Genomic DNA, 56,393 nt, shown 5'->3' on the forward strand with positions numbered 1-56,393 from the left:
ACAGGCCCGTTTTTTTCTGGCACGGCCAGGATGATGATGTTGTTTCTTACCATGAATCTTATGAGTTTTACAAAGAAATCAAAGAATCACAGAATGACAGTACAAACATCGATTACCGGCTTGATCCATCAGCAGGACACAAAGTTACACGAGCGGGTATGCTTGATATGGCAGACTGGACATTACATCATATCTAGGTATTTTCCTATTGGTAAAAGGAGGGGAGTCTTTTTATGATTACAAGGCACACGACGCTGATGCAGGAAATGCAGAAAATTGGCGTAATTATTATCGGAGCGCTGATTGTTGCAGTCGGCTTGAATTTATTTTTAGTTCCTGCAAATGTTTTTGCAAGTGGTGCAACCGGTGTGGCACAGATTCTTTCCTCGCTGCTCCCATTATCCACTGGTGTCTGGCTCTTCCTCTTAAATATCCCGATTGCGGTTCTCGGCTGGATCCGGGTAGGAAAGCTCTTTACATTTTACAGCTTTTTACATGTAGCATTAACGACATTTTTTCTGGAAATAGTTCCGGTTCAGGCTCTCTCTCAGGATATCCTATTAAATGGGGTTTTCGGCGGCGTTATCACAGCGGTCGGAGCTGCTATTGCGTTAAAATGGGGGGCTTCCGCAGGCGGACTTGATATTGTAGCACTTGTGCTTGCCCAGCAGAGTGACCGCCCGGTAGGAACGTATTTCTTCCTGCTGAATGCATTAATAGTTATTGCAGCAGGGCTATTATTCGACTGGGAGAGTGCTTTATATACGCTTGTTACACTGTATGTCGGCTCCAGGGTCATTGATGCGATTCATACACGGCATGTAAAGCTGACGGCTTTCATTGTTACGAAAAAACCGGACGAAGTACGGGAAGCCATTCACAAAAATATTACCCGCGGTATTACAAGAATGCCGGCGCGGGGAGGATATGACGCAGCTAACAAAGAAGTATTAATGATCGTCATTACGCGGTATGAGCTTTATGCGCTCGAGCAGGTATTAAAAGTGGTGGACGACAAAGCCTTTACAAATATTGTGAACACAGCTGGAATATTTGGAATGTTCCGGAGAGACAAATAATAGAAAGGAGCAAAAAAAGATGAACAAACTTGTTCTTTTATCCTTTCTTTTGCTTCTTGCTTGTGGAGCAGGAGGGTGTGGCTCCGAAGAAAGCTCTGAAGATTCAAACTCAAAGGGTGAGGAAAGGGGGCAGGCACAAATGTCAACTGATTCCCTGATGCTTACTGGTCAATTAAGTGAGGACAGATCATCATGGCAGATGAAGCTCGAAAATACGACGGAAGAGGATCTCACACTTCAGTTTAAAAGCGGCCAGGAAATTGATGTCACGATTACGGAAGAAGAAAGTGGAGAAAAAGTTTATCGGTATTCGGACGGACAGATGTTTACTCAGGCTCTCAAAGAGGTCACCATCGAAGCCGGCAGCAGTAAAACATGGGAAGAAAAGCTCCCGGATCCATTAGAAAGCGGTGCCTATCGGGTACATTTTGAAGTTACTGCTGAATCTGTAAACGGAGAGTCGCCGCAGAAGCCGCTATCAGCAGATCAGACGTTTTCAGTTGAATAAAGCAGGCGGTCTTTCGGCCGCCTGCTTTATTCAAGGATGAAAGTTTTTAGCATAGCGCGGGCAACGCTTCAACCTTCTCGGCAGCTGGGCGCTCCTTTCGGGATTTTCCGCCGTTATTTTCCCGCGAGGTGCTAGTGTCGATGTTGGCCACGGACGTGTCAGGTTTTAATCGACCTTGCGTCTCGCTTGCTCCGCTCTATATGTAAAGGATGAAATTCTAAGAAAGGCTAAGGTATCTGACGCCTGAACCAGCGACAAGACAAGAATTTGTTAAAAGATATATGCGGACAATGATTCAGCTATTTGCCCCAAGAATCCTGTTATTAAGGTTTTGCAGGACATGAGTTCCGTTATCGGTCGAGAAGGAAGCCATTTTCCCCTCCATTCAAGCCGTTAGCGGACCTGATGTCCGCCAGCCATTCAAGAAGAGTGAAATTTTCTCAAATAACGGATCTATTGTCAGCCACTCAACCCGCCGCCTATCTTTATAAATCTAATACTTAAAAAAATGGCATCAAAAGGGAAAGGAAAAGGATTGAGCCCAGTACAACCATAATTAGATTCCCGCCAAGAAATGAGATAAGAAGCGCGGCTGCAGCTCCTGACACCCCAAAAAGTGGATTATCGTGTACGGTAAGCACAGCTGGAAAAATTAATGCACCAAGTGCTGCATAAGGAACATTTTTTAAAATGCCTTCAAGTCTAGCTGGGATTTTTCGAGAGTTTAAGAATACAAGAGGCAGCATTCTAGGAATATAGGTAACAACTGCCATACCGGTAATAATAAGCATCATTTGTATTGACATCACTGCTCCGCCTCCTTCACTGTATCTGTTGTAGAAACTCTTTTTGAATGAGGCTCTATCATTTCAAGAACAGTTGCAGCTATAAGAGTAGCGAGAATGATAGCCCAGCCTTCTGCCATAAACAAACCAAATATGCTGTTAAGAACCGCAGCCAAAGCCGCTAAAAATACTACTTTTCGATATTTTTTCAACGAAGGAGCGAGAAGCGCAATGAACAAGGCATATAACGCAAATGCCAGGCTCTGCTGCAGTGTTTCCGGAAGAAGGGCACCTGCGGCATGGCCGAGGCCGGAATGAACGACCCAGCTTGCATAGCCGATGAGAAACACTCCATAAATATATGAAGAAGTAACGGCTCCCTCCTTCATAGAGGTCACGGCAAACACTTCATCAGTAATACCAAAGGCATAACCGGCTTTAGTTAAAGGGTGATCCGGTTCTGCTTTTTCGTTTAAGGAGGCACTCATGAGAAAGTGCCGGATGTTGACAATAAAGGTGGTAAAAATAATCTCAAACGCTCCTGTGCCGGCAGCAATCAGGCTGAGTGCCATATATTGGGCAGCCCCTGCAAAAACGAGCAGACTCATCAGCAGTGTTTCTGCCATTGTCAGCCCTGTTGTCTGCGCAATAAATCCATATGTGATCGCAGCAGGTAAGTAGCCAAGAGCGATAGAGAGTCCATCCTTCATTCCTGCAGCAAAGCTGTTCGATGGAAGAAATACGGCAATCCGCACAGAAGACACTCCTATCAGCATATATATTATATTATATTTATTGTATGTTATAGCATAAAAAATGACAAGGGAGCTTGATGAAAAAATGGAAAAAGAACAGCTGAATCACCTTATTGGAAAACGATTGAAGGAATTGAGAAGGAAGAAAGGCTGGAACCTGGAGGATACGGCAAAGCATACGGGCGTGAGCAAGCCGATGCTTGGGCAGATTGAAAGAGGGGAATCGAACCCGACAGTCGGAACTCTATGGAAAATTGCAAACGGTCTTCAAGTGGCGTTCTCCGTTTTTATCGATGTTGACCGGCCATCTGCGAAGCACGTTAAATACCAGAATCTTGAAACAATTGAAAGCGAGCCGGGAGGCTTTCATGTAAAGCCATTATTTGCTAAGGATCAATATACACCAATGGAATCCTTTTATGTAGAGATGGATGAGAAGGTGACCTATGAATCGGCTGCCCATCCGGAAGGGGTGGAGGAATACATATTTTTGCAGAGGGGAAGTCTTGAAGTACTGTATCATTCGGAGAAATTTGCCCTTGAAAAAGGGGATGCCCTACGTTTCCGCGCAGATGTTGATCACGTTTACAGAAATCCAGGAGAAACAAGGGCAGTGTTTACGATGATGATCCATTATTCAAACAGCTGACTTAAAAGCGGAAGCCATAGCGTTTTGAAATAACATCATAGAAGCCGAGGGAATTATAGAGGGCTTTTGTAGCGGCATTACTGATGCCGGTTTCTAATTCAATTCCTTTAATCCCCCTGTTTTCAGCCCAGTAAATTACCTTTAAAAGCAGTTTTTTGGCAATCCCTTGATTTCTGTATTCTTTATGAACATACAGATCATTGAGCCAAATATAATGACCTCCTTTGTCCAGGCTGATGCCGATATTTAAAAAGGCAGCGCCTAGGATAGAGCCTTCATATTCTGCAACGAAGATATGGGCACCGGAATTATCCTCAAGAGTCATATCAATTGCCTTTAAAAGCAGTTCATAAGCATTCTCCCGTCCGATTGATTCCATCTGCCCCATTAATAAATCGGCTACTTGTTCACGGAGATTTTGGTCCGCATCTTTTGGAATATCATAAATTTTCATTCTGATTTCCCCCGTCTAGTTGTCTTCGTATTCATTAATTTCCTTGTATAATCATAACACAGAGCGAAAAAAGTAGGCTATGTTATCTAAAAAGAAAAAGAGACGCAGCTTTTTTCGTCTCTTCTTTCGGATGAAATATTCATTTTAACCAGTATAAACGGATGGCTTCACTTTAAGCTTCAGCCTTTCTTCCAAAAATGCTGCAATTCCTTCGTTCTCATTAGTATCTGTCAGCTCGATGGCCGCTTTTTTCGCTTCAGGCACAGCATTGCCCATAGCCACCCCGATTCCTGCCTCAGAAAGCATTTCGAGATCGTTATCCTCGTCTCCAAATGCTATAACATCCTCCATCGACACACCGCAGTACTCAGCTACCTTCCGGAGTCCTTCCGCTTTGTTATTTCCATTTCGGATGATCTCAATCATATGGTGTGGTGCTCCCCAGGACCGCTGTTCAATTGCTTTTGCGTGATCTCCGGAGAGCAGATCTCTTAACTTATCGGCGGTTTCCGCTTTCGGATAGACCAGCAGGGAGGTTGGATCCTTATCGAGCACGGTTTTTAAATTGCCAAAGGCAGCAGGTTCGACACCGAGCGAAAACAATTCAATAAATTCTTCATTGTAATCATGCAGAAAAACGTCATCCGCTACTTCAGCCATCATATTATTTACATCAAAGAATTGACACGTATCAATTATCTTCTGTGCTGTTTCAAGATCGAGCGGTGAATGGTGCACCTTAAAAGAGCGGTCCCCGGGGTGATGTACATAAGCGCCGTTAAAATTTACAATCGGAGTATCGAGGCCCAGCTGCTGGTAATACATTTTGCTTGCCCGGTAAGGTCTTCCGGTGGCAATCGCAATCTGATGCCCCTGCTTTCTTGCTTGTCGCAGAGTGTGAAGAGTACGTGTCGGTATTGTTTTGTCATCCTTTAACAAAGTGCCGTCCAAATCTAATGCTATCAAATGTTTTTTCATAATCTGTCCCCTGCTTTCTCAATAAACTGCATTGTTATATTTTATGTTAAATACGCCGATACTTATTCTGTTCATAGGATTGTTAAAAACTCGTCGAAAAAAGGCGGTTGTATGTGACGGAACAATAACACAAATGTGCTATATTAATGGATGAGTATTTTATTCATTTTACTTGAATTCATCAATGAATGAAAAGACCATCCCTTCTGGATCTGCAAAAAGGAGGAACAAGAATGGGTGACTATTTTTCCATGTTTTCATTCCGGGCGCTTTGGACGCCCGAGCTTATAGTAGTATTATTCGGGGTGACACTTCTTTATTATTGGCTGACGGTTAAAGAACGCCATCGCTTTATTAATGCGGAAGCGGTCACTCTTAAGCAGAAATTTTTGTTCGGATGTGCGCTGCTGGCGCTTTACGGAGGCTGGGGAAGCCCGCTTTATATAGCTGGGCATTCCATTATCACACTGCATATGACGCAGATGGTGCTAGCTTACTTTGCTGCGGTGCCGCTCTTTATTTTATCTATTCCCAAATGGGTACTGCAATCATTCGTGCACCGGTGGAGACGGAAATCAGCTTTTACGTATAAAGTGCTGATGCACCCGGTGCTTGGATTAATTATGTTTAATGCGCTGTTCTCTTTTTATCATGTGCCATTTGTTTTTGATACATTGATGCAGTCCCCAGTTCTTCACAGTCTCTATCAGGGAGCGTTATTCGCAGGGGCATGGATGATGTGGTGGCATATGCTGGCACCGCTGCCATCCAACAATCAGCTCTCGGATTTCCGAAGAATTATTTACATTTTCGGAAATGGGATGTTAATTACACCTGCTTGTGCTCTTATTATATTTGCCGGGAGTCCTTTGTATGAAACATACACAAATCCTGCGGTATGGTCGAGCGTTATGGCTTACTGTCTTCCGCCAGGCTCGCAGGTCCCGCCCGGATTGCTTAACGCAGACGGGGGAGGGCCGGGGATTTCTTTTTTAAGCAAGCATGACGACCAGCAGCTTGCCGGGGTGCTTATGAAAATTGCCCAAGAGACAGTATATGTCAGCACCATCGGGTTTGTTTTTAAACAATGGCTGAAAAAAGAAAAACAGCAGGATGGTGAATTATCCATCAGCGATGTATCTTCATACAATCAGCTGAAAAATCAATAAAATCTTGAGGAGAGTTTTATGAATCAGAAGCTTTTTTTATACTGCATGTCTGTATTTGCATTAATGGCATTGAGCGGCTGTGCCTGGCTGTATGAAGCAGGCGGGCAGCCTGAAGCGCAGAATGGCACGGATATGTCAGAAGCAGATTTGCAGATCTCAGATTTTTCTTTTACAAATCAGGATGGGAAGACGGTATCCAATGAAGATCTGGAGGGGGACTACTGGCTCGCGAATATGGTGTTTACGAGTTGTCCGACTGTATGCACGCTGATGACACCCAATATGCTCAATATCCAGGGTAAGCTCGAAAAAGAAAATGCAGTGATTCCTTTCGTGTCATTTACGGTGGACCCAGAATTTGATGATCCTGATCAGCTGAAAAAATATGGGGAGGATTACGGAGCAGACATGGAAAACTGGCATTTTCTCACCGGTTATTCTGATGAAGATATTAAGGAACTGTCGGCAGAATCCTTTAAAAGTGTGGTTGAAAAAGATCCTGAAAACAACGATATTACACATGCCACATCTTTTTTTCTTATTGATGAAGATGGCAGCGTGGTAAGGCGTTATGACGGACTCGATAATGATATTGACCCGGTAGTGGAAGATATTAAAGCATTAAAAGAAGGATGAATCAAGCGTGTGAACATTTCGATGCATTTATAGTCAGCAGAACCGCCGAATGATAAACTTAAGGTTGGATTTTTATTTTACACCTTACTGGAAAAGGAGGGAAAACGAATGGAGGGCATTTCTCGAAAGATATTACTGCTTATCATGACTGTGCTTGGTGCTGTTGCCCTTGCCGCCTGTGGTGGGGAAGAAGAAGCCGGTATGACGGTGCAGGATGAAGAGTGGAAAGAGATAAATCTAGCAGGAAATGATCATCCTACTGTACTTTTCCATTTTACTGGTGTCGACTGAGGACACTGTGTCTCGCAGCTCGTGCAGCTGCAAAATAATCTGGATAATTTTAAAGACCTCGACGCTGATATATATGCGATCAGCAACGATTCCCCGGAGCAGCATAAAGAGTTAAAAGAGGAAGCTGGCATTTCGTATTCTTTCGTATCCGATGCTTCGATGGAAGTGATTGAAGAAGCAGAGATGGCAGGTGATGGTGCCTCTGTCCGCGGCTTTTCCGTATTTGACGAAAACGGGGAGTTACTCATCTCTGAGGAAAATGATTATTGGGGCGAGGAAATCGATCAGACGGAGGAAAAGATAAGAGAAGCAATAGAAGAATAAAGGTTGGACAAGCCTGCTGTGATAAGAAATCGCAGCAGGCTTTTGATATGTTAAGCTCCTCCTTCAACTGGTATGCGGACGTGAGATCTGTTATTGCAGAAACAAAGGATCCGGGCAAAGTGAGAAATCTGCTTGACCAATTTCTCATGGATGATGAATACCTTTTAATTATAGATGATAAGGGCTGGAGCCACATTCATACAAATCGCCTTCGTGAAGGCCAGCCATTTACAGACGAAGTAGGGATGCGGGCGGCGAAGACAAAAGAGCCGCTGGTACAATTTTATCCTCGTAATACTGGGGAGCTGCTGTACGATGCTTCTGTACCCATTGGTCAAAGTCCACAGGGTGTTCAATACCAGTTGAGGGCTGGAAGAATCGTTCAAAAGACATGGCTGGCCCCTGCTGTGTTTGCGGCAGCACTGACTCCTATTTTCGTTGCAGCTCTCGTTTACACTGTTCTTTCCGGTACCGTCAGCTCATCCGGCACAGCCGCTCTTCTTACAGGGATGGCTGCAGCTCTGTTGATCGGAGGCGGAGTGCTGCATACAATGAAAAAAGCAATAAGGGAATGGCATCGGGTTACACGGGCGATTTCCGGAGGTGATTTAATGAAGGAAGTGGAAAATCAGAAACGCAGCGATTTCCACCAGATCGGTTTTGAACTCAACAAGGTTGTAATCGGCATTCGAAGTATAATCGGAAATATCGAAGAGTCCTCCGGGGGTTTAAAACAAATAAGTAATAAACAGGAAGCCTCCACAAGAGAAATGTCAGCAAGCTTTGAACAGGTAGCGGCGTCCATGCAGCAATTTCAGTCTGGAGCCGAACACCAGATGTCTTCGCTTCAAAATGCACAGGCTATGGTTCAGGAAATGCTCCGCAAGATAGAAGAAATGAAGCATGGGGTAACCGATACACTGAATCAATCTGAAAAATCTAGCAGTGAAGCAGAAAAAGGAACGGTGGCAGTGCAGGAATCAGAGCGAAAAATGAAAGAATTAATGGAGACGATCACTATTTCTACCGAAAAAATGAAAACAGTCTCTGCAGACACCGATGAAGTAACAAGAAAAGTAGCATCCATTACAGATATTGCTGAACAGACAAATCTGCTGGCATTAAATGCGTCGATCGAGGCCGCTCGGGCAGGAGAATCAGGAAAAGGCTTCGACGTGGTAGCCTCTGAAGTGAGAAAACTTGCAGAGGATACGAATTCATTTGCCACGGACATCTTAAGGACAATGACTAAAACCAGCAGTGAATTAAAAGCGGCTGCCCTTTATATTAATGACAGCAGGACTTTAATGCAGGAAGGTGCTGAGGTAGTACAAATTGCAGGTGACTCCATCAGGAGCCTCCAGCAGAGCGCAGAAAATACTAGAACTGCAGTAAAAAATAATGTAATTATTTCTGACGAACTGACTGCCAACGGAAGGGAAGTACATACAATCATGGGAAATATCAATCAAATTTCCGAAGAATTCACGGAATCTGTAGTTCAGAATGTATCCGTGCTCGATCAGCAGTCTGCCGGGCTGGAAGAACTGACTGTAGAAGCAGAAGAGCTTGCCGGCGAAGCAAATAATTTAAGCTATATCGTAAAACGCTTTCGTTTTAAGCCATAAAAAAATAAGTCTATATATACAAAAAAATGAATAATCATAAAAGAATCCATAGAGGGATTCTTTTTTTGTATGTTAAAAAAACAGGAAGCGAAGCTTGCAAGCTATAACTTTATACAAAAAAATGATTACTCAGTATAAAAATATAAAAATACAGTTGCATTAATATATATTCACACTTATAATTAGGAACAACGATAAATGTATAAACATAAAAAGAGGTGTAATTTTATGAATGCTGCAATCGTCGGAGCAACTGGCTACGGTGGAATAGAACTTATTAGATTATTACACAATCACCCGGAAGTGGATGAAATAGCTGTATTTTCCTCCTCACAGGAAGGAAAACCAATGGCGGAAAGCTACCCGCACGTCAACGGAATTATACACAAAACATTGGTTGAAATTGATGTATCGGTTTTAAAAACATATGATGTTGTATTTTTATCGACGCCTCCGGGAGTGTCCGCAGACTTAAGCTATCAGCTCATTTCTGATACGAAGGTTATTGATTTATCCGGAGATCTGCGTTTGAAAAGCCCTGAAATTTATAAAGAATGGTACGGCCGCGGAACTGCGGATGCATCGGTGCTGCAGCAGGCAGTTTATGGATTAACGGAGTGGTACGCCAAAGACATTAAAGAAACGAGGCTCCTTTCGAACCCGGGCTGCTACCCGACAGCAGTTCTGCTCGGCCTCGCTCCTCTTGTCCAAAATAACGTCATTGATCCGAGTGAACTTATCATCGATGCGAAGTCCGGAACGACAGGAGCGGGCCGGTCTCCATCTGCTATAACTCATTTTAGTGAAATGAATGATAATTTCAAAATTTATAAGGTGAATGAACATAAGCATACCCCTGAAATTGAACAGGAGCTCAGCCATTTATACGAAGGTGACGCAACGGTAACATTTACCCCTCACCTTGTTCCAATGACAAGGGGTATCATGGCGACGATGTACGCCCCAGTAAAGGATGAATGGACCGCATCCGGAATTCAAAAGCTCTACGACAAAGCGTATAAAGATAAAGCTTTTATAAGAATTAGAGAAGATGGTTCATTTCCATCTACGAAAGAGGTGTATGGCACCAACTATTGTGATATTGGTTATACACTTGATCAACGGACAGGACGAGTGACCGTTGTGGCAGTGATTGACAACTTAGTCAAAGGAGCGTCCGGGCAGGCGGTTCAAAATATGAATTTAATGTTTGGATACCCGGAAGCTTCGGGATTAAATGCGGTACCTATTTATCCGTAATAAATGTAATAACCCGCACCATTATTGAGGAAGAGGGAGAGGTAAGTATGAAGACGATTCAAAAGCTGAACAGCATTGTTGAAGTAACAGGGGGAACGATTATTACACCGCGGGGTTTTAAAGCGGCAGGGATTCATTCGAAAGTAAAAAGAAAACGGAACGATCTTGGAGCAATTCTTTGTGATGTACCAGCTTCCAGTGCTGCTGTCTATACGCTGAATCAAATTCAGGCAGCTCCTCTTCAAGTGACAAAGGAAAGTATTGCAGAAGAAGGCAGGCTTCGTGCCATCGTTGTAAATAGCGGGAATGCCAACTCCTGTACGGGAGAACAGGGACTGCTTGATGCGTATGAGATGCGGAATGCCTCCGCTCATCAATTTGACCTGCCGGAGCATCAAGTTGCTGTAACGTCCACCGGGGTTATCGGAGAACCAATGCCGATGGAGAAAGTTCTCAATGGCATTAAGCAGTTAGAGCCGAAGCCCGCCTACCAGGACGCAGAGGCATTTAATGAAGCAATTATGACCACTGATAAAGCAAAAAAGCATGCCTGCTTTCAAACAAAAATTGATGGAAAGAAAATTACAGTGGCCGGCACCGCCAAGGGGTCCGGAATGATTCATCCGAACATGGCAACAATGCTCAGCTTTATTACGACAGACGCCGCTATTGAACCGAAGCATCTGCAGACCGCGTTATCAGAAATCACAAACAAAACCTTTAATCGGATCACAGTCGATGGGGATACTTCTACAAATGATATGGTTGTCGTGATGGCAAGCGGCCTGGCTGAAAATGAAGCGCTGCAGCCGGAACATCCGGAATGGAAGACATTTGTGGATGCTCTGGAGCAGACTTCTCAGGAACTGGCCAAAAAAATTGCCAGAGACGGAGAAGGCGCCACAAAGCTCGTAGAAGTTAACGTGACCGGAGCAGCTTCAGAAAAAGAAGCAGGTCAGGCTGCCAAGCAGATCGTTGGTTCAGATCTTGTGAAAACTGCGATTTACGGAACGGATGCAAACTGGGGGCGGATCATTGTTGCGCTTGGCTACAGTGAAGTTCAGCTGAATCCGGACACTATTGATATTTGGCTCGGGCCGATCCAGACTCTGAAGCAGAGCAGGCCGGTATCTTTTTCAGAAGAAGAAGCAAAAGCGTATCTTGAGCAGGAGGATATCACGATTACTGTCGACTTAAATATCAGCGGCAGCAGCGGCAAGGCCTGGGGATGCGATCTCACTTACGATTATGTCCGCATCAATGCTGGATACAGAACGTAAAAAAGGATGGAGCTTATGAAGGATATTGTAGTTATTAAATGCGGCGGATCAACGGTGAATGCTCTGACAGAAGCTTTTTTTGATAGTATTGCAGCGATGAAAGCTACTGGAAAACACCCAATTATTGTGCACGGGGGCGGCCCAGCTATTAATGAAATGCTGGAGGCTCAGAATATAAAGTGTGAATTTGTAGACGGGCTTCGAAAGACGACGGCCGAAGTATTAAATACAGCTGAGATGGTTCTGGCCGGCAAAGTGAATAAGCAGATTGTTTCTTCCCTTGAAGCATCAGGCGGAGCAGCGATCGGCTTGTCCGGTGTAGACGCGGGTATCATCCAGGCAGAAGCCATCGATTTTGAGAAGCTTGGATTTGTCGGTGCGGTGGATAGTGTGAATGAAGCTTTTCTTGAGAGTTTGTTATTAGGAGGATTCATACCGGTTATCGCGCCGATCGCCACAGATGGCCGCGGCGGCCGCCTTAATATCAATGCAGACACCGCTGCATCTGCGATAGCCAGGGCACTGCATGCTGACGAATTGTTATTTGTCACAGATGTAGAGGGAGTATTAATCGGAGGAAGCTTACAGGAGCAGGTTTTCGTCTCCGATATCGATTCGTGGATTTCTGAAGGAAGTATATACGGGGGCATGATTCCGAAAGTTAAGGCCGCTGCTGAGTGCCTGGACGGAAATATTGAAAAAATAACGATTGCGAGCGGCTATGCTACATTACGGCATAAAGACGGTACATTAAAGGGCACAACCATTACAAAAGAAAAAACGGTAAAATAATAGCCGAATGGTGAGAGGAGAGGAAAATGAATGGCTCAGCAGCACCAAACCAATACAGCGTCAAGACTTTTCCCCACATATAAAAGATGGGATCTGACGTTTAAAGAAGCTAAAGGCTCTTATATTACAGATAGTAACGGAAAAACTTACATTGATTTAATGGCGGGGATCGGTGTCGTAAATCTTGGCCACTCCCACCCGGCGGTCACTGCAGCTGTAGAAAAACAATTGTATTCAGGGTGGCACGCCTCCAATTTCTTTCAGTATCCGTCGCAGGAAAAAACAGCCGCGCTGTTAACGGAAAACAGCTGCGGAGATTTGGTCTTTTTTGCAAACAGCGGAGCTGAAGCAAATGAAGCGGCTATTAAGCTCGTGAGAAAGCATACAGGAAGGAAAAAAATCATCAGTTTTGTCCAGTCCTTTCACGGTCGTACATTAGGAAGCATGGCAGCAACAGGGCAGGAAAGTATTCAACAGGGGTTCGGCCCGATGCTTGAGGAATTTGTGTACGTTCCATACAACGATGTGAGCGCACTGGAGAAAGCAATCGATGAAGAAACAGCGGCAGTCATCCTTGAGCCTCTTCAAGGAGAAGGCGGCGTCATTCCCGGACATGAGGAATTTTTACAGAAGGCGGAGCAGCTTGCTGAGCAATACGGCGCCCTGCTCGTAGCTGACGAAGTCCAAACCGGACTTGGCAGAACAGGAGCCTTTTTTGCTCATGAGCATGCTGGAATAAAGCCGGATATAATTACCACGGCAAAAGCACTGGGAAATGGCTTTCCAACAGGGGCGATGATTGGCAAAGCCAAGCTTGAAGCTTCCTTCGGTCCGGGCAGCCACGGATCTACATTTGGTGGAAATCCGCTAGCGATGGCTGCTGCAGAAGCTGTGCTCACCGTTCTGCTGGAAGAAAATTTATCGAAAAAAACAGCAGAGACCGGGAAAGCATTCCTCGGAGTTCTGCAAAAGTCCCTCCAGCCGCTTGAGCAAGTGACAGAGGTCCGCGGAAGAGGGTTAATGATCGGCATAGAAACAAAATGTCCTGCGGCAGAAAAGGTGCTGGAGCTCCAGTCCAAAGGTGTGCTGGTTATAGCTGCCGGCCCCAGTGTGATTAGGCTGCTTCCGCCTCTGACAACCGAGTGGGACACCCTAATGGATGGCGCGAAAGCAATTCAGGAGGTTTTGCAGTAGCATATTGATGAGGAGGATTCAGTGATGAAGGGATATATCAAGCTGGAAAGCGGAGAAATATTTGAAGGAAATACAGCAGGGAATCAATTAAACGATACGTATGGAGAAATCGTATTTTTCACAGGCATGACTGGATATCAGGAAGTCATGACCGACCCATCCTTTCATGGTCAGATAGTAGTATTCACCTATCCCCTCATAGGAAATTATGGTGTGAATGACTTTGACAATGAGAGCTTAAAGCCGCAGCCGGCAGGATTGATTATAAGTGAAGTAAATGAAGATGTTTTTCATTATGAGGCTACAAAAACAATTGCTGAAGCAGCAGCAGAGGCAGGAATTCCAGTCCTTTCCGGGGTCGACACAAGAGCGCTTGTAAAGAGCATTAGAGAAAAAGGCGATATGGGCGCTGTGCTGACAAGCAGCCCAGCTGCAACAGATGTTAATTCTTATGAAAAACTCGGTGAAAAGATGCTGATGAATGAGGTTACCGTCTCCTCGCCTCAGTCGTTCGGTGAGGGAGAATTCCACATCGTCCTTTTGGATTTCGGCTACAAGCATTCCATGGTGAAAAGACTGACGGAAAAAAGATGTAAAGTGACCGTTGTTCCGTATGACAGCACCGCTGCCGACATCAGCGCTCTTCAGCCGGATGGTCTGCTTTTTTCCAATGGTCCCGGTAATCCCAAGCAGTTAGAAGCAGAGCTGCCACATTACAGAAAACTTGCAGAAACATACCCTTCAATAGGAATTTGTCTTGGACACCAGCTGCTGGCGCTTGCCTTTGGTGCAGATACAGAAAAACTGCGTTTTGGCCACCGCGGTGCAAATCAGCCGGTGCAGGATAAAGTGACAAAAAAGGTGTTTATGACTTCACAGAACCATAGCTATGTGGTAAAGGAAGATACCATTCCAAGCAGTGAATTCAAAATGAAGTACGTAAATATAAATGACGGTTCTGTAGAAGGACTGGACCATATTAAGCATAAAATTACGACGGTGCAATTTCACCCGGAAGCACACCCTGGTCCTGCAGACAGCGAAGAAATTTTTGATGAATTTATCAGTCACCTGAAGACAAAAGGGAGAGAGAAAACCTATGCCTAAGCAGTCTAATATAAATAAAGTGCTGGTGATCGGGTCCGGGCCAATTATTATCGGGCAGGCAGCAGAATTCGATTACTCCGGAACCCAGGCGTGTCTGGCACTTCGTGAGGAAGGCATGGAAGTTATTTTAATGAACAATAATCCTGCCACTGTGATGACAGATGAAGCATGTGCGGATAAAGTCTATTTCGAGCCGCTCACGCTTGAATCAGTAGAGAATGTACTGAAGAAAGAAAAGCCGGATGGATTGCTGGCAACACTTGGTGGCCAGACCGGCCTTAACCTGGCTTTATCCATGCATGAAGCAGGGTTACTTGATAAATACAATGTCACCTTACTTGGCACCCCGATTGAATCAATCATGAAGGGGGAGGACCGGGAATTGTTCCGTTCCTTGATGCAGGAACTCAATGAACCTGTGCCTGACAGTAAAATAGTAGAAAAGCAGGCAGATGCTCTGGCATTTGCCAAATCAGCAGGTTATCCGATTATTGTGCGTCCAGCCTATACGCTGGGCGGCGGCGGAGGAGGTATTGCCAATGATGAGGATGAGCTGCGCTATATAATTAATGCAGGTCTCGAGGCAAGTCCTATTAATCAATGTCTGGTGGAAAAGAGTATCGCCGGCTTCAAAGAAATTGAATATGAAGTAATGCGTGATGAAAATGATACTTGTATTACTGTCTGCAACATGGAAAATATAGACCCGGTCGGAGTTCATACAGGTGACTCTATTGTGGTAGCCCCGTCCCAGACATTAACAGACATCGAATATCAAATGCTGAGGGCGGCGTCTTTAAAGGTCATCCGCGCTCTCGGGATTGTTGGGGGCTGCAATATTCAATTTGCACTCGACCCTTACAGCAAGCAGTATTACTTGATAGAGGTAAATCCAAGAGTGAGCCGCTCCTCTGCACTGGCATCCAAGGCTACTGGCTATCCCATTGCGAGGATGGCAGCCAAGCTGAGTGTGGGATATCATCTGCATGAACTTCTCAATCCAGTTACAGGGCATACGTACGCGAGCTTTGAACCAGCACTTGATTATGTGGTTGTAAAATTTCCACGCTGGCCTTTCGATAAGTTTTCATATACTGACCGAAAACTCGGCACGCAGATGAAAGCAACCGGAGAAGTAATGGCGATTGAACGGAATCTCCCCGCTGCCATTCAAAAAGCAGTTCGTTCTCTCGAAATTAATACGTTTGGCCTGTCGCTGCCAGAGATTAAAACATTATCTTCAGAAGAATTGAAGCAAAAGACAGCTGCTCAGGACGATGAACGCTTTTTCGCTGTCATGGAGAGTTTACGAAGAGGTATGACCATTGAAAGCATTCACAATGAAACAGGAATTGATTTATTCTTTTTGAAAACATTTATGAGATTGGTCCATCTTGAGCAAAATATTGGAAGCACTGATTGGGTGGAAGTATCCAAAGAAGATCTGCTTGCCTGGAAAAAAGCTGGCTTCACGGATAAGTGGCTTGCTTCTCAATGGAATATCTCCCCGGCCGCTATATATGAAAAGCGAAAAGAATGGGAACTGCTTCCCTCTTATCATATGGTGGATACGTGTGCTGCGGAATTTACTGCGGAAACTCCATATTACTACTCGAGCTGGTATGGAAACAGCGACCGCGAGCCGCAATCAGGCAGACGGAAGATTTTAATCATAGGTTCCGGACCAATCCGGATCGGCCAGGGGATTGAATTTGATTACTGCTCTGTGCATGGAGCGATAGCTGTTAAAAAAGCCGGCTATGAAGCAGTTATTATGAATAATAATCCGGAAACGGTCAGCACTGATTTTGAAATGGCGGATCATTTATATTTTGAACCGATTACGGTGGAGGATGTTCTGCACGTAGCTGCTGAAGAAGCAATCGAAGGAGTCATCGTTCAGCTGGGCGGGCAGACAGGAATTTCGCTTACAAAAGAGCTGGAGGATGCTGGATTAAAAGTACTTGGCACTACCTCCGAGGTAATTGACCAGCTTGAGGACCGCGGACGTTTTTATGATTTTATGCAGGAGGTGAACGTTCCTCATATTCCCGGTGTGACAGGCTTTCATCAAAAGGATGTTGAACAGAAGGCTGCTGAAACCGGATATCCAGTGCTGCTGCGCCCTTCGTATGTAATCGGCGGCCGTGGAATGGTTATTCTTACAGATGACAAAGAGTTGACGAAGTATCTGGAGTCAACAAAGGTAGAATATCCAATTTTGATAGATGCCTTTATGCCGGGAAAGGAGCTGGAGGTGGATGTTTTAACTGATGGAGAGGACATCCTTATTCCCGGCATTTTTGAACACGTCGAGCCGGCAGGCGTTCATTCTGGAGATTCGATGGCTGTTACCCCGCCTTATTCAATCGAAGAGGGTACGAAGAAATTAGTTGTAGAATACGCCCGACGCATAGCAGAAGGCATGGATTTTCAAGGGATATTTAATATTCAATTTGTGCTTGAGCAAAGTGAGCTTTACGTTATTGAAATTAATCCTCGTGCTTCGAGAACGGTGCCAATTTTCTCAAAGGTCACCGGCTTGCCAATGATCGAAGGAGCCGTCCATCTATTACTTGGCGGCAGACTTACGCAATGGAAGGACGGAATGACTGGTCTTGCAGAGGAAACGCCGTATTACACGGTCAAAGCCCCGGTCTTTTCAAATGACAAGCTTGCTGGTATTGATCCAATCCTTGAAGCAGAAATGAAATCAACTGGAGAGCTGATCAGCATTGCCGAACAGAAGGAAGCAGCCTTCAAAAAAGCGTTTGCCTGGTCAGAAAGTCAGATTCCTGCATTATTCAGGAAAAAAGGAACAGTATTTTGTGATATCGATGCTGAGCATGAAGAAGCCTGCAGTGGTGCACTGAAATCGTTAAAAGGGATGGGATACACTCTTGTCACAGAAGCGTCTTCTCACTTCGATGGGGATGAGACGATAAGCTTTGAGGACTGGCTTGAGCAGGAACAGGCAGTCGCCTACTTAAGCATTCCTAAGACCGGGTTCGCTACAGGGAAGCAGCGGCGCCAGGATGCTTTAAAGCAGCGAAAAACCATTGTGACAAACCCCAGCACGTTGAAGATAATGACACAAGCAATGACAGGGGAAAATACAGCCCCTAAAGCAATGGGTGAGTGGCTGAAGAAGCCTGCCCAGGAAGGAGTGTAAAAGATGGCAGATAAAACCGCCGTGCAGCCGAAAACGAACTTAAAAGGCAGAGATATGCTGACGCTGCTTGACTTCACAAGCGAAGAAGTCTCCAGCCTGCTCGCACATGCTGAACAATTGAAGTCGGAACAGATAAACGGGACCGCCCATCCGTTGCTTGCCGGAAAATCACTTGGAATGATCTTTGAAAATGCCTCTACGCGTACTAGAGTTTCCTTCGAAGTAGGAATGACGCAGCTTGGAGGACATGCCCTGTTTTTAAGTCCGAGAGATATGCAGATAGGACGCGGGGAACCCATCATGGACACTGCAAAAGTGCTCGCGCGCTATCTCGATGCTATCATGATCAGGACCAATTCCCATGAAAAAGTAGAGGAACTTGCCGCGCACTCTGATGTTCCCGTCATTAACGCCCTGACTGATTTATATCACCCGTGCCAGGCGCTCGCTGATTTATTAACAATTAAGGAGCATAAGGGGAAATTAGAAGGATTAAAGGCAGTATATATCGGGGACGGCAATAATGTGGCTCATTCCTTTTTAATCGCTTGTGCCAAAGCGGGCATAGATACAGCTATTGCTGTGCCTACTGGCTATGAACCAGACAAAAAAGTGTGGGAAGAGGTCGAAAAGACGGCTAAGGAAAATAACACAAAGGCGGAGCTGACAGATAATCCTCAGCAGGCAGTAAGTGGTGCAGATGTTATTTATACTGATGTCTGGACGAGCATGGGATTTGAAGAAGAAAAAGAAAAACGATTACAGGCTTTTGAAGGCTTTCAGATAAATAAAGAGCTGTGTAAAGATGCAAATGCTGATTTTCTATTTCTCCACTGCCTGCCGGCTCACCGCGGCGAAGAAGTTTCCTCCGAAATAATTGACGGGGTTCATTCGGCTGTGTATGACCAGGCAGAAAACCGGCTTCATGTTCAAAAAGCAATACTTGCCGCAGTGATACATTAATAATCGAGCTGGGGCTGTATCATAAATGATACTCGCCCCTTTTGCATGGTAAAAAAAGCAGGGGACAAGTCCTTCGCTTTCCGTGGGCAGCGCTTCAGCTAACCGGGCGAAACCCGCGCCCGGCGGATCTTCAGCCGCTGCTCTTCCCACTGGAGTCTTCGCGGTGGATTGGTAGCTTTAAAAAAAGACTGGGGCTGTAGCATAAGCCCTTTTTATAGAAAAAGTAGTATCGGCTTATGACGTTAATATAGTGCCTCATCGATAAGGTGGTGGCCGTCCGCTACAATATCAATATCACTGGTAGTATATTCTGACTTGGTATACAGTTCCACTGATAATCCACCGACAACAATTGGTGTAATCCCAAGGGATTCCAAATATTCGGTTAAGTGGGAGCAAAAGTAGGTCATTTTCTGTAATTTTTGGAGTCCCTTGAGTGATTCCATCTCCTGTTTCAATACATCAATCGAACTCATAATACAACTCCCTCTCTCCCAGACGCTTGATTTTTCCTTCTTCTACCGCCCGGTTCCATTTTTGGATACAAATCAAGTCGAGAGCTTCTACCTCCCCTTTGCTTCTTATTTTGTTATTTTTTCTTCTGGACGATATCGCTGAAAATTCTCTTTTTAATTGATAATTTACTTCGTTTGACCTACTATTAATTGTTTCATTGATGGTGTTAATGTTGATTTCTTTCATGAGAACTCTCCTCTCTGCTGAGCATCGTATGAAAGATCATCAGGCCACGTTGTTTTCCTCATTATAACACGGACTCCTGGTCACTATTCTTTTTCATTCCTTTCGTTTTCGACAAAATTCAGATGAAAAGTTGCATAATTTCACCGATAAGCTAAAATAAACAAGAACGTGCTTTTCTTTAGGAAATAGGAGAGAATAATATTTGCGCTTCGATTTTAATATTCAGCGTCAACTAGCACGGGGCTGCTCCAGTTCATGTTGAAAGTCAAAATGGCAACTATTATTAGGATGTGTAGTATGTCGGTAAAGGAAATATATATTGGAACATTCATTTTCTGTGCTGTGCTGCTCCTGGTCTTCGGTATGCTTCACTACTTTACTGAGCTGGGGGATGGGGGAGCGGTAATTATTTCTATTATTTCTGCACTCGCTGCAGAGCTTCTTTATAGAAGAAAGAAATCGAGAAATTGAGCTTTACTTGAAAAAGGGCCAAGCTGGGGAGTGAGCGCCCTTTTTAGAGAACACGGGGGAGATTACTTATGAAGAGACTGGTATTCAGTTTTTTCCTATTTTCTATTTTAGTAATTATGTCAGGCTGCGGGGAAGCAGCCAAGGTGTCTTCGACGGAAAAAAAGGCAGCCTTGCTGCTTGAATCCACCTTTGATGATCAAGGCTGGAACAAAAAAGGGTATGACAGTCTTCTTCATTTGAAATCAGATCTAAACATGGAAGTTACGTATGAAGAAAATATAAATACCCCTGCAGCAGCGGCTGAAATTATTCAAAAACTTGACGAGAGAAATTTCGGGCTTATTATTGGGCACGGTCAAATTTTCGCAGAATATTTCTCTGCAATAAGAGACAGCTATCCACAGATTCAATTTGTTGCGATGAATGGAGAGGGAGCTGGTGACAATGTCACGACTCTACAATTCGACGGCTATGCCATGGGATATTTTGCAGGCAGGCTTGCAGGGCAGATGAGTGAAACTCAAACGATTGGTGTTATTGGAGCAAAGAAGTGGCAGCCTGAAGTTGAAGGTTACATTGAGGGAGCAGCCACTACTTCTACTGATCTAAATATAAAAAATGAAATAGTAAATGGCTGGGATGACAAAGAAGGAGCTTTTGAAGCACTCGACAGCATGTTGGAAGCTGATGCTGATATCGTATATCCTGCCGGTGATGGTTTTCACGTGGAGGTAATAAAGAAACTTAAGGAAAAAGATCGATATGCGATCGGCTATGTAGGAGAGCAATCAGACCTTGGAGAGTCGACGGTGCTTACGAGCACAATTCAGCATGTGGATAAGCTGTACCGTATTGCAGCGGACGAATTTCTGGCTGGTACACTTGACAGCGGCACTCACACGTACGATTTTGCGGAGGATGCTATCTCCTTGGGTAATTTCAGTCCAGCAGTGCCTGATGAGCTGCAGGAACAGTTAACAGAGGAAATTGAAGAATATAAGACAACCGGGAAACTTCCCGGCCAGTAAACAAAAATGAGGTGAACCGCCATAATGAATCAAGAGCTGAATATGAAATTTATGAGTATTGCAATGAAGCATCTCCAGGAAGGAAAATCATTTTTGACTGATAAAGGCATTGAACTTGATGTCCACGACCTGCAGCCCGCACTTGAAATGCTGATGAGTGTAATGGGAGAGGCCTACGATTTAGGTTATGAAGACGGCAAAAATGAAGAATAATGGCACACCTTCTATTTGAAGGTTCATATAATATGAGAACCTTGAAAAGAAAGGCGGCCAAATATGTATCCTACTCATTGGTTCAGACGGGACAAACACGGTCGATACTTCCCCGTTCTGCCATTTTTAGCCGGCATCGCAGTCAGTCCGTTTTTGTTTGGCGGTTACGGCTGCGGCGGTTATGACTGCCAAAACTATGGTCCAGATTATGGGCCGGATTATGGACCTCATTATGGTCCGAGCTACGGGCCAAATTTTGGCCCGAACTATGGGCCTCAATATGGCCCCCATGGAATGCCAGGCTACTATCCTCCTCATGGAGGCGGCCCGTATTCCCATGATGGGAACTTTGGAGAATATGAATAAACCACTAAATAACCTGGTTCCGCCGGGTTATTTTTTTCGACTCCAAATATTAAACGGCAGACGCAGGTGCTGGAAGTGATATTAGGCGTTAAGTATCTGGACATTGTAAAGTAATTGACTTAGAATTAAAACCAGGTCATAACATGAAGTATCAAACAAAAAGTATCGTGTGCATTCACCGGTACTGAGGAGGATAAATGAAATGCGCAATGCAGGAATTTGGGGAATTGGCAGCTTTGCAGAAGGTCGTGAAATCACTAATAAAGAATTTGAAAAAACACTCGATACAAGCGATGAATGGATCAGGTCACGCACGGGTATTGAAAGAAGAGTGTTTGCCCACGATGATGTAAACACATCTGATATGGCCTATCATGCCGCAGTCGAAGCTCTACAGACAGCTGAGGTAAATGCGGAGGAATTAGATTTAATTCTAGTGGCGACCGTTACTCCGGATTATCCGTTCCCATCCGTTTCCGCTCTGCTGCAGGAACGTCTCGGAGCACCAAAAGCAGCAGCGATGGACGTCAGCGCTGCCTGCGCTGGGTTTATTTACGGGATGGCGACAGCAGATCAGTTTATTAAAACTGGCACTTACGATAAAGTGCTTGTGATCGGGGTGGAAAAGCTTTCGAAGATAACGGATATGACCGACCGCAATACTGCTGTATTATTCGGTGACGGGGCAGGTGCCGTCGTTATGGGACCTGTCGAGGAAGACAAAGGCCTGCTCGCCTTTGATCTTGGATCTGACGGCTCAGGGGCTATGCACATCCGTCAGGACCCGCAGCTAATTATGAACGGCCGCGAAGTATTTAAGTTCGCCGTGCGCCAGATGGGGGAGTCTTCGCTGAAAGTAGTAGAAAAAGCGGGTTTAACGAAGGACGATGTAGATTTTCTTGTCCCTCACCAGGCAAATATCCGAATCATGGAAGCGGCAAGGCAGCGATTAGAGCTGCCGGTAGAAAAAATGGCGGTAACAGTCCATAAATATGGGAACACCTCATCTTCTTCTATTCCCATTGCCCTGGTAGAAGAATTAAAAAATGGTAAAATTAAAGATGGAGATCTTGTCGTTATGGTAGGCTTTGGTTCCGGACTTGTATGGGGAGCCGCTGCGGTCAGATGGGGACGATAAGTAATTAAGAATTAAAGGAGAGGACAATATGAGCAGCAACCACCGTGTAGTAGTCACAGGATTAGGGACAGTAAACCCTCTCGGCTTAAATGTGGAAGACTCTTGGAAAAATGTTATCAACGGTGTCTCCGGAATAGGAGAGCTGACCAGGGTAAATAAGGAAGACTTTCCAATGAAGGTCGCAGCAGAAGTGAATGAATTCGATCCAAGTAATTTTTTTGAGAAAAAAGATGCACGCAAGATGGACCGCTTTACTCAGTTTGCGGTAGCGTCATCACTGATGGCTCTAGAAGATGCGGATTATAAAATTACAGAAGACAATTCATCCAGGATCGGAGTCTGGATTGGCTCCGGCATCGGCGGCATGGAAACTTATGAAGAGCAGTTCAACAACTTTCAAAAAAAAGGCTATAAACGGGTCAGCCCATTCTTTGTTCCGATGATGATTCCGGATATGGCTTCCGGCCAGGTTTCCATTGTTACCGGAGCAAAGGGCATTAATTCCTGTACGGTCACAGCCTGTGCGAGTGGTACCAATTCTATTGGAGATGCGTTTAAAGTCATTCAACGCGGCGACGCTGATGCGATGATTACAGGAGGAGCCGAAGCTCCAATCACAAATATGGCTGTTGCAGGATTTTGCACAGCAAAAGCAATAACCACTACAAATGAACCGATCGGGGCATCTCGTCCATTTGATAAAAACCGCTCCGGCTTTGTGATGGGAGAAGGAGCAGGCATCCTGATACTTGAATCGCTGGAGTCTGCCCAAAACCGCGGTGCTCACATTTACGCTGAGATTGTTGGATATGGTGCCACAGGAGACGCTTATCATCTGACGGCGCCGGCACCGGAAGGAGAAGGAGGTGCCAGGGCGATGAAGCAGGCATTGGATGATGCTGATCTGTCAGCTGAAGATATCCAATATATGAATGCTCACGGAACAAGCACGCCGTATAATGACAAGTTTGAGACGATGGCATTAAAAACAATTTTCAGTGATCATGCATATAAGCTTGCTGTCAGCTCCACAAAATCTATGACTGGCCATCTGCTTGGCGCAGCTGGGGCAATCGAAGCAATGTTTACCATAAAGACAATTGAAGAGGGCGTTATTCCACCGACAATTAATTACGAAGATGCGGATCCTGACTGTGATCTGGATTATGTACCGAATGAACACCGTAAAGCAGAAATACATGCAGCATTATCGAACTCTCTTGGATTTGGGGGCCATAACGCTACGCTCGCTTTTAAAAAATATGAACAATAATCATGGCACTCCTCCCCCAGGGAGTGTTCTTTCTGCCTAGGAGGTGTTGATTTCATCCCTGCAGGCGGCCGCTTTCCGCGGGGCTTGTCTTCAACTAATTCAGCCTCAGCAAAGCTTCGCCAGAATGGATTTTCAGACTTCGCTGATCCCGCGACGCACAGGAGGTGTTAGTGTCGATGTTGGCCACAGGACGTGGCCGGTTTTAATCGACCCGGAGTCGCCGCCTTCCGTTCTTCAATCGAAGAATAAACACCATAAGGATGACTTTGAATTTTTTCGTATTGAAATTAATACAAGTCAAAGATGGCTGTACGAAGAGGCTTGAGCCGTGCCCTCGGAAAGCGAAGCGTTTTGACGGAGCATATTATGAAAACTCATAATTAACAAACAATCCAGACAGATTCAATAGAATCGTCTGGATTTTGCAATAAATAATTTACTTTTGTCCCAGCCACTTCTTTTTAATATCCTTCTTCTTCACCTTTTTCCTCTGAAGCAGACTGATTATCAATATACGTTTCATCATACAGGAACGAATGAAGTACTTCCCGGTTTTTCATCATATCTATCTCTAATACAGCTCCTGAATGGCTGTAAGATTCATTGGAGTAGGTGCCGTCTTCAGGAACACGGAGTGTTTCAACAGTCTCAACATTGTTCAGTAAAACATCCCTGCCGAGTCCGAGCATTTTACCTGTGTTGAGGTCTGTTTCAAGATTAGGCCGGATCGTGCCGATGAGCTGCGGAACCTTGCTGAGCGTCGCAAATGATAGAATTTCCTCCTGTACAGCTTCAAGCATCTCCTGCTGTCTCGCGACACGTCCGAAATCATTATTTTGATCACTGCGGAACCGCACGTATTTTAACGCGTCTTTTCCGTCAAGTTTCTGTGTACCGGGAGCAAGGTCAATGCTTACTTCCCCCGAATTATCCTGATAATACATTCTTTCCTCAATATCAACTTCAATGCCATCCGGCGCAACTGTGTCAACCACCTCCACAAACCCATCAAAGTTCACGGTGGCATGATGATCTATGGTGATATCAAAATTCTGTTCGATCGTTTCTTTTAATAGGTCAATCCCTCCTAACGAATAAGAGGAGTTAATCTTGTTGTTTTGGTGGCCTGGAATTTCTACATAGGAGTCTCTCATTATAGAAGCCAGCTGAACACTACCGTTGTCAGGTTCATAATTTGCGATCATTATTGTATCGGTTCTGGCTGAACCGCCTTCCTTTTTATCATCCTCTCCGACTAACAGAAAAGTGATGTTATCGTCATCGATTTTGTCGCCTGCTGCATTATTTTTATCCGAACCAGCTCCGGCACTCGAATTATTGATATCTATGTCTTGCTCTGATTCTTGATTTTGTTCAGCGGATTGTCTGCCATCAACAATATAAGTAATTGATACAACAGTAATCAGAATAACCATGAACAATGTAAGTAGACGCCACTTTTTTCTGGCGGTCCGCTTGGCGGTGCGTGTTTTTCTTGTATTACTCACGGCTGATCCTCCCTTTTTACACTCAAAAACGATTATAACAGAATCAGCCACAATTCGTTACCAAAATTTAAAGAATTTTTGACAAAATTTTCACTGGGTCAGATTGTTATTTTTAATCCATTGCAAGGCTACTTCTTTTGTGTCGAAATCACCGTCAAGAAATTTTTGTTCGATCGTAAACAAGTATTTCTTAAACGCGGGCCCAGGTGTAAAGCCGGCAGACTGCAGGTCTTTACCAGTGATAAATCCGCTTACTTCTTTTTGCCGGCTGCGATAAATCTTCATAATTTCAGCTTTCTTCTCATTTTTTTCAAAACCATATCTTAATATCATTTCCCCAAGAAATAACGCACGCTCAGAAGTATAAGAAGCAGCGCTGTGCAGATTCCCCGGCGATTTAAAGTCGCTGTCAGCTGTTTCCATAAACAGCTTTAAAAGATCCTTAACCAATTTATTTTGTTCCTTTGTTACCGTTATATTTTTTAAAAGAGGGAGGGCTTCTTTTTCGTAACAGTACAGACATAATAAGATAAAAAACCAGTGGTCGTTCTTCTCGAAGGCAGGAGCGTTTTCGGATGTGAAGGCGGCCCTCATGGCACCAAGCATTGCTGATGTTGTCAAATTCCATTCAGCCCCGGGGATAAAGGCTCCCAGTATGTCTAGTTCATCGAGACGCTGGATGCTTTTTTCCGGCCCAGTTTCCTCAAACAGCATTTTAAATTCTGCGACAATTCTTGACTGGGACAGGGAAGCAATGGAAGCTGCAGACTGACGTATATAAGTTTCTGTATCCCGGTCAAATTTAAAAGAAAATCTATCTTCAAATCTTAAACCCCGCAGGATTCTGGTCGGATCCTCAACAAAGCTTAAATTGTGAAGAACCCGCAATTTCTTGTTCTGCAGGTCTTCTGCTCCATGAAAATAATCGATTAACTGCCCAAAAGTGTCCGGCTGTAATGAAATTGCCATCGCATTAATAGTAAAATCCCGCCGAAATAAATCCTCACGGATGTTTGAATGCAGAACAGTCGGAAGAGCGGCAGGACGCTTATAATACTCAGTACGCGAGCTTGTAATATCAAGTTTAGCTCCAGTCTGAGTATGCACAGTCGCAGTTCCGAAAGTTTTGTGGCTGCGGATTTCTCCATGGGAGGCTTTGGCAAAGGCTTCAGCAAAACCAATTCCGTCGCCTTCTACAACAATATCGATATCTTCACTGCTGTGGCCCAGCAGAAGGTCTCGGACAATGCCCCCTATTAAATAAATATTTGTATGCTGCTCAGCCGCGATACGGCCAGCCTGCTTCAAGATGGTAAGTATATTGTCATCAAGCAGCTTTCTCATTTTCTCTTCCATCTGCTCATCATTAGCAGCTGGAAAAGAGAGCTTATGCATGTGATAAATCATGTCCGTACGCGAAACGATTCCGATTATATGGCCGAATTCAACAACGGGAAGCCTGCCGATATTATATTGAATCATCAGCTCCTGCATGTCTTCGAAAGTGGCGTTCTGCTGGATCGTTACCGGATGTCTGCTCATGTAGCCTTTTACCGGAGCATGCCCCAGACCGTGTCTTGTTGCTTTGTCTACATCTCTTCTGGAGATGATGCCTGTTAATTCATTTCGCTCATTTACTACTGGAAAGCCATTATGGCCATAGTAAAGCATTTTCTCTTTCGCTTCTTCAATTTTTGTGTCCTCAAGCACTGTCTTTACGGGAGATGACATAAGAGTTTTCGCTTCGACGGCAGGAAGAAGGGTCGATAAACATAACTCTTTTATCTTTTCTTTTACGTCTGATAAGGCCATGTCTTTAGCAGTGGCAGAGGCAGCACGTGGATGACCGCCGCCTTGAAAGTATTCAATGATCGGAATCAGAGAGACCCGTTCTGATTCTGAACGGCCGACGATAAATATTTTTCCGGCTATTTCGGTTAGTGTAAACACTGCATCTGCACCAGTAGTATCCAGCACTCTGTCAGTTATTACATTAAGGCTGCCAATATGGTCATCTGATTTTAGTGAAGCCAGCACAAAGCGGATGCCGTTTTTCAGGATTGTCTCAGAGGCAGCAAGCAATTCTTGAAACGCCTGCTGCTGTATGTTTGTCAGCGAATCACTCGCAAATTGGTTAACGAGCTCAAGCTTCATGTCGTTTTCCATTAAGAAAACACCCATCTTTAAGTCGCGGATCGATGTCGAGGCATGGGTAAAAGAACCAGTATCCGTATATAAACCAAGTGCATAGAGAGTTGCTTCAAATGGTGAAATCGTTATAGAGCGGGCTTGAATTTCTTCTAATAATATCGTGACAGCTGCACCTGTTTTCTCTAAATGATACGTAATGTGATGATGTCTTTCTGATTCCGGCAGTTGATGATGATCGTATACAGTAATAGCAGCAGAAGCTGGGATTTTGCCTGCCCCGGCGGTACGTTCAAGAGAGAAAGTGTCGGTAAGGATAACGTGTTCAACCTCATCCCAACCCAACGATTTTGGTGAAACAAAAGAAAAGCTATCTCTGTATAAAGCAAGAAATTCCTTTACGGAGCGGCTCTGATTATCATCAAGAACAATGTGTGCTTCAGGGCGGAGCCGCCCGGCAGCCACCATGGAAGCAAGCGCATCAAAATCTGTATGCTCATGAGTCAAAATAATTTCCATGCAGGCATTCCTTTCATTTCTCGTTTTTTATATTCATTAAATACTGGTGAAACTCTTTTAAGGAGAGCGTCAATATCGCTTCTACCGTATTTTGTTCAGTCGGCACGCCAGTTTCATCAAAATAAGTCATAATATCCTCGAGCTGATCTTTCTGTTCTTTATAAAGAAGCAGCCCTGGTGCATAGGTTTCGTTGCCGAGGTGCTGCGTCAGTGTGTTAATTTCTATTATAAGCTCGTGATAGCGGTCAAGCTTTTCCTCTAATTTTTGTAATTGTTTTTCTCGTTGTGTCGACATTTAATCCGCTCCTGCATAAAGTATAGAAAACATCATTTCATTCATGTCGAACGATTTGTCTCTTGATCGAGGGAAAAAAGAAAGGATTATTCTCTCTCTTTCCCGAAATCTTATCTATTATTATAAAAGTTCAGATGACCCAATTCAAAGGGGCGGACTAATAATGATGGCCAGACTGTGTGTGATAGCAATCGGATTTGGACTGGCGGCCGGGGGCGGCATGTCTTTAATAGCATATTTAAATTATATCCCTGCCGGCTGGTCAGCAGCTGATTATTTATTATTTATCGTGAAACGTCCAGAATCCGCAGTACTGCTGATTGGAATTGTATTTGTAAGCGCAGCAATATATTGGCCTGAATATTACAATCATAAGGAAGAATAAAATGTCAGCTCTCTGACTATACTGTGGATATTAATGGATAGCAAGGAGGGTTTACCCATGGCCCGGATCCGTGATGTATGGATTAACTGGTTTGAAGGAGAAGAAAACGGGTACAATGTTTGTCCGTTTCATGAATGGAGCGGAGAAGACCGAATCGAGGTACTGGATTACGCGGAGGTCATACGCGTAACGGAGCGACTGTTTGACTACATTGAAAACAGGCTCGAGGATTTACCGGAAGAATTACTGAAGGCAGTGTTTCAACGGAGCACGCTGAGAAAAAATATGGCCAGAATTACTCTTGATTATTGTTTTATTATGTATGATGGAAAACGAGTCATGGCAGTTGACACGATCGGTTACAAAACGCCGATACGGAAAAGCAGACTGACCCCGAAACATGAAAGACTCGCAGCAGAACTTGCAGACGATGAACAGGAAGAAGTATTTGATCTCCATGAGCCGGTGCCTCCGAAAGAATATCACATATTATCACCGCACCCGAAATATATGACCGGTCTCACGAGAAAAGAACGACAGTTAAAACAGCTGCTTTTCATGGCGCTCGATCAACTGTATACTTCAGGAGTTACGGCGGAGCTTCGCTATTGGTTTACTGAATGGAATCCCGGAGATTATGAATCCATTCAATTTGTCGAGCATCCCGACCTTTGGCAGCGGCTGTATTCCGAATTAAAGGAAGGCTGGTCGGACAGTCACTATGATCTGTGCAAGAAGATGGTAAAAGGACAGCCGTTTTTTGAAAAGATCTGGAGCATGCATCACGGGGAAGAAGTGAAATAAGCGGCCGGTATTCAGAAAGCATCAGCACCCTGCTTGTGGATTTGAACGTGCTGAAGCTGAACATGGGAGGCGTAACTATATAGTATTTCGTTTTCCATCAGCGGCCGCTTTCGCTTTTCTATTTACTTTCCCATCATAGTCTCCTATAATGTAAAGGAATACATAAGGACAAGCAGGAGGGGAAAAGATGGACGGCTTTGTATATTTGGTGATGCAGATCCTCACGGTGATACTGTTGGTTGGAACCATTGGAATTTCCGTGATTGTCGGGAAGATTTGGAGAAAGCAAAAAGGATATTAATGGAAAATATTAATACATGAAGCTTTTGACTGCGTGCAGCAAGAAAACAGTCACAGTCAAATAACCCCCGTAGCACTTGAGAAAGTGGACGGGGGTTTTTCGTCGTATAAAAATTGATCTTCGATGCCTGGATGAGGAAGCTGCCCGACGCATCCGCCTGTTTGAGGTGGTCTGCGCTGAATTAAAACAAGCACTGGGTATCAGACGGACAGGAGTTCCGTTATTCTGAAAAAATGTAAATCTACTTCATGGATGAGCTGCCTTTCCTGCCATTTGCTGCATCGCCGAATGCTTTTAACGCTTGTTTCTCCCGAGTCCGAATGCCCGCTCTGCTTTTTTCAATGTTTTAAAGGACGCTTTATTTGCTTTTTCAGCACCAAGATCTAAATGCCGATCGAGCTCGTCAGAATTTCTCAATTCGTCGTAGCGGTTCTGAACTGGCCGCAGCAGCTCTACCACTGCTTCTCCAACTGCAGTCTTAAAATATCCATAGCCTTTATCTGCAAAACGGGCTTCAATACTATTGAGCGATTCTCCGCTGCACAAAGAAAGAATAGACATCAAGTTGGATACACCCGGCTTCTTCTCACGGTCAAATCGTATTTCATTTTCAGAATCTGTCACGGCACTTTTCATTTTCTTCATGATCGTTTTTTCATCGTCGAGCATAGAAATATATGCTTTTTGATTTTCATCGGATTTACTCATTTTCTTCAACGGATTCTGCAGAGACATGATTCTTGCGCCCACCTTCGGTATCTGGACTTCCGGCACGGTGAAGATATCGTTGTATTTATGGTTAAACCGCTCTGCAAGATTGCGAGTCAGCTCTAAATGTTGTTTTTGATCCTCTCCAACAGGAACGATATCTGTGTTGTACAGTAAAATATCTGCTGCCATAAGTGGCGGATAGGTCAGAAGCGCAGAAGATACGGCTTCTTTGCCTTCTGCTTTATCCTTAAACTGTGTCATTCTTTCCAATTCCCCAATATAACTAATGCATTGCATCATCCAGCCGAGCTGCGCATGCGCGGGGACCTCAGATTGAATAAATAAAGTAGATTGATCCGGGTCAATTCCTGTTGCTAAATAAAGTGCGGCAAGGCTGCGTATATTTTGGCGCAGCTTAATTTTATCCTGGGGAACGGTGATGGCATGCTGATCGACAATACAAAAATAACAATTATTCTCTTCCTGCATCGCTACAAAATGCTTCATCGCTCCTAAGTAATTTCCAAGCGTCAGCGTTCCGCTCGGCTGAATTCCTGAAAAGACCGTTTTCATCTTTCTTTTCATCCCTTCTGGACATACTCCATCTCTTATCTCATCTATCATATCGAAACGTATTGCATTCGTAAACTGTTCATGGACATGTCCCAGGCTTGTTTGACATATACATGATAAAAAAGCGGAGGGGTTCACTTATTTTTATGTTTCAAGGCAAGGTAGGCAGCATAAACTGGAATCGTGATAATAAGTAATACGGCAGTCAATTGTTTCGGTACATCTGGATAGGCATAGGACAACAGAATACTGGCAGCCACACACACCGCCAATATAAGAGCAGTTAATTGAACCTTCTGTAAGACGAGAATCACCTCCGCTATATTGTAAAGAAAGGAGACCAGGATGCCATTTCTTCATAAAAGACTATTATTTCTTGGGTTGTGCAGCTGTATACTGATCATTGGTTTATTTTATCAGGCTTCCAACCATCCTTCCAAAGAAGCGGTACAGGCAGTGGTTGATTCAAATGCTGCTCTGCCGGGAAGCGCTGCTCCAGATGCAGAAGTAACAGGTTTGAATGACCAGTCTTACCAGCTGCGGTCCTTTTTTGGGAAGCCGGTCCTGCTTACTTTTTTCACGACGTGGTGTGAGATCTGCCAAGAGGAAATACCAGCATTGTCCAATTATTACGAAAAAAACTCTGATCAGCTCCGTGTGATTGCTGTGAATGCAACCTCACAGGAAACAAGCATTCAGGATGTAAAAAACTTCGCCAGCCAGGGCCAGCTGAAAATGCCGGTTCTGCTTGATGACAGCGGCGAAGCGATGGATGCCTACCAAATTACTGGTGTTCCGATTTCGTATTTAATCGATGAAGACGGAGCCGTTGTTCGTACATTTTATGGAAAAATAGATCCTCAGGAAATTGACGGCCTGCTTGATCAATAACTATGTGAAGTCCGCAGCTGACAGACAGCGCGGATTTTTTATTCTGAGGACGTAGTCTTGGTGCTGACAGGAGATCCGTTATTCTATTAATCATATAATTCATAAAAAAAGCCACGTTAACGAACTGATTGAAAGGGGTGGCATGCCAGGTTCTACAAAAACGATCGAGTTTTTTCGATAAAAAATTTGAAAACCGGCAGGAATTTACTTGCCGGAAGGCAAAGAGAGTAGGGTACATAAATTAAAAGTGAAGGAGTTCTATACGATGAAATTTTTTGCAGCCATATTACCGATGAAAGACAAAGAGCTCAGCGAAAAACACCGGCCGGCACACCTGGCTTTTTTAGAAAAGCTTCACGCGGAAGGAACCATCGCAGCATACGGACGTTTTGCGGACGGTGCCGGAGGCTTAATTATTTACCGGGTTGATTCCTATGAAACAGCAGAAGGTTATGTGAAGCAGGATCCATTTGTGATTGAAGGCGCCAGAAATTATGAAATTCATGAGTGGAGCATGGTATCAAACGAATGGTCATAAGGAGGTAATGCGTTGTGAAGAAACTTGGGTTTATCGGCCTTGGCAATATGGGAATGCCAATGGCGGTTAACTTAGTAAAAGCAGGCTATGAGGTTTACGGATTGAACCGGTCGAAAGGCAAAGAAAAGACATTTGAAGATGCCGGCGGCAAAGCTGGAATGGATCTGCCGGATTTTGTTGCGGCAGTAGATGTTGTAATGACGTGCCTGCCGGTCCCGGCAGATGTGGAAAATATGATTCTTGGTGAAAACGGCGTATTATCCTACGCCCGTGAAGGCCAGCTGATTATAGATTTTAGTACAGTTACTCCTTCTCTGCATTCGAGAATCGAAGAGGCAGCTTCCGCCAAACAGGTAAAGTACCTGGATGCTCCTGTAAGCGGCGGCACTACCGGTGCGGAAGCCGGATCGCTTGCTGTAATGGTCGGAGGCAGTGAAGCTGCATTTTCAGAAGCAGAGCCATATTTTGATGTCGTCGGAGCAAATGTGACACATGCAGGTCCGATTGGAAATGGAACTAAAGTGAAGCTGATCAACCAATACATGGTTGGCATGCACACAGCCGCAGTCAGTGAGGGGCTCTACCTTGCAGAAGCGGCAGGGATTGACCAGGAGCTTCTCTATAAAGTGTTGAGCGGTGGATTTGCGCAGAGTAAAATCTTTGACCGGCACTACACTCAGTTTATCTCTCAGGAAAAAGATGAACCGGGATTTGCGTTAAAGCTGCTGCTGAAGGATCTCGGACTTGTCGAGGAATTGGCAGGACAAGCGAATGTACAGCTTTCAGCGGGGGCTGAAGTCCGTTCGTTATTTGAAAAAGCGGATGAAAGCGGACTCGGTGACAAAGATATGAGTGTACTTTATCAATTTGTTAAACATCACGAGTCGAAATAAATCGAGAAGCTGTCACATCTATTGTGGCAGTTTTTTCATTGTTCAGCACTTTAGTTGGTTGAAGTTGACGAAGAGAGCACCCATTGCCTGTTTTGAGTGAGGAATAATTATAAGGGGAGTTATCATTATAGGATTATTTAGCCGTAGGAGCAGAAAAAAAGAGCCTATCGGCTGCAGACGAAAGTCTTTCTTATTATGTAAAAGGATGATGCGGAGCGGATAAAGCCGCTTCCGATCATTTTTCTGAATCAGCTCGATTCCTGGAGAGAACGCTTTTCAAGAGCACGCGCAATTTTCTCATCTAAATCTCTGATTTTTTTTCTTGCTTTCGAATCGGAAATGGTTCGATAGTGATGATTGCCGTCGGGTTCTTCATCGAGTTCATCGGCTTTGGCCACCACATATTGAAGCGTACTTCGATTCAATTCTCCTACGGGAAGATATGAATCGGTATGCAGCAGAATTGCAAGCGCAATTTCCTTCGCGCTTCGTCTGTCCTCACCGAGACGAATCAACAGTTTATGGGCACGCTCGGCACCTTTTATGGCATGAATGTCATTTTCCTTGTAAAGATCAAAATCCCATTCGCCGTTACTGTACCATTCATAATGTCCCATATCATGCAAAAACGCTGCTTTTGCTGCTAGATCAGGATTTACATCGTATTGCTGCGCAAGCCGAAAAGCATGCCAGGATGCCGAAATTGCATGAGCCAGCCCGGAACGTTTTACATATTTCTGGGTGATGGGGTGATCATAAATTTGTTCTAGCGTGACGTGTCTCACATTGCATCCCTCCTGCGCAAAATGTATATTTTTACTATTATACCGAGCGCAGGGTTGGAATGCAAGAGACAATAACACAATTTTATCAGCTGTAGATCTTGTATTTGTCCCATTTATTATCGACTAATGCAGCAATATCCTCACGTGTTTCTACTTCATCTGGATAAAATGGCTTCATTCTTGCATCGATAATGATTGGACCTTTGTAGCGAATATTATTTCGCACAATATCTGCATCAGCATACAAGTCGTAGGCAGGATCGAAACGGGTAAAGGTCGTCCAGAGGAATGTTGATTGAGCAGCGGCGATGTTTGCATCATCTACTAGAAAGACGAGAGGCCATTCGGCAAGGTGTTCATAGCCGCTTTCAAGAAGACGCTCAGCCAGGTTTTCGTCCTCCAGATATGCCTTTCCTGAAATCACAAGACAGCCGCGGCTGAAGGGCTGAACATCGGTGATGCCGGGGATTGTTCCGCCTTCATATGCATAAGGGAGCTCACGGCTTTTTTCACCGAGGCCTGTCATAATTGCCTTCGAACCAGTGTTTAATTTTCGGCCTGTATAATCAAGTGTATCCATGGAAGTGTCGTTCATAATTAATAGATCACGTTCAGGTTCAAACCGTTCAAGCACGGCTTCAAGCAGCTCTTTAAAATTGCTTAAATTCACAGGTTTACTTGTAACCATTAAAAACTTTGTTAATGTCAGCTGGCCCTCTCCCATGATCCTCAGCGCATGGGCAAGTCCTTCCTTGTAGTAGGATTCTCTGACAACCGCACCGGCAAGTGAATGAAAGCCGGTTTCCCCGTAAGTCCATAGGTCTTTGACACCATTCATGACAACCGGGAATATTGGGCTCATCAAGCGCTGCAGGTATTCTCCGATAAAATAATCCTCCTGGCGGGGTTTTCCTACAATCGTGGCCGGATAAACAGCATCCTTGCGTTTCCACATTTTATTGATGTGAAAAACCGGAAAGTCATGTGCGAGTGAGTAATAACCATAATGATCGCCGAATGGTCCTTCTGGTTCTCTCACGTGAGGAGGTACTTCTCCTCCAAACGCAAATTCTGCTTCTGCAAGCAGTCGGTGAGGATGATCCTTAACCTTTGTGACATTAATTTTGTCATCAAGAAGCAAGGAACCAAAAACGAGCTCCGGCACAGCTTCAGGCAGCGGCGCAATAGCTGAGACGATTAGAGCAGGAGGGCCTCCGATAAACAGACTGACGGGAAGTGATTCATTTTTTTGTTCGGCTACATGATGGTGAAAGCCGCCGCCTTTATGGATCTGCCAGTGCATTCCTGTTTTTTTATCATCTTTGATTTCAATACGGTACATACCGAGATTATGCTCATTTTCGTCCGGGTGTTCCGTATATACAAGCGGAAGAGTAACAAACGGATTGCTGTCATGATGCCATCCTGTTAATGCAGGCAGATCCTTCATGCTGAATTTTTTAGTTTCTATCTGTCGTACAGGTGCTTTTCCTTTGGAAACCTCCTTTACACCCATTTTCATCAGCTGGGAAAAAAGGCTTTTCTCTCCCCAGAGTCCTTTTGGGGTCGGAGGCATCAAGCTGTCCATTGCTCCGACAGCCTGTTTCACAAAGGCTTCCGGCTTTGGTCCAAATGCCATATCCACCCGCCTCGGAGTCCCAAAAAGGTTGGTGACGACTGGTGTTTTGGAGCCTTTTATTTTTGTAAAAAGCAGCGCCGGACCCTGTTCATCAATTACTCGGCGGTGGATCTCAGGGATCTCAAGGTAAGGGTCAACTTCTGTTTTGACTTCAACGATTTCTTTTTCTTTTTTCAACTGTTTCATAAACGAACGTAAATTAGAATGCAAAATAGGCCCTCCTTTATTTTCTCTCTGTAGTATACAAAACATAGAAACATAAGCATATAGAAAGGGTGTGAACGTTTACTTCCTAAGGAAGAAAATGGAGATAGTTTCGTGAAAAGGAAAAAATTAGGTTTTTTTGAGAATTTCTATTGGTGATATCTTTTTTCCTATGTATAATTTGTTACGGAAGGTTAACATTGCATACATATTGAAATATTTTGAAGGAAACTAATTTTATAAGAGGGCAGGGACATCAATGAAAAAATCAATAATAGCGTGCGCGGCGATAATGACAGCGGTCGGGTGTATGGCGACTGAGCAGGTAAAGGCAGAGGAACATGATATCTCGTTTCATACATATAAGGAAACAAGTGAAAATGAAAAGCAGCTGGGAGAGAATATGAGTCGTTTTTTTTATGATTCAGGATATGATTTTGAATATCCGGAGGCTGTGCGCGGTACATATGTCACGGGTCATTCAGCAGGAGGATCCCTTTTTGAAAAATTAATAAACTTGACCAATGAAACGGATTTAAATGCCATGGTCATTGATATTAAAGACGATTTTGGAAATCTTACTTTCCGGCCTACGAAAGAAATTGACCTTCCTGATATCGGAAAGAATTTTATTAAAGATCCAATTGCAATGATGGATAAACTTGAAGAGAATGAGATATACCCGATCGCGCGTATTGTTGTTTTTAAGGATACGGTGTTAGCAGAAGAAAATCCAGAGCTCTCATTTCAGGAAAATGGCCAGGTGTGGAAAAATGGCAGTGGAGAAGCTTTTGTAAATCCTTACGAAAAAGATGTGTGGGATTATAACATCAAAATAGCAAAAGAAGCTGCTAAAATGGGTTTCCGCGAGATTCAATTTGATTATGTAAGGTTTCCGGAAGGTTTTGAAACAAGAGATGAGGAGCTCGAGTATTCGAGAGGAGACTTCGGCAAGGAAGGGGACAACGTCCAGCAGCGGGTAAATGCTGTAACGAGTTTCGTTGAATATGCCAGAGAAGAACTGAATCAAGAATTTGATGTGGATGTCTCAGTTGATATCTTCGGGTATTCCGCTACGATTGAAGAAGCACCAGGCATCGGACAAAATTTTTCAAAAATCTCCGATAACGTGGATGTAATTTCATCAATGATTTATCCGAGCCACTGGACGCCTTACTTTGGACTGGATAAGCCGGATCTTTATCCGTATGAGCTCACTAAGGAATATGCCAAGGTTGAAAATGAAATTTTAGGTGAGCTTGATGAAGCACCTGTTTCGAGACCGTGGATTCAAGATTTCACTGCGAGCTGGCTCGGTTCAGGAAATTACCTTGACTACGGAAAAGAAGAAGTAGAGGATCAAATCCGGGCACTTAATGAAGAAGGAATAGATGAATTTCTGCTCTGGAATGCCACTAATAATTATACTGAAGGGGTAGACTATACTCCCTAAAGAAAGAAGCTCAGGCAAGCTGCTGGGCGTGAATGAATGAAAAACAGTCGTGACGGCTAAGCTAAAGCGTATAATGTAACATTTGAATGCTGAGCGTTTTAAAAAAAGATTTAAATAATTGCCTATTTCGAGATATAATAGAAGAAATAGATGTGACGGAGGCGTGATAAGCCGATGAACTGGTACGAGAAATTAAATCAATACTTCCCAGTTGAAGAAATGAAATCAAAAGAGCATATGGAACTGCTTCTTAAGGAAAAAGGAGACATCTACTATAAAGATGAAGGTCCTTATCACGTGGTTATGTATGTGGAAACCGACACATTCGTTTTTATTGATTATATTTTTGTATCGAAGGAAGCACGGGGCCAGGGACTCGGCAACAAGCTTCTTGATAAATACAAGCAAAAAGGAAAGCCGATTATCCTCGAAGTGGAACCGCTGGATTATGAGGATTCCGATAATGAAAAAAGACTTAAGTTTTATCAGCGTGCCGGCTTTAAACATGCTACTTCCATCGGCTACAGCCGTCGTTCTCTTGCGACAAAGGAGATAAATGATTTGGAAATTCTTTACTGGTCACCTGAAAACGAATCGGAAGAGAGTATTTTCAACAAAATGAAGCATACGTATGAAACGATTCATACGTACAAGGACAAAGAACTGTACGGCGAATCCTACCAAAGTGCAGATGAAGTATTGTCCTATGAAGATACCTCTAAAAAAGAAGAAGCGTAATTTTTGTCTTTATCCTATTCCTTCTTGAACACAGTGAACTGACAATTGACATAAGCAGTCTTCCAGTTAGGAGGGAACCAGCGATGAAAAACAAACAAAAGCAGTTAAAACGAAAGAAAAAACGGGAAGTGATTAAAGAGCTTCTCCGTAAAAATCTGAAGGACTGGAACAAGCTGCCTCAGACTGACCGAGGCGGGTCATCAAGTGCTTCATCTAAAACCTCCGCATAATTTATGCGATAGGAACTCAGCACACAGAACCCGGATGTTCCATCCGGGTTTTTGTTTGTCACAACTTTTTCACAAGTAAATAACTTTCCAGGTTTTAACCCGCAGATAATAAGGTATATATAGAACAGATATTTATTCTTGCAATAAATATCATTGTATAATAACTGTAGAAGTTTATTGAAAACTCTTTTCAAATTAGAATAATTATTGTATAATTACTAATGTAAAGAAAAGAGAACAGATAAATTATCATTTTCGTAATATTATTCACCTTGGAGATCAAGGAAGGGAGAGATTCAATAAAATGGTAAACCTGCTGACATCACCAAGCTGCACCTCGTGCCGTAAAGCGAAAGCGTGGCTTGAAGAGAATAATATTCCTTACAAAGAACGCAACATATTTGCTTCGCCTCTCACTGTGGAAGAAGTAAAAGAAATCGTCCGTCTGACGGAGGACGGCACGGATGAAATTGTTTCCAAACGTTCGAAGGTGTTCCAGGAGCTGGATGTTGAGCTTGAAAATCTCCCGCTTCAGCGTTTGTTTCAATTAATCAGTGAACATCCCGGGCTGCTCCGCCGTCCCATTATATTTGATGAAAAACGCCTGCAGGTAGGCTATAATGAGGCGGAAATCAGAAGATTCCTTCCTAGAAAAGTCCGGACATTTAATTTGATGGAAGCACAAAGAATGGTTAATTAAAGGATAAAATGAGGAACTTCTACTGAAAATATAGTAGAGGTTTTTCTTTTTTTCAACAATCCTTTTTATTCTCAATTAGATGCTGCTTAATTGATAACTAAATAATCAGATTATTTCATAATAAATATGAAGAAGTTAGTGTATTTTCCTTGACATGGACCGTACTTTCCTTGAAAATACATGTAACAATACTTGAGGAATACTCGCGTTTTCTCTTCATTTTTCGCTCCGCTCCCTCATAATAAAAAAAACTTCGGCGGGATGAGCATTGGTCCTTAACAACTTTAATCGAATCGTATAAAATATAGTAATACACGCGATAAGATTATTGTTGCCCGTCCCAGGGTACTATCTTAATGAGAGAGAGAAACAATCAGCGGTATCCACCTTATCTTTAAGGAGGGAGAAAATCGTGGAAATCGAAAGAATTAATGAATCAACTGTCAAATTTTATATCACTTATAAGGATATTGAAGACAGAGGGTTTGACAGAGATGAAATTTGGTATAATCGTGAACGTGGTGAAGAATTATTTTTTGAAATGATCAATGAAGCACACGATCACGAAAATTTTGAAATTGAGGGGCCGCTTTGGATTCAGGTTCAAGCGATGGACAACGGCATGGAAATTGTCGTAACCCGTGGTCAAATTTCCGATGGTAATGTAAAACTGGAAATTCCTGTATCTCAAAATAAAGGCGAAGATATGCCAGTTGATGATAACATCGTTGACATGCTTGACGAACAATTCCGTTCCTCGCAGAAATCACGTCAGGGTCAAGGGACTCTTGATTCAGAAGAGCTCGAAATTGTCATTGTTTTCCGGGATCTTGAGGATCTGCTTTCTTTGAGTAAAGCGTTCGTTGCAGAAAACATCAAAAATGAAGTGTACCATTTTGAAGGAAAATATTACCTTTACTTCTTATTTGATAACACGTATACCGAAGAAGTACAGGACGATATGGTCAGTCATGTATTAGAATACGGTGAAGAATCAGATGTTTCTATCCACCGCATTCGTGAATATGGCAAGACAATCATTGACGAAAAAGGTCTGGAAACATTGCGAACTAACTTTTCTTAAATTGAAACCACTGCCAGCTCTTAAAATAAGGGCTGGTTTTTTTGTACTTTAGAAAATATCTAATTGTAGGAATGAATTTCAAGCATTGGCAGTGATGAAATGAGGTAAGACCAGAGGATTAAACTTGTGGAACCGGAAAGAAAGCAGGCAGGGGGAGGAAATAATTATTCCAGTGGGAAGGAATTACACGTTACACGTGGAATATATTAAAGTGCTTTTCTTCCTCATCCCCACATCCCCGAAAGGAGTTCCTCATGTTTAACGCTCTCACTGCGAACAATCATGTCATATCCCTTCTTACAAATGACGTCGGCCCACTGCCGCCTGGCCCCTATTATTGCCCTGTCTGCCGCAGAGAAGTGCGATATAAGAATGGCAGCCTGCGTCATCCGCATTTTGCCCATAAAATAGAAGAAGCATGCCACGGGCAGTCAGAACCCGAATCAGAGGATCATCTGCAGGCAAAGCTGCAGTTGTATGAATGGCTGAAAAGACATCAAATCCAGCCGAATCTTGAACGGTATTATCCGTCTATCCGTCGCCGGGCTGATCTTAGTTTTCATGTGAAAGGTCAGCATTTTGTGATTGAATATCAGGCTGCTGACGTTTCTGTTCAAGAATGTGCGGCACGGACATCTGATTACCGCCGTCTTCTTATAGAGCCAATCTGGGTATGGTCCTCAAAACGCCGACGTTCATTCAAGCATGGAGAATATTCCATTCATCAAAGTGAGTGGAGTACAATGCGGGATACCCCCTCAGGACGTCTTATCGTGCTTACTTATCTGGATACAGCTGCAAGGTCTCTGCAATTCCTATATCCACACGCAACCACCTCACTGTCCCGAAGCAAGGCATCAGTTGAGCCGTATGCTCTGGCTTCTGCTTTTCCTTCGCTGCTATTACAGCCTCCAGAGCCTTCATTCTTCCTTTCCGTTTCGAAACCACAATGGCTGTATCAAAAGCAAAAATGGAGATTTGGCAGAAATCATTGGCGAGGTAAACGGGATACTGCCTATCTTCGATCCATGTTTGCATCCAACCGCTCTGATATACCCTTTTTCCCAGCTGAAGCCGGCTGGCCGCATCTCGGTATGGAAGCTCTGGTGTCACCCCCTTATGTGTGGCAGAGCTGGATGCTCCTTTATTTACAGGAGCATACCAAGATCAATCAAACCTTCCCCGCCTCCTTTGTTCGTCATGCACTGTCCATGTGCATAGAGCAGGGAATTTTCACAGAACGACCGTTTTTATACTTACCTAATCGAAAGGAGGTAATGCTGGAGCATTACTTTCATGAGCTGAAGAAAGTACAGCTTTTAATAAAAGAAAGAACTCATTGGAAGTGGGGGCGGCCCCTCTATATCCCGAATTCTTTAAATGAGGCGTACGAAAGGGATAAATATTGGGCAGACCGCATATGGTAAGACGGAGAAATTTTCCTCAGGATTGGAGTTTTTTTCATACATTATGTAAAATTGGTAGAGACTATTGGAGGTGTTCTAATGAGCCAGACGGTAAAACAATTACCGAAACGTGATGAAGTGGAAGAACAGTATACGTGGGATCTGGAAGATATCTTCTCCACGGATGAGGAGTGGGAAAAAGAGTTTCGCGCAATTAAAGAGACACTGCCGGAGTTAAAGAATTATCATGGAAAATTAGATCAATCGGCGAATACACTTTATAACGGATTAAAGCTGCAGGATGAGATTGCTGAACGCTTTGGCAGACTATTTACTTATGCACATATGAGATATGACCAGGATACAGGCAATTCGTTTTATCAAGGATTAGAAGACCGGGCTTCCAGCCTTGCTTCTACTATCGGCCAGTCGATGGCATTTATCGTACCGGAAATTTTATCGATTCCAGAGGAAAAAGTAAAGCAATTTCTGCAGGAAAGTGAAGAACTGCAGCTTTACCATCACGCCCTCGAAGAAATTAATGAACAACGGCCGCACATTCTAAGTGAATCCGAGGAATCAATCCTTGCTCAGGCTGCAGAAGTTACCGCCAGTCCAGGAAATACCTTTGGAATGCTGAACAATGCCGATCTCAAGTTCCCGACGATTCAGGACGAAAATGGAGAGGAAGTGCAGGTGACACATGGAAGAATTCTGCGCTTTTTTGAAAGCGATGATCGTCGTGTGCGCCGCGATGCCTTTCATGCAGTTTATGAAATGTATAAGAAATTCCGCAACACGTTTGCGAGTACATTAAATGGCCAGGTGAAAAAGAATTTATTTTCCGCGCGTGTTAGAAATTATGAGACAGCCAGGCAGGCAGCACTCAGCAAAAATCATATTCCGGAGGTGGTTTATGATCAGCTCGTCGATACGGTCAATGAAAATCTTCATCTTCTGCACCGCTATATTCGTTTAAGAAAACAAGTGCTCAACCTTGATGAAATTCATAATTATGATTTATATACACCTCTTATAAAAGATGTAAAAATGGAAGTAAGCTATGAGGAAGCTAAAAAAAATGTAGTAAAAGGTTTAGCTCCGCTTGGGGAAGAGTATGTTAAGAAAATTGAGGAAGGCTTTAACAGCCGCTGGATAGATGTGTATGAAAATGAAGGTAAACGCAGCGGCGCCTACTCATCTGGTGCCTATGGAACAATGCCGTATATTTTAATGAACTGGACCGACAATGTAAACAACATGTTTACACTTGCCCATGAGCTCGGCCATTCCATGCACAGTTATTACAGCCGAAAGACTCAGCCTTTCCCTTATTCAGATTATACGATATTTGTGGCTGAGGTCGCATCCACGGTGAATGAAGCGCTTTTGAATGATTATATGCTGAACACGACCGATGATAAAAGAAAAAAGATGTATTTATTGAATCATTTCCTTGAAGGCTTTCGCGGTACAGTTTTCCGTCAGACAATGTTTGCGGAGTTTGAACAGCTGATCCATGAAAAAGCAGAAGCCGGAGAGGCTTTGACACCGGATCTGCTTCAGGAAACGTATTATGCATTAAATGAAAAGTACTTTGGTGAGGATATGAACCTCGATGACGACATTGGTCTTGAATGGGCGAGGATTCCTCATTTTTATATGAATTTTTACGTGTATCAGTACGCGACAGGCTATAGTGCAGCGGCAGCATTGACAAGACAGATCCTTAATGAAGGCGCTCCTGCCGTTGAACGTTATCTGGACTTTTTGAAATCTGGAAGCTCCGATTATCCAATTGAAGTTCTGAAAAAGGCTGGGGTGGATATGACATCATCTGCTCCTGTAGAGGAAGCAATGAAGCTTTTTGAACAGACGCTTTCTGAAATGGAAGAGCTTCTTGAAGGAATAGAATAAGATAGGGCTGCCGCGGGTTAATTGATCCTCGGCAGCTTTTTTAGAATAAGAAAGTGATTTAGTTGATTTCATCTCTCCAGGCGGCCGCTTTCCGTGGGGCTTGTCTTCAACTAATTCCGCCTCAACAGAGCTTCGGCAGAATGGATTTTCAGACTACGCTGATCCCAGTGGAGTCGCCGCCTTCCGATCTTCAATCGAAGAATAAACACCGTATTAATTTAAGTCAAAGATAGTCGTGCGAAGGGGCAGGGACAAATCAAAAATGGCTTCTTCAAAGACGAATAATTAATTTCTATTGATAAGAAAAACAGAGCCAAAGCGCAGTCAAAATGCGAGACTCCCGCGGAAAGCGAAGGGTTTTGACGGAGCATTTTATGAAAACTCATGGCTAACAAACAATCCAGCAACATTCCCACGACGCACAGGACGTGGCAGGTTTTTATCGACCCGGAGTCGCCACCTTCCGTTCTTCAGGATAAAAAAACACCATAAGGGTGACTTTAAATTTCTCGTGTTGGAATTTATTCAAAGTCAAAGAATGACCGTACGAAGGCTGACATGTTTATGTGTCAGCTTTTTTCGTTGCAATATATAGGTACAATCGCGCTAATGCTGCTAAAAATACTTCTCCAAAGATAGTTAGACGATGAGCGAAAAGCTTGGGTCACGATGTTCTATGAAATTAATATATAACGTTGGAGGAGTCAACCGTTTCGGTTAGATGGAAACCCTTTAAATCTGCGGCGTTCATTTAAGAAAAAGACCGCTGAAAAGATGCTGATAAACATAAGAATGGCTCCAATGAAAGCAGGGAGAAAATTCATCAGCCCTAACAATAACAACACGTATCCGGCCATAATTCCAATCAAGGATAATATTACATACAGCATATATTTCACCTCTCTGCCAAGCTCTCATCATACTCTATGAACCCCGGACTGTCACTATGCAGAGAAATGATTAAAGGGTCAATGTATAAACGAATATTCGAAGCTTAAAAAAGCTGCCCGTATCAAAATGACACGCGGCAGCGGAGCTTACTTAATATAACGCCAGAATGTTCCGTATTTTACCGGAACCTTTTCCAGCTTTTGCTGCAGCAGAAGTTTTTTCAACCTGGCTTCTGCTTGTTTCTCGCTCCAGTCAAATACGACGGCGACCTCTTTTGTTGCAACAAAGGAATATCGGGATAGAAATTCCTCTAGATCAAGCTGAGCTCTCGCCTGGGGCGGCTCCCCAAGCATCTCTGTTAAGATGTCGATGTACACCTCATAAGGATAGAGGCCGGAAATCTTTAAGCCTCCGTCTTCTACACAATCATTAAAGAAAACAAAGGTGGGGGCACTGTCGACTTCCATCTCTTTAGTGGTTTTCATATCGCACTGAAGTGCTTTAATCGTACACTCGGAATGAATATCCTTTTGAAATTCAGCGACATCAAGACCGACACTTCTGGCACACTCTGTTAATACTTTTTCATCGGCAATGTTTTGCTTATCTAAAAAGAGCATTTCCCTAATTCTTCTGAAGAAAACCGCGGCGAGCTGTTTTCCCTGCATTTCCGCCGCTTTAATGGCTAGTGAGGGAGCGCAGGGAGAGTTCACAGGGTTCTCGTACCAAATATCACCATCACAGGACATTCCGGTGCGGGTGGCGGTTTTTTCATATCGTTCTGCGAGACTGCTGTTTTCTTTAATGCGATTCATTTCTCTCGTATTCCAGGAATCTAAATCTGCTGCTAAAAACAGCTTTAAAGAGAAATAATGGCCGTATTCGATGATCATTTTCTTCAGCGTAGGTTCAAACGCCCAGCATTCAGGACAGAGCGGATCTGTAAATACATAAAGCTCAAGTTTCTTCTTAGGTGCAGCTGTAATTTCTTTTTCTTCTTCAGGAGAAAGGCCGCAGATACCAAGATCATTATCACATTGCGGCAGACGTTTATTTCTCGCCATAATTCAGACTCCTTTCTGACTTAATCTTCAGGCGTGTTTACCATATGGTGTGCAGTATATGTTAGTCTTGAATAAATTTCGTCCCGCAATGGTCCTTCAAGCTGGATGTCATCCATTGCTTTTTCCATACAGGAAAGCCATGCCCGTGCACGTACAGGTGTAATTTCAAAAGGAAGATGCCGTGCTCTGAGTCGCGGGTGTCCATGCTCTTCAGTATATATAGGTGGTCCGCCTAAAAATTGAGTAAGAAACTGCTTTTGCTTTCTTGTTGTTTCTGTAAGATCGTCCGGAAAAATTGGTGTGAGATCCGGATGTACACTGACATAACTATAAAAAGCTTCTACGAGTTCGTCAATCACTTCGTGTCCGCCCAGGCTTTCAAATGCATTATTACCGTTCATCTGATATCTCCTTTTTCCCGTCACTAAATAATACCTTGTTTAAGATAACGGGTGTCATAGAAGAATGCAAGGAAAACGTCTTTAGGACTTCGATTAGTCAAGGTGGAATTCTCCGGACACTGGTCCCGCTATTTTCTCCAAAGCTGGATATTATAGCATTATCGGCCATGAGTTTCACTAACGGCCAAATAGTAAGCTGATTTTTCCCTCAATCCGGCAAATAACATACCCTATGTCCGTCAACCGTTAAAAATAAGAACATTTACGTAAAATAACGGATCTCCTGTCCGCGCCAGCTCACGGACCTAATTTATCGCTTATCTCAATCAGGTCCTATCGTTTCAAAAGGCAGTACACTTACCATACAGTTTAGCAATGCTTTTGCATCATAGGCAACTTATAAGACTTTGTTCCCTTATTTTACAAAAAAAACCTCCCTCGAAAAAGGGAGCAAGAATAGTATTAGGTTAAAGAGCGGTACGTATTCAGCACCTTTGGAACGTAAGCCTGTGTTTCCTTAAAAGGAGGAATGCCGTTATGACGGTCGACATTGCCCGGGCCGGCATTATAAGCGGCGAGTGCAAGCGACTCATCGCCATTATAGCGGTCAAGCATCTGTTTTAAATAGCGGGTCCCGCCTTCAATATTCTGAGCAGGGTCGTAGGCATCATCTACATTTAAAAAACGCGCAGTTCCCGGCATGATCTGCATCAGCCCCATTGCTCCGGCATGGCTGCGGGCTTTTTCGTTAAATTCCGACTCCTGCTTAATCACCGAATAAATTAGGTTCGGATCAACACCGTATTTGGAAGCTGTTTTCTCGATTAATTGATTATACGAAGATTCTTCCTTCAATGAAGAGGAAGCATTCGCAGACCTTTCTGCATCAGAGGCCGTGGAAGCTGGCGCAGACTTCTGAAAATAGCTGTTTTCCATTGATGGATCGAGAAATAAAGAGCTGTTTGAACTGTTCTGTGGGGCAGGCCCTGTAGAAATATGGCTCATTTCCCTGTCCAGATAGGATTGAAATGAGGATAAAAACTTCGTGCTTCCGCTGGCTGAAGCGCTGGAAGAAAAATCGGACGTAAGGGAGGATAGCAGCGGCAGCAGCGATTGGATATTCATATACGTCACCTCAGTTTAGTAATAAGAAAAATATACCAGATATTTACTCATGCGGCAATCTGTCAAATCTAATATACTTATTCTTCTGTCTGCTCGATTTGCTGCTTTCGTGAAAAGAAGCGTTTTATTTTATTCTCTGTTTTTCGTTCCGGAATCTCATGCTTTTCAAGCAGTTCCTGAAACATCTCTTCTACTTCCTGAAGAGAGGGGCCTTCAAGCTCTATTTCAAAATCCTCTGTATCGAGATAATTACTGTGATCAAAAAATAGTTCTCCATTTTTATATGGGAGAGAGGCACGGTTTGTTTCTAGGGTACCAAGTTTTTTTAACTCTTTAGGGTTCACATGGAGGGAATGAAGCTGTCTTTCCACCTCTCCTTTCGGAAAGATACCATTATCAAGCAGTTGTGCTGCTTCGTCGGAAGTCAGAAGTTGATTTGTCTCCAGTAGGCCCTGATCAGCCGGCTCCTTTAACGTGCATTCGAATGTCTGATTTTTTTCGCGAATACGGAGAGCCGCACCGTAAGTCTTCAAATGAAAAGAAGGTGTGTCGAAATACGTATTGGCCTGCCATCGGAAATCCTGCCCGGACACCTCGTATTGAAATGTTAGTTCCTTAAATTCAGCAGCTGTGAGCAGGTTTTTCTTTTCATATTCTTTTTCCTGTCCCAATGATGGTCATCCCCTTTTCTATCGTTTTTTCATTTTTTTCTTTCTGACCGTATGGTACCATATCGAAGGCGCCTGATTATAAGGATAACAATGAGTGATTATGGTAAGATGTAGGAAGTAACAATTAAGATAAACGAGGTGTCTTTTTTGCAGCATGTCCTGACTATTACAGAAACGAAAATTACAGATAACACATTAATCTTGACTCCGATTGAACAATGGCCGGAACAGGAATGGAAGCAGCTGAACGATGGAATGAGGATGCTCGCCGATTCGGATGCACTGACGTTTGTATATGTTCTTGATTCACCTGAAGCATTCGTACAGCTGCGGCTTCCTAAACGAACATGGGCGGCTCTTCGTGAAGCTTATGAACACGAATATAAAGTAGTCGCTGATGGGCCTTCACCAATTACACTTGAGCATTTTCAGCAGGAGATGGAATATTTACTTGATAATATCCCCGGAAACGGAAACTATGGCTCAGAAATGGTGAACGCGGTTGAAAAAGCCTTTCATATCCAATAAATTTTGGACAGGTGGTGGCTTATGATGAGTAATTGGGAGACGTTTCTTTCGCCGTATAATCAGGCGGTGGAGGAGCTGAAGGTAAAGCTGAAAGGACTGCGCGATCAATATCAGCGTTCGTCCAATCACACCCCGATAGAATTTGTTACGGGAAGAGTAAAGCCTGTAACAAGCATTCTTGAAAAAGCAAAGCGCAAAGGCATTGCCCTGGATAGATTAACAGAAGAAATGCAGGATATAGCGGGTATCCGCATTGTCTGCCAGTTTGTAAATGATATTGATACCATTGTGGAGCTGATTACCTCCCGCACCGACTTTACTATCAAGGAATCCCGGGACTACATCAAGCAGAAAAAAGATAGTGGGTACCGCTCCTATCATATGGTCATCTCTTATCCGGTTCATACAATTGACGGACGTAAAGAAGTACTCGTAGAAGTACAGATCCGAACGATGGCTATGAATTTTTGGGCAACAATTGAGCATTCTTTAAACTATAAGTACAGTGGGGAGATCCCCGATAATATTAAACAGCGGCTGCAGCGGGCAGCTGAGGCGGCCTTCCGGCTGGATGAAGAAATGTCGAAAATTAAAGGCGAGGTCCGCGAAGCGCAGCAGATTATTATCCGCAACCGAGAAGAAAGCAGACGCACGAATTAACTTTATGGTTTTGACGGAAGGAGGCATTTGATGCGGTTTACAGTGACATCCAGAGGAGATGAAACCTCCAATACATTAAAAAAGACGATTACGAATTATTTAACTGATTTTGGACTGACAGAAAATGAGAAAGAGCCGGAAATTGTTATTACGGTCGGCGGCGATGGTACATTGCTTCAGGCATTTCACCATTATCATGAACGTTTGGATGATACATGTTTTGTGGGCATACATACCGGCCACCTCGGCTTTTATGCGGACTGGAAAGCATCAGAGGCTGAAAAACTAGTTATTCATATCGCCAAAACCCCTTTTCAGGTTGTGGAATATCCACTTCTTGAGGTAGTTGTCCGTCATCATAATGAAAAGAAATCCCACCGTCATTTGGCCATGAATGAATGCACCATAAAGACGCTTGAAGGCTCCTTGGTCTGTAATGTGGATATTAAAGGGGAGAAATTCGAAACGTTCCGCGGCGATGGCCTGTGTATTTCCACACCTTCTGGGAGCACTGCTTACAACAAGGCGCTCGGCGGCGCTATTCTTCACCCGTCACTTGCGTCCATGCAGATTTCCGAAATGGCTTCGATCAATAACCGGGTTTACCGCACTGTCGGGTCTCCGCTCATTTTGCCGCAGCATCATACATGTCTTTTAAAGCCGCTGAATGAAGTAGATATGCAGATCACCATTGACCATACATCTATGGTCGGGCAGCATATTAAATCAATTCAATGCAGAGTGGCAGAGGAAAAAGTCCGCTTTGCCCGCTTCCGCCCGTTTCCTTTTTGGAAAAGAGTGAAAGAGTCGTTTGTCGGTGAATAAATCAGCACATAAGCTGGAGTGGCAGGCAGCTGAGGGAGTGGAAGGGATGACGGTGCGGGAATTTTTACGAAGTACAAAAGGGATGTCCGCCCGGACACTTACGGCAGTGAAAACCCATGGAGCGCTTCTAGTCAATAATCAGCCGGCCCGCATGAACGAGCACCTTTCCGTGGGAGATAATGTATCCGTCTGGCTGGCAGAAAAGCGAAGCAGCGGTGCCGTACCTTATTATAATTTTCCTTTAGATGTAAGCTGGAGTGACGAGCACCTCTGGGTTGTTAATAAGCCTGCTGATTTACCAGTTCTGCCGGGACGCAGAAAATCAGAAGAAGCTCCTGAGCCGTCTCTCGCTGGAGCAGTGCTGTATGCTTTTGATCAGGCAGGCATCCCTTCAGCCTTTCATGCTGTTTCCAGGCTTGACCGTCAAACGAGCGGACTTATGCCGGTTGCTCTTCATGCCTATGCACACCAGCGTCTCGCTGCGTTCTTTCAGCGCGGCATGGGAGAAAAAAGATATATAGGTGTAGTATACGGAGTTCCTAAGCAAAGCCGGGGGTTTTGGAATGGGCCGATCGGACGGAAAGACACCAGCCTGATTGAGCATGAAGTGAGAGAAAATGGGAAGCCGGCCAGAACTTATTACGAAGTGCTGCAAGAGTACCAGGATGCTGCACTAATCCGGTTTATTCTTGGAAGCGGACGGACACATCAAATTCGGGTCCATTGTGCTGAAGCAGGACACCCTCTCATCGGTGACAGCCTCTATGGCAGAGAATCACCATTTATCAGCAGGCAGGCACTTCATGCAGAGTCTCTCCGTTTTGTTCATCCAGTTACAGAGGAAGAGCACGAGTTGAGCTCGGAAATGCCGGGGGATATGTTGGATTTATTAGAAAAATTATAAAAACACACCGCATCTGGTGTGTTTTATGCATCAAATGAGCGGAATTTTTCAGGAACGAAAGGCTGCGAGGAGGCAACCTGAGTATATGAAACCTCCGGGAAATGAAGCATAGTTAATTTTCCTCCGAAGACACATCCTGTATCAATATTCACCGTTTTGCCAACCGTTCTCGGCTCTTTCACTGGTGTATGACCGTACACAATCAAGGGAACTCCGTCGTAATGCTGTGCCCAGTCTCTGCGCACCGGCGTTCCATCTGGATTCTTTTCTCCGGTGATATCACCATATAGAGCAAATCGTTGAACAGCTTTGTCTGAGCGGCCGATCAAATGTGACGGCAGTCCTGCATGTACAGCAATGAGCTTATCATTATAAAGTGAAGTGTACAGCGGAGCTTCTTCATAGAGACGCATAAAATCAGCTTTTATATTACGGAATTCATCCGCACCCAGTTTTTCAAGCTCAGCGACCGTCGTTTCCAGTCCATGATTTACGACAACATTTCTGCCGAGAAAATAACGGTACAATTTATTGCAGTGATTTCCTGGTACGTATTTCGCACGATTTTGAAAAACCATGCTTGTAACGAGCTGCATCGTTCTTACGGAAGCCGGACCTCGGTCAGTAAGGTCCCCTATAAATACGGGAGTCCGGTTGTCAGGATGCTTAAAGCTGCCGGCTGAGCGCTCGTACCCGCTTTTTTTCAATAATGCTGTCAGTTCGTTAAAGCAGCCGTGTACATCTCCGATAATGTCCAGACCTGTCATGAGCATCGTCCTTTCGCTGCATCAATGTAAATTAGTATAGCAAATCAGTGCAGCTATTGTCTTGTTTTCGGCGCAGACAAGGGTGTAACCAAGAATAGATAAATGGTATAATCATTTTTATGACCAGGTATTAATTGGATACTTTTTTTTGAAAATAATATGTGAAGGAGCGAATACAATGAACTTATCTCTAAAAGGGCGTACATATGTTGTCATGGGAGTGGCTAATAAACGAAGCATTGCCTGGGGGATTGCCCAAAGCTTATCAAATGCAGGTGCCCGGTTAATTTTTACATACGCAGGTGAACGGCTCGGAAAAAATGTACGGCAGCTTGCCGACTCGCTCGACCGCGATGATTCTGTCGTTCTCCCATGTGACATTACAGATGATGAAGAGATTCATAAAACGTTCAGCCAGATAAAAGAAGAGATTGGAGTAATCCACGGACTTGCCCACTGTATTGCATTCGCAAACAAGGATGAGCTGGACGGTGATTATTTAAACACAACAAGAGACGGTTTCCTGCTCGCTCATAATATCAGTGCCTACTCTTTGACGGCAGTTGCAAAAGAAGTGCGTGAGCTTGAGTTAATGAGCGAAGGCGGCTCCATTGTGACAATGACGTATCTGGGTGGAGAAAAAATCGTGAAAAATTATAATGTTATGGGTGTTGCAAAGGCTTCACTTGACGCAAGCGTTCGTTACCTTGCAAGTGATCTCGGAAAAGATAATGTCCGGGTCAATGCCATTTCAGCCGGACCGATCCGTACTCTCGCGGCCAAAGGAATTGCCGGCTTCAATGATGTACTGAAGGAAATGGAAGAAAAAGCTCCGTTGCGCCGCACCGTTACGCAGGAAGAAGTAGGAGACACCGCCCTGTTTCTCATGAGTGATCTCTCGCGCGGCATTACGGGTGAACTGATTCACGTAGACGGAGGCTATAATAAAATCGGGATGTAATCAAATCCTGGAGAAAGTAAGAGGCACAAAAGTTCCTGTGCCTGTAGCCTATGTCTTATGGCGGGTATGATAATGTATCGAGTTATATGAAAAGATGGGGTTGGATTATGAAAGTGAAAAAGGTATTAAACAACAACGTCATCATAGCCGAACATGAAGAGTATGAAGAAGTGGTGCTGACCGGCAAAGGTCTCGGGTTTGGTAAGCATCCCGGCGACGCTGTGGATGAAAGCGGGGCGGAGAAATTTTTTGTGCTGAAGGATGAAGACGAACAGGAGCAGTATAAACAGCTGCTTGCTGAGGTAGACGAACCCTTCATCGGCTGTATGAATGAGTGCATGACCCTGCTCGAAAAGCGCTTTCGGGTCAAGCTTCATGAACATATTCATGTGGCATTAACGGATCATATGTTTTTTGCCGTCCGCAGGCTTCAGCAGGGGATGGAAGTTAGAAATCCTTTCCTGCAGGAAACAGAATTTGCCTATCCGGAGGAATATAAAGCAGCGAGAGAGCTTCTGCACCATGTGGAAGATTGCACGGGCACCAGCCTCCCGGATGGGGAAATTGGTTTTGTGGCACTCCATATTCACAGTGCGCTGACAAGACGGTCGCTGCAGGAAGTAAACAAGCATACCAGACTGGTGGCAGAGCTCGTTACGGTGATAGAGAATACATTTAAATTATCCCTTTATACAAAGGACCTTGACCATCAGAGGCTGCTGCGCCATTTGCATCAAGCCGTCGAGCGCATTCAAAATGGAGAATATAATGACGAGCCGGACAGTTTAAAAAATGTCTTGAAATATGAATATCCGGTATGCTACAATTTGGCATGGAAGCTGATCAAAATGATGCAGCGCTCGCTGCAGGTGCCGGTTCCAGAAAGTGAAGCGGTGTATTTAACACTTCATTTGCAAAGGCTTTCAAGACAATCGAATTAATTTCCAATCTCAATTCCGTGTGACTGGTCATGCAGGCATGAGAGAAAAAGATTGGTTCATGAAAACAACAGGCGGGATGTCTTTCCTACCTTGATTGTATTCAGCGAACCCTTTTCTCTCATGCCTTTTTTGCTGTTTTAATTGGGAAACCCATGACGTCACACAAACAAAAAAAGGAGGAGAAACTTATGTTTAAAAATGCGTTTGGCGTGCTGCAGCGTATTGGTCGTTCTTTGATGCTGCCAGTGGCGCTGCTGCCTGCTGCAGGACTGCTGCTCGCCATTGGTACCGCGATGCAGGAAGAAAGTATGATTGAAATTATGCCTTTTTTGCAAGCAGGTGCATTTGAATTTATTTCAGAATTAATGAAGGAAGCAGGCGGAGTTGTCTTTGATAATCTGGCCGTGTTGTTTGCCATCGGGGTGGCCCTTGGACTCGCAAATGGTGACGGGGTCGCCGGTCTTGCCGCATTAATCGGTTATTTTATTATTAATGTGACAATGGGTGTAATTAAGAATGTCGACGCAGATATGGCAGCTGATGATCCCGCATATGCTGAATTATTAGGTGTGCCAACATTGCAGACTGGCGTTTTTGGAGGAATTATCGCAGGTGCTCTCGGAGCCTTTTTATATAACCGATATAAAGACAAACAGCTTCCCCAATTTTTAGGTTTTTTCGCCGGAAAACGATTTGTGCCGATTGTGACAGCGTTCAGCGGTTTATTCGTAGGGGCTTTGCTATCTTTTGCATGGCCGCCAATTCAGGCAATGCTCGATCAAATGTCCGTGCTTGTGACGGAATCAAATACTACACTTTCTGCCTTTATTTTTGGTGTCGTCGAGCGTTCTTTAATCCCATTCGGCCTGCATCACGTTTTTTATAACCCGTTTTGGTTTGAGTTTGGCTCCTATGTAAATGATGCAGGACAAACAATCCGTGGAGACCAACAAATATTCTTTGCTCAGTATGCAGACAGTGTAGAGGAATTCACTGCAGGAACGTTCATGGTAGGTAAGTTCCCGTTTATGATGTTTGGTCTTCCGGCAGCTGCACTCGCAATCTATCATTGTGCTAAGCCGGAAAATAAGAAATACGTAGCAGGAATCATGGGGTCTGCAGCTCTTACCTCCTTTTTAACAGGAATTACTGAACCGATTGAATTCAGCTTTTTGTTTGTTGCTCCAATACTTTTTGGTATTCATTGCATTTTTGCCGGTCTTTCTTTTATGACGATGGAAATTCTCGGCGTTAAAATCGGCCAGACATTTTCGGGGGGAGCTATTGACTTCTTCCTGTTTGGGATCATCCCAAATGCTACACCCTGGTGGTATGTCATCCCGGTCGGTCTAGTATTTGCGGTAATATACTATTTCGGCTTCCGGTTTGCGATTACAAAGTTTAACCTGATGACTCCAGGTCGTGAGGAATCCGCGGTGGATGATACCGACGGGAACACAACTGCTTCATCAGATCTGCCCTATGAAGTAATTGATGCGTTCGGCGGAAAAGAGAACCTTAAAAATCTGGACGCATGTATTACACGCCTTCGTATAACGGTAAATGATAAATCTGGCGTAAATAAAGATCGGTTGAAGCAGCTTGGAGCTTCTGGTGTCATGGAAGTCGGAAATAATGTACAGGCGATTTTTGGTACGCAGTCTGATTCTCTAAAATCACAAATGCAGGATATAATTAGTGGCCGGACTCCTGCCCGCTCACTTGAGGAAACACCAGAGCTTGATCCGAAAAAAGAAGCAGAACCAGCTGTTCAGCCGGATATCGATGTATCCTCTACAAAAATCGGCAGCGTTGCAACCGGGGAAATTCTCCCGCTTGAAGAGGTGCCGGACGAGGTGTTTTCCCAGAAAATGATGGGGGACGGCTTTGCGATTAAGCCTGCTGAAGGGGAGTTCACTTCTCCAGCTGATGGTATCATTTCAACCATATTTCCGACAAAGCATGCTATCGGGATCAAAACAGACGACGGTCTGGAAATTCTTCTGCACATCGGACTTGATACCGTTAATATGAAAGGTGAAGGGTTCGACGTACTGGTGGAAGAAGGACAGGCAGTGAAGCAGGGACAGCTGCTGGTTAAAGCAGATTTAGCATTAATCGAAAAGAATGCTTCATCAACCATCACTCCTGTGATTTTCACTAATTTACCAGAGGGTCAATCGGTAAAAGTAAAAAGCAGCGGCAGTGTGAAGAAGGAAGATTCAGATATAGCAAGGTTTGAATAGAAACACAAATGGTCCCCGGACGCGTAAAGCAGCCGGGGATTTTTTACTTAGAAATCTCGCAAACATCCAACCTATCCTCAAATAAAAATTCTTGAATAAAATAGATATCCATGTCCTGACCCATTCAGGTTTAATTCATTAACGGATGGCTGCTGCCGATGTCGATCATGAAACATAGTATCACCGGACTTTATCTCATTTCCTATCACCATATAGCCTATCAGCACAGCTGTGTGAATGTGGAGAGTCTGTAAATGAGTTTTGTAGGTGAACGCCTATTTCACAGGTTTGAGCTGAACCATTATTGACATAGAGCATATAGCTATGGTGAGAAGCAATTCTTAATCTTCCGTAAAAGGGGGAACGACTCATGTCCCATGGATACAACAACGGCTTCACTCTTATCGTGGTGCTATTTATCTTGCTTGTCATCGTCGGAGCTGCTTACGTGTACTAATAAAACCCTTGACCT

The 56,393-nt window shown here is 44.0% G+C and carries 61 protein-coding genes and 1 pseudogene (1 of these 62 running past the window's edge); 43 read left to right on the plus strand and 19 right to left on the minus strand.

From position 1 onward, the window contains the following. The 3 genes in view from yjfP to ACE4RR_RS05950 are tightly spaced (at most 36 nt apart) and all read left to right on the plus strand, a layout consistent with a single transcriptional unit that may run on beyond the window. On the plus strand, positions 1 to 197 hold the final stretch of the coding sequence (yjfP, locus tag ACE4RR_RS05940; RefSeq protein WP_375534489.1) for an esterase. It extends 565 nt beyond the left edge of the window; 197 of the gene's 762 nt are visible here — the last part of the coding sequence; its start codon lies beyond the left edge, outside the window; the stop codon is at positions 195 to 197. Positions 198 to 233: 36 nt separating this feature from the next. Beyond that, a complete protein-coding gene (locus ACE4RR_RS05945; protein ID WP_375534490.1) occupies positions 234 to 1,079 on the plus strand; it encodes a YitT family protein in 846 nt (281 codons plus the stop codon). A 19-nt stretch (positions 1,080 to 1,098) separates the two neighbouring features. Then, a complete protein-coding gene (locus tag ACE4RR_RS05950; protein ID WP_375534491.1) occupies positions 1,099 to 1,587 on the plus strand; it encodes a BsuPI-related putative proteinase inhibitor in 489 nt (162 codons plus the stop codon). A gap of 500 nt (positions 1,588 to 2,087) precedes the next feature. Here the strand turns inward: ACE4RR_RS05950 and ACE4RR_RS05955 are convergent, their stop codons facing one another. Together ACE4RR_RS05955 and ACE4RR_RS05960 are read right to left on the minus strand one after the other, a co-directional pair. Then, a complete protein-coding gene (locus ACE4RR_RS05955; protein ID WP_375534654.1) occupies positions 2,088 to 2,393 on the minus strand; it encodes an AzlD domain-containing protein in 306 nt (101 codons plus the stop codon). After that, positions 2,393 to 3,082, minus strand: a complete 690-nt coding sequence (locus tag ACE4RR_RS05960; RefSeq protein WP_375534655.1) for an AzlC family ABC transporter permease — start codon at positions 3,080 to 3,082, stop codon at positions 2,393 to 2,395. Before ACE4RR_RS05960 ends, ACE4RR_RS05955 begins: the two co-directional genes overlap by 1 nt. A gap of 130 nt (positions 3,083 to 3,212) precedes the next feature. On the opposite strand from ACE4RR_RS05960, the gene ACE4RR_RS05965 reads away from it, so the two are divergent. Further along, positions 3,213 to 3,776 carry a helix-turn-helix domain-containing protein gene (locus ACE4RR_RS05965; protein WP_375534492.1) on the plus strand — a complete coding sequence of 188 codons (564 nt, stop codon included), beginning with the start codon at positions 3,213 to 3,215 and terminating at the stop codon, positions 3,774 to 3,776. A 1-nt stretch (position 3,777) separates the two neighbouring features. Here the strand turns inward: ACE4RR_RS05965 and ACE4RR_RS05970 are convergent, their stop codons facing one another. Together ACE4RR_RS05970 and ACE4RR_RS05975 are read right to left on the minus strand one after the other, a co-directional pair. After that, positions 3,778 to 4,230: a GNAT family N-acetyltransferase gene (locus tag ACE4RR_RS05970; protein WP_375534493.1), complete on the minus strand. Its 453-nt coding sequence runs from the start codon at positions 4,228 to 4,230 to the stop codon at positions 3,778 to 3,780. A gap of 144 nt (positions 4,231 to 4,374) precedes the next feature. Next, positions 4,375 to 5,208 carry a Cof-type HAD-IIB family hydrolase gene (locus ACE4RR_RS05975; protein WP_375534494.1) on the minus strand — a complete coding sequence of 278 codons (834 nt, stop codon included), beginning with the start codon at positions 5,206 to 5,208 and terminating at the stop codon, positions 4,375 to 4,377. Between the two features lie 233 nt (positions 5,209 to 5,441). Here ACE4RR_RS05975 and ctaG point away from each other — a divergent pair, with 233 nt between their 5' ends. From ctaG to argF, 12 genes and pseudogenes are all read left to right on the plus strand, one after another. Next, a complete protein-coding gene (ctaG, locus tag ACE4RR_RS05980) occupies positions 5,442 to 6,377 on the plus strand; it encodes a cytochrome c oxidase assembly factor CtaG (protein ID WP_375534495.1) in 936 nt (311 codons plus the stop codon). 18 nt (positions 6,378 to 6,395) lie between these two features. Next, positions 6,396 to 7,013, plus strand: coding sequence for an SCO family protein (locus tag ACE4RR_RS05985; protein WP_375534496.1), 618 nt, complete (start codon positions 6,396 to 6,398; stop codon positions 7,011 to 7,013). Between the two features lie 108 nt (positions 7,014 to 7,121). Further along, a complete protein-coding gene (locus ACE4RR_RS05990) occupies positions 7,122 to 7,304 on the plus strand; it encodes a hypothetical protein (protein WP_375534497.1) in 183 nt (60 codons plus the stop codon). Positions 7,305 to 7,319: 15 nt separating this feature from the next. Further along, positions 7,320 to 7,628: pseudogene (locus ACE4RR_RS05995) on the plus strand (peroxiredoxin family protein); the annotation flags it as partial. A gap of 47 nt (positions 7,629 to 7,675) precedes the next feature. Further along, positions 7,676 to 9,256 (plus strand): methyl-accepting chemotaxis protein, encoded by a 1,581-nt coding sequence (locus ACE4RR_RS06000; RefSeq protein ID WP_375534498.1) that lies wholly within the window; start codon positions 7,676 to 7,678, stop codon positions 9,254 to 9,256. Between the two features lie 228 nt (positions 9,257 to 9,484). After that, the gene (argC, locus tag ACE4RR_RS06005; RefSeq protein WP_375534499.1) at positions 9,485 to 10,516 is read left to right on the plus strand and encodes an N-acetyl-gamma-glutamyl-phosphate reductase; all 1,032 of its coding nucleotides are present in this window, start codon (positions 9,485 to 9,487) and stop codon (positions 10,514 to 10,516) included. Positions 10,517 to 10,563: 47 nt separating this feature from the next. Continuing rightward, complete coding sequence (gene argJ / locus ACE4RR_RS06010; protein WP_375534500.1) at positions 10,564 to 11,796, plus strand: bifunctional glutamate N-acetyltransferase/amino-acid acetyltransferase ArgJ; 1,233 nt, start codon at positions 10,564 to 10,566, stop codon at positions 11,794 to 11,796. 15 nt (positions 11,797 to 11,811) lie between these two features. Next, positions 11,812 to 12,588, plus strand: coding sequence for an acetylglutamate kinase (gene argB, locus ACE4RR_RS06015; RefSeq protein ID WP_375534501.1), 777 nt, complete (start codon positions 11,812 to 11,814; stop codon positions 12,586 to 12,588). Between the two features lie 30 nt (positions 12,589 to 12,618). Then, the gene (locus ACE4RR_RS06020; RefSeq protein WP_375534502.1) at positions 12,619 to 13,782 is read left to right on the plus strand and encodes an acetylornithine transaminase; all 1,164 of its coding nucleotides are present in this window, start codon (positions 12,619 to 12,621) and stop codon (positions 13,780 to 13,782) included. Between the two features lie 24 nt (positions 13,783 to 13,806). Next, the gene (locus tag ACE4RR_RS06025; protein WP_375534503.1) at positions 13,807 to 14,889 is read left to right on the plus strand and encodes a carbamoyl phosphate synthase small subunit; all 1,083 of its coding nucleotides are present in this window, start codon (positions 13,807 to 13,809) and stop codon (positions 14,887 to 14,889) included. Further along, the gene (locus ACE4RR_RS06030) at positions 14,882 to 18,061 is read left to right on the plus strand and encodes a carbamoyl-phosphate synthase (glutamine-hydrolyzing) large subunit (RefSeq protein ID WP_375534504.1); all 3,180 of its coding nucleotides are present in this window, start codon (positions 14,882 to 14,884) and stop codon (positions 18,059 to 18,061) included. Before ACE4RR_RS06025 ends, ACE4RR_RS06030 begins: the two co-directional genes overlap by 8 nt. 3 nt (positions 18,062 to 18,064) lie before the next feature. After that, positions 18,065 to 19,024, plus strand: coding sequence for an ornithine carbamoyltransferase (gene argF / locus ACE4RR_RS06035; protein WP_375534505.1), 960 nt, complete (start codon positions 18,065 to 18,067; stop codon positions 19,022 to 19,024). 242 nt (positions 19,025 to 19,266) lie between these two features. On the opposite strand, the gene ACE4RR_RS06040 is transcribed toward argF, so the two are convergent. Beyond that, on the minus strand, positions 19,267 to 19,500 hold the full coding sequence (locus ACE4RR_RS06040; RefSeq protein ID WP_375534506.1) for a nucleotidyltransferase: 234 nt from the start codon (positions 19,498 to 19,500) through the stop codon (positions 19,267 to 19,269). After that, entirely contained in the window at positions 19,487 to 19,726 is a 240-nt protein-coding gene (locus ACE4RR_RS06045; RefSeq protein WP_375534507.1) for a hypothetical protein, read from the minus strand. The genes ACE4RR_RS06040 and ACE4RR_RS06045 overlap by 14 nt, the downstream gene beginning before the upstream one ends. Positions 19,727 to 20,023: 297 nt before the next feature. Between ACE4RR_RS06045 and ACE4RR_RS06050 the strand changes: the two genes are divergently transcribed. From ACE4RR_RS06050 to ACE4RR_RS06080, 7 genes are all read left to right on the plus strand, one after another. Further along, positions 20,024 to 20,197: a hypothetical protein gene (locus ACE4RR_RS06050; RefSeq protein ID WP_375534508.1), complete on the plus strand. Its 174-nt coding sequence runs from the start codon at positions 20,024 to 20,026 to the stop codon at positions 20,195 to 20,197. A gap of 68 nt (positions 20,198 to 20,265) precedes the next feature. Further along, entirely contained in the window at positions 20,266 to 21,225 is a 960-nt protein-coding gene (locus ACE4RR_RS06055; protein WP_375534509.1) for a BMP family ABC transporter substrate-binding protein, read from the plus strand. Between the two features lie 24 nt (positions 21,226 to 21,249). After that, complete coding sequence (locus ACE4RR_RS06060) at positions 21,250 to 21,438, plus strand: ComZ family protein (protein WP_375534510.1); 189 nt, start codon at positions 21,250 to 21,252, stop codon at positions 21,436 to 21,438. Between the two features lie 63 nt (positions 21,439 to 21,501). Further along, positions 21,502 to 21,804, plus strand: a complete 303-nt coding sequence (locus ACE4RR_RS06065; RefSeq protein ID WP_375534511.1) for a penicillin-binding protein — start codon at positions 21,502 to 21,504, stop codon at positions 21,802 to 21,804. 202 nt (positions 21,805 to 22,006) lie between these two features. Then, positions 22,007 to 22,942: a beta-ketoacyl-ACP synthase III gene (locus ACE4RR_RS06070; RefSeq protein ID WP_375534512.1), complete on the plus strand. Its 936-nt coding sequence runs from the start codon at positions 22,007 to 22,009 to the stop codon at positions 22,940 to 22,942. A 28-nt stretch (positions 22,943 to 22,970) separates the two neighbouring features. After that, positions 22,971 to 24,215, plus strand: coding sequence for a beta-ketoacyl-ACP synthase II (gene fabF / locus ACE4RR_RS06075; RefSeq protein ID WP_375534513.1), 1,245 nt, complete (start codon positions 22,971 to 22,973; stop codon positions 24,213 to 24,215). Positions 24,216 to 24,261: 46 nt separating this feature from the next. After that, the gene (locus ACE4RR_RS06080) at positions 24,262 to 24,540 is read left to right on the plus strand and encodes a hypothetical protein (RefSeq protein WP_375534514.1); all 279 of its coding nucleotides are present in this window, start codon (positions 24,262 to 24,264) and stop codon (positions 24,538 to 24,540) included. 136 nt (positions 24,541 to 24,676) lie between these two features. Here ACE4RR_RS06080 and ACE4RR_RS06085 read toward each other — a convergent pair whose 3' ends face one another. From ACE4RR_RS06085 to ACE4RR_RS06095, 3 genes are all read right to left on the minus strand, one after another. Continuing rightward, complete coding sequence (locus ACE4RR_RS06085; protein ID WP_375534515.1) at positions 24,677 to 25,723, minus strand: LCP family protein; 1,047 nt, start codon at positions 25,721 to 25,723, stop codon at positions 24,677 to 24,679. Positions 25,724 to 25,813: 90 nt separating this feature from the next. Further along, positions 25,814 to 28,390 carry a CBS domain-containing protein gene (locus tag ACE4RR_RS06090; protein WP_375534516.1) on the minus strand — a complete coding sequence of 859 codons (2,577 nt, stop codon included), beginning with the start codon at positions 28,388 to 28,390 and terminating at the stop codon, positions 25,814 to 25,816. Positions 28,391 to 28,403: 13 nt separating this feature from the next. Then, complete coding sequence (locus ACE4RR_RS06095) at positions 28,404 to 28,685, minus strand: hypothetical protein (protein ID WP_375534517.1); 282 nt, start codon at positions 28,683 to 28,685, stop codon at positions 28,404 to 28,406. A gap of 163 nt (positions 28,686 to 28,848) precedes the next feature. On the opposite strand from ACE4RR_RS06095, the gene ACE4RR_RS06100 reads away from it, so the two are divergent. Together ACE4RR_RS06100 and ACE4RR_RS06105 are read left to right on the plus strand one after the other, a co-directional pair. Next, entirely contained in the window at positions 28,849 to 29,070 is a 222-nt protein-coding gene (locus ACE4RR_RS06100; protein WP_375534518.1) for a YuzI family membrane protein, read from the plus strand. Between the two features lie 57 nt (positions 29,071 to 29,127). Beyond that, entirely contained in the window at positions 29,128 to 29,874 is a 747-nt protein-coding gene (locus ACE4RR_RS06105) for a DUF3603 family protein (RefSeq protein WP_375534519.1), read from the plus strand. A 595-nt stretch (positions 29,875 to 30,469) separates the two neighbouring features. Here ACE4RR_RS06105 and trpS read toward each other — a convergent pair. Beyond that, the gene (gene trpS, locus ACE4RR_RS06110; RefSeq protein ID WP_375534520.1) at positions 30,470 to 31,459 is read right to left on the minus strand and encodes a tryptophan--tRNA ligase; all 990 of its coding nucleotides are present in this window, start codon (positions 31,457 to 31,459) and stop codon (positions 30,470 to 30,472) included. Positions 31,460 to 31,593: 134 nt separating this feature from the next. After that, positions 31,594 to 31,719, minus strand: a complete 126-nt coding sequence (locus ACE4RR_RS06115; RefSeq protein ID WP_375534521.1) for a hypothetical protein — start codon at positions 31,717 to 31,719, stop codon at positions 31,594 to 31,596. A gap of 85 nt (positions 31,720 to 31,804) precedes the next feature. On the opposite strand from ACE4RR_RS06115, the gene ACE4RR_RS06120 reads away from it, so the two are divergent. The 3 genes from ACE4RR_RS06120 (at position 31,805) to ACE4RR_RS06130 (ending at position 33,781) form a co-directional block, all read left to right on the plus strand. Beyond that, the gene (locus ACE4RR_RS06120; protein WP_375534522.1) at positions 31,805 to 32,350 is read left to right on the plus strand and encodes a TlpA family protein disulfide reductase; all 546 of its coding nucleotides are present in this window, start codon (positions 31,805 to 31,807) and stop codon (positions 32,348 to 32,350) included. A gap of 265 nt (positions 32,351 to 32,615) precedes the next feature. Then, positions 32,616 to 32,888: a YciI family protein gene (locus ACE4RR_RS06125; RefSeq protein WP_375534523.1), complete on the plus strand. Its 273-nt coding sequence runs from the start codon at positions 32,616 to 32,618 to the stop codon at positions 32,886 to 32,888. Between the two features lie 14 nt (positions 32,889 to 32,902). Continuing rightward, on the plus strand, positions 32,903 to 33,781 hold the full coding sequence (locus tag ACE4RR_RS06130) for an NAD(P)-dependent oxidoreductase (protein ID WP_375534524.1): 879 nt from the start codon (positions 32,903 to 32,905) through the stop codon (positions 33,779 to 33,781). 248 nt (positions 33,782 to 34,029) lie between these two features. On the opposite strand, the gene ACE4RR_RS06135 is transcribed toward ACE4RR_RS06130, so the two are convergent. Beyond that, positions 34,030 to 34,566 (minus strand): HD domain-containing protein, encoded by a 537-nt coding sequence (locus ACE4RR_RS06135; protein WP_375534525.1) that lies wholly within the window; start codon positions 34,564 to 34,566, stop codon positions 34,030 to 34,032. 85 nt (positions 34,567 to 34,651) lie between these two features. Then, on the minus strand, positions 34,652 to 36,415 hold the full coding sequence (locus ACE4RR_RS06140) for a UbiD family decarboxylase (RefSeq protein WP_375534526.1): 1,764 nt from the start codon (positions 36,413 to 36,415) through the stop codon (positions 34,652 to 34,654). A gap of 253 nt (positions 36,416 to 36,668) precedes the next feature. Here ACE4RR_RS06140 and ACE4RR_RS06145 point away from each other — a divergent pair, with 253 nt between their 5' ends. The 7 genes from ACE4RR_RS06145 (at position 36,669) to pepF (ending at position 43,937) form a co-directional block, all read left to right on the plus strand. Further along, the gene (locus tag ACE4RR_RS06145) at positions 36,669 to 37,862 is read left to right on the plus strand and encodes a putative glycoside hydrolase (RefSeq protein WP_375534527.1); all 1,194 of its coding nucleotides are present in this window, start codon (positions 36,669 to 36,671) and stop codon (positions 37,860 to 37,862) included. A gap of 174 nt (positions 37,863 to 38,036) precedes the next feature. Continuing rightward, the gene (locus tag ACE4RR_RS06150; RefSeq protein WP_375534528.1) at positions 38,037 to 38,600 is read left to right on the plus strand and encodes a GNAT family N-acetyltransferase; all 564 of its coding nucleotides are present in this window, start codon (positions 38,037 to 38,039) and stop codon (positions 38,598 to 38,600) included. An 83-nt stretch (positions 38,601 to 38,683) separates the two neighbouring features. After that, on the plus strand, positions 38,684 to 38,830 hold the full coding sequence (locus ACE4RR_RS06155; RefSeq protein WP_375534529.1) for a hypothetical protein: 147 nt from the start codon (positions 38,684 to 38,686) through the stop codon (positions 38,828 to 38,830). 304 nt (positions 38,831 to 39,134) lie between these two features. Then, a complete protein-coding gene (gene spxA / locus ACE4RR_RS06160; RefSeq protein ID WP_375534530.1) occupies positions 39,135 to 39,530 on the plus strand; it encodes a transcriptional regulator SpxA in 396 nt (131 codons plus the stop codon). 412 nt (positions 39,531 to 39,942) lie between these two features. Beyond that, a complete protein-coding gene (gene mecA, locus ACE4RR_RS06165) occupies positions 39,943 to 40,614 on the plus strand; it encodes an adaptor protein MecA (protein WP_375534531.1) in 672 nt (223 codons plus the stop codon). Between the two features lie 254 nt (positions 40,615 to 40,868). Continuing rightward, a complete protein-coding gene (locus ACE4RR_RS06170) occupies positions 40,869 to 42,041 on the plus strand; it encodes a competence protein CoiA (RefSeq protein ID WP_375534532.1) in 1,173 nt (390 codons plus the stop codon). Positions 42,042 to 42,119: 78 nt separating this feature from the next. Next, on the plus strand, positions 42,120 to 43,937 hold the full coding sequence (pepF, locus tag ACE4RR_RS06175; RefSeq protein WP_375534533.1) for an oligoendopeptidase F: 1,818 nt from the start codon (positions 42,120 to 42,122) through the stop codon (positions 43,935 to 43,937). Between the two features lie 704 nt (positions 43,938 to 44,641). Here the strand turns inward: pepF and ACE4RR_RS06180 are convergent. The 5 genes from ACE4RR_RS06180 to ACE4RR_RS06200 form a co-directional block, all read right to left on the minus strand. After that, positions 44,642 to 44,827, minus strand: coding sequence for a hypothetical protein (locus ACE4RR_RS06180; protein WP_375534534.1), 186 nt, complete (start codon positions 44,825 to 44,827; stop codon positions 44,642 to 44,644). A 147-nt stretch (positions 44,828 to 44,974) separates the two neighbouring features. Continuing rightward, positions 44,975 to 45,892: a ClpXP adapter SpxH family protein gene (locus ACE4RR_RS06185; RefSeq protein ID WP_375534535.1), complete on the minus strand. Its 918-nt coding sequence runs from the start codon at positions 45,890 to 45,892 to the stop codon at positions 44,975 to 44,977. Positions 45,893 to 45,912: 20 nt separating this feature from the next. Further along, positions 45,913 to 46,293, minus strand: a complete 381-nt coding sequence (locus tag ACE4RR_RS06190) for a globin domain-containing protein (protein WP_375534536.1) — start codon at positions 46,291 to 46,293, stop codon at positions 45,913 to 45,915. Between the two features lie 462 nt (positions 46,294 to 46,755). After that, a complete protein-coding gene (locus tag ACE4RR_RS06195; RefSeq protein WP_375534537.1) occupies positions 46,756 to 47,418 on the minus strand; it encodes a lytic transglycosylase domain-containing protein in 663 nt (220 codons plus the stop codon). 77 nt (positions 47,419 to 47,495) lie between these two features. After that, a complete protein-coding gene (locus tag ACE4RR_RS06200; protein WP_375534538.1) occupies positions 47,496 to 48,089 on the minus strand; it encodes a CYTH domain-containing protein in 594 nt (197 codons plus the stop codon). Positions 48,090 to 48,236: 147 nt separating this feature from the next. Between ACE4RR_RS06200 and ACE4RR_RS06205 the strand changes: the two genes are divergently transcribed. Genes ACE4RR_RS06205 through ACE4RR_RS06220 form a run of 4 tightly spaced genes read left to right on the plus strand, consistent with a single transcriptional unit; the run spans position 48,237 to position 51,006 of the window. Continuing rightward, the gene (locus ACE4RR_RS06205) at positions 48,237 to 48,617 is read left to right on the plus strand and encodes a UPF0738 family protein (protein ID WP_375534539.1); all 381 of its coding nucleotides are present in this window, start codon (positions 48,237 to 48,239) and stop codon (positions 48,615 to 48,617) included. A 21-nt stretch (positions 48,618 to 48,638) separates the two neighbouring features. Next, positions 48,639 to 49,277, plus strand: a complete 639-nt coding sequence (gene yjbM / locus ACE4RR_RS06210) for a GTP diphosphokinase (protein ID WP_375534540.1) — start codon at positions 48,639 to 48,641, stop codon at positions 49,275 to 49,277. 30 nt (positions 49,278 to 49,307) lie between these two features. Continuing rightward, positions 49,308 to 50,102 (plus strand): NAD kinase, encoded by a 795-nt coding sequence (locus tag ACE4RR_RS06215; protein ID WP_375534541.1) that lies wholly within the window; start codon positions 49,308 to 49,310, stop codon positions 50,100 to 50,102. Further along, on the plus strand, positions 50,095 to 51,006 hold the full coding sequence (locus ACE4RR_RS06220) for an RluA family pseudouridine synthase (RefSeq protein ID WP_375534542.1): 912 nt from the start codon (positions 50,095 to 50,097) through the stop codon (positions 51,004 to 51,006). Before ACE4RR_RS06215 ends, ACE4RR_RS06220 begins: the two co-directional genes overlap by 8 nt. Before the next feature lie 23 nt (positions 51,007 to 51,029). On the opposite strand, the gene prpE is transcribed toward ACE4RR_RS06220, so the two are convergent. Continuing rightward, entirely contained in the window at positions 51,030 to 51,773 is a 744-nt protein-coding gene (gene prpE / locus ACE4RR_RS06225) for a bis(5'-nucleosyl)-tetraphosphatase PrpE (protein ID WP_375534543.1), read from the minus strand. A 178-nt stretch (positions 51,774 to 51,951) separates the two neighbouring features. On the opposite strand from prpE, the gene fabI reads away from it, so the two are divergent. From fabI to ACE4RR_RS06245, 4 genes are all read left to right on the plus strand, one after another. Then, the gene (gene fabI / locus ACE4RR_RS06230; RefSeq protein ID WP_375534544.1) at positions 51,952 to 52,734 is read left to right on the plus strand and encodes an enoyl-ACP reductase FabI; all 783 of its coding nucleotides are present in this window, start codon (positions 51,952 to 51,954) and stop codon (positions 52,732 to 52,734) included. A 107-nt stretch (positions 52,735 to 52,841) separates the two neighbouring features. Next, positions 52,842 to 53,675, plus strand: a complete 834-nt coding sequence (glcT, locus tag ACE4RR_RS06235; RefSeq protein ID WP_375534545.1) for a glucose PTS transporter transcription antiterminator GlcT — start codon at positions 52,842 to 52,844, stop codon at positions 53,673 to 53,675. A 188-nt stretch (positions 53,676 to 53,863) separates the two neighbouring features. Then, complete coding sequence (gene ptsG, locus ACE4RR_RS06240) at positions 53,864 to 55,921, plus strand: glucose-specific PTS transporter subunit IIBC (protein ID WP_375534546.1); 2,058 nt, start codon at positions 53,864 to 53,866, stop codon at positions 55,919 to 55,921. Between the two features lie 370 nt (positions 55,922 to 56,291). Continuing rightward, on the plus strand, positions 56,292 to 56,378 hold the full coding sequence (locus tag ACE4RR_RS06245; protein ID WP_375534656.1) for a YjcZ family sporulation protein: 87 nt from the start codon (positions 56,292 to 56,294) through the stop codon (positions 56,376 to 56,378). The last annotated feature ends 15 nt before the right edge of the window (positions 56,379 to 56,393 follow it).

The organism is Alteribacillus sp. HJP-4 (assembly GCF_042139015.1).
In the GTDB taxonomy this organism is placed as follows: Bacteria; Bacillota; Bacilli; order Bacillales; family Marinococcaceae; genus JBHIKY01.

Excerpts from the sequence above, each read along its gene's own strand:
- ACE4RR_RS05945 (WP_375534490.1), top strand. The coding sequence starts at position 234 with ATGATTACAAGGCACACGACGCTGATGCAGGAAATGCAGAAAATTGGC.
- ACE4RR_RS05950 (WP_375534491.1), top strand. The coding sequence starts at position 1,099 with ATGAACAAACTTGTTCTTTTATCCTTTCTTTTGCTTCTTGCTTGTGGA.
- ACE4RR_RS05955 (WP_375534654.1), bottom strand. The coding sequence starts at position 2,393 with ATGTCAATACAAATGATGCTTATTATTACCGGTATGGCAGTTGTTACC.
- ACE4RR_RS05960 (WP_375534655.1), bottom strand. The coding sequence starts at position 3,082 with ATGAAGGATGGACTCTCTATCGCTCTTGGCTACTTACCTGCTGCGATC.
- ACE4RR_RS05965 (WP_375534492.1), top strand. The coding sequence starts at position 3,213 with ATGGAAAAAGAACAGCTGAATCACCTTATTGGAAAACGATTGAAGGAA.
- ACE4RR_RS05970 (WP_375534493.1), bottom strand. The coding sequence starts at position 4,230 with ATGAAAATTTATGATATTCCAAAAGATGCGGACCAAAATCTCCGTGAA.
- ACE4RR_RS05975 (WP_375534494.1), bottom strand. The coding sequence starts at position 5,208 with ATGAAAAAACATTTGATAGCATTAGATTTGGACGGCACTTTGTTAAAG.
- ctaG (WP_375534495.1), top strand. The coding sequence starts at position 5,442 with ATGGGTGACTATTTTTCCATGTTTTCATTCCGGGCGCTTTGGACGCCC.
- ACE4RR_RS05985 (WP_375534496.1), top strand. The coding sequence starts at position 6,396 with ATGAATCAGAAGCTTTTTTTATACTGCATGTCTGTATTTGCATTAATG.
- ACE4RR_RS05990 (WP_375534497.1), top strand. The coding sequence starts at position 7,122 with ATGGAGGGCATTTCTCGAAAGATATTACTGCTTATCATGACTGTGCTT.
- ACE4RR_RS06000 (WP_375534498.1), top strand. The coding sequence starts at position 7,676 with ATGTTAAGCTCCTCCTTCAACTGGTATGCGGACGTGAGATCTGTTATT.
- argC (WP_375534499.1), top strand. The coding sequence starts at position 9,485 with ATGAATGCTGCAATCGTCGGAGCAACTGGCTACGGTGGAATAGAACTT.
- argJ (WP_375534500.1), top strand. The coding sequence starts at position 10,564 with ATGAAGACGATTCAAAAGCTGAACAGCATTGTTGAAGTAACAGGGGGA.
- argB (WP_375534501.1), top strand. The coding sequence starts at position 11,812 with ATGAAGGATATTGTAGTTATTAAATGCGGCGGATCAACGGTGAATGCT.
- ACE4RR_RS06020 (WP_375534502.1), top strand. The coding sequence starts at position 12,619 with ATGGCTCAGCAGCACCAAACCAATACAGCGTCAAGACTTTTCCCCACA.
- ACE4RR_RS06025 (WP_375534503.1), top strand. The coding sequence starts at position 13,807 with ATGAAGGGATATATCAAGCTGGAAAGCGGAGAAATATTTGAAGGAAAT.
- ACE4RR_RS06030 (WP_375534504.1), top strand. The coding sequence starts at position 14,882 with ATGCCTAAGCAGTCTAATATAAATAAAGTGCTGGTGATCGGGTCCGGG.
- argF (WP_375534505.1), top strand. The coding sequence starts at position 18,065 with ATGGCAGATAAAACCGCCGTGCAGCCGAAAACGAACTTAAAAGGCAGA.
- ACE4RR_RS06040 (WP_375534506.1), bottom strand. The coding sequence starts at position 19,500 with ATGAGTTCGATTGATGTATTGAAACAGGAGATGGAATCACTCAAGGGA.
- ACE4RR_RS06045 (WP_375534507.1), bottom strand. The coding sequence starts at position 19,726 with ATGAAAGAAATCAACATTAACACCATCAATGAAACAATTAATAGTAGG.
- ACE4RR_RS06050 (WP_375534508.1), top strand. The coding sequence starts at position 20,024 with ATGTCGGTAAAGGAAATATATATTGGAACATTCATTTTCTGTGCTGTG.
- ACE4RR_RS06055 (WP_375534509.1), top strand. The coding sequence starts at position 20,266 with ATGAAGAGACTGGTATTCAGTTTTTTCCTATTTTCTATTTTAGTAATT.
- ACE4RR_RS06060 (WP_375534510.1), top strand. The coding sequence starts at position 21,250 with ATGAATCAAGAGCTGAATATGAAATTTATGAGTATTGCAATGAAGCAT.
- ACE4RR_RS06065 (WP_375534511.1), top strand. The coding sequence starts at position 21,502 with ATGTATCCTACTCATTGGTTCAGACGGGACAAACACGGTCGATACTTC.
- ACE4RR_RS06070 (WP_375534512.1), top strand. The coding sequence starts at position 22,007 with ATGCGCAATGCAGGAATTTGGGGAATTGGCAGCTTTGCAGAAGGTCGT.
- fabF (WP_375534513.1), top strand. The coding sequence starts at position 22,971 with ATGAGCAGCAACCACCGTGTAGTAGTCACAGGATTAGGGACAGTAAAC.
- ACE4RR_RS06090 (WP_375534516.1), bottom strand. The coding sequence starts at position 28,390 with ATGGAAATTATTTTGACTCATGAGCATACAGATTTTGATGCGCTTGCT.
- ACE4RR_RS06095 (WP_375534517.1), bottom strand. The coding sequence starts at position 28,685 with ATGTCGACACAACGAGAAAAACAATTACAAAAATTAGAGGAAAAGCTT.
- ACE4RR_RS06100 (WP_375534518.1), top strand. The coding sequence starts at position 28,849 with ATGATGGCCAGACTGTGTGTGATAGCAATCGGATTTGGACTGGCGGCC.
- ACE4RR_RS06105 (WP_375534519.1), top strand. The coding sequence starts at position 29,128 with ATGGCCCGGATCCGTGATGTATGGATTAACTGGTTTGAAGGAGAAGAA.
- trpS (WP_375534520.1), bottom strand. The coding sequence starts at position 31,459 with ATGAAAACGGTCTTTTCAGGAATTCAGCCGAGCGGAACGCTGACGCTT.
- ACE4RR_RS06120 (WP_375534522.1), top strand. The coding sequence starts at position 31,805 with ATGCCATTTCTTCATAAAAGACTATTATTTCTTGGGTTGTGCAGCTGT.
- ACE4RR_RS06125 (WP_375534523.1), top strand. The coding sequence starts at position 32,616 with ATGAAATTTTTTGCAGCCATATTACCGATGAAAGACAAAGAGCTCAGC.
- ACE4RR_RS06145 (WP_375534527.1), top strand. The coding sequence starts at position 36,669 with ATGAAAAAATCAATAATAGCGTGCGCGGCGATAATGACAGCGGTCGGG.
- ACE4RR_RS06150 (WP_375534528.1), top strand. The coding sequence starts at position 38,037 with ATGAACTGGTACGAGAAATTAAATCAATACTTCCCAGTTGAAGAAATG.
- ACE4RR_RS06155 (WP_375534529.1), top strand. The coding sequence starts at position 38,684 with ATGAAAAACAAACAAAAGCAGTTAAAACGAAAGAAAAAACGGGAAGTG.
- spxA (WP_375534530.1), top strand. The coding sequence starts at position 39,135 with ATGGTAAACCTGCTGACATCACCAAGCTGCACCTCGTGCCGTAAAGCG.
- ACE4RR_RS06170 (WP_375534532.1), top strand. The coding sequence starts at position 40,869 with ATGTTTAACGCTCTCACTGCGAACAATCATGTCATATCCCTTCTTACA.
- pepF (WP_375534533.1), top strand. The coding sequence starts at position 42,120 with ATGAGCCAGACGGTAAAACAATTACCGAAACGTGATGAAGTGGAAGAA.
- ACE4RR_RS06180 (WP_375534534.1), bottom strand. The coding sequence starts at position 44,827 with ATGCTGTATGTAATATTATCCTTGATTGGAATTATGGCCGGATACGTG.
- ACE4RR_RS06185 (WP_375534535.1), bottom strand. The coding sequence starts at position 45,892 with ATGGCGAGAAATAAACGTCTGCCGCAATGTGATAATGATCTTGGTATC.
- ACE4RR_RS06190 (WP_375534536.1), bottom strand. The coding sequence starts at position 46,293 with ATGAACGGTAATAATGCATTTGAAAGCCTGGGCGGACACGAAGTGATT.
- ACE4RR_RS06195 (WP_375534537.1), bottom strand. The coding sequence starts at position 47,418 with ATGAATATCCAATCGCTGCTGCCGCTGCTATCCTCCCTTACGTCCGAT.
- yjbM (WP_375534540.1), top strand. The coding sequence starts at position 48,639 with ATGATGAGTAATTGGGAGACGTTTCTTTCGCCGTATAATCAGGCGGTG.
- ACE4RR_RS06215 (WP_375534541.1), top strand. The coding sequence starts at position 49,308 with ATGCGGTTTACAGTGACATCCAGAGGAGATGAAACCTCCAATACATTA.
- prpE (WP_375534543.1), bottom strand. The coding sequence starts at position 51,773 with ATGACAGGTCTGGACATTATCGGAGATGTACACGGCTGCTTTAACGAA.
- fabI (WP_375534544.1), top strand. The coding sequence starts at position 51,952 with ATGAACTTATCTCTAAAAGGGCGTACATATGTTGTCATGGGAGTGGCT.
- glcT (WP_375534545.1), top strand. The coding sequence starts at position 52,842 with ATGAAAGTGAAAAAGGTATTAAACAACAACGTCATCATAGCCGAACAT.
- ptsG (WP_375534546.1), top strand. The coding sequence starts at position 53,864 with ATGTTTAAAAATGCGTTTGGCGTGCTGCAGCGTATTGGTCGTTCTTTG.
- ACE4RR_RS06245 (WP_375534656.1), top strand. The coding sequence starts at position 56,292 with ATGTCCCATGGATACAACAACGGCTTCACTCTTATCGTGGTGCTATTT.